General features: G+C 72.5%; 20 protein-coding genes and 1 pseudogene (1 of these 21 running past the window's edge). 15 read left to right on the forward strand and 6 right to left on the reverse strand.

Annotated elements, in window-relative coordinates:
* The first annotated feature begins 55 nt into the window (after positions 1 to 55).
* The 4 genes from ACFO4E_RS09775 to ACFO4E_RS09790 all read left to right on the forward strand — a co-directional run bounded on the left by ACFO4E_RS09775 (position 56) and on the right by ACFO4E_RS09790 (position 5,437).
* Positions 56 to 3,475, forward strand: coding sequence for a hypothetical protein (locus ACFO4E_RS09775; RefSeq protein WP_378573095.1), 3,420 nt, complete (start codon positions 56 to 58; stop codon positions 3,473 to 3,475).
* Complete coding sequence (locus ACFO4E_RS09780; RefSeq protein ID WP_378573097.1) at positions 3,472 to 3,687, forward strand: hypothetical protein; 216 nt, start codon at positions 3,472 to 3,474, stop codon at positions 3,685 to 3,687. Before ACFO4E_RS09775 ends, ACFO4E_RS09780 begins: the two co-directional genes overlap by 4 nt.
* Positions 3,688 to 4,358: 671 nt before the next feature.
* A complete protein-coding gene (locus ACFO4E_RS09785) occupies positions 4,359 to 4,943 on the forward strand; it encodes a TetR/AcrR family transcriptional regulator (protein WP_378573099.1) in 585 nt (194 codons plus the stop codon).
* Between the two features lie 326 nt (positions 4,944 to 5,269).
* Entirely contained in the window at positions 5,270 to 5,437 is a 168-nt protein-coding gene (locus ACFO4E_RS09790; RefSeq protein ID WP_378573101.1) for a hypothetical protein, read from the forward strand.
* Positions 5,438 to 5,625: 188 nt separating this feature from the next.
* Here ACFO4E_RS09790 and ACFO4E_RS09795 read toward each other — a convergent pair whose 3' ends face one another.
* A complete protein-coding gene (locus ACFO4E_RS09795; RefSeq protein WP_378573103.1) occupies positions 5,626 to 6,693 on the reverse strand; it encodes a LysR family transcriptional regulator in 1,068 nt (355 codons plus the stop codon).
* 560 nt (positions 6,694 to 7,253) lie between these two features.
* On the opposite strand from ACFO4E_RS09795, the gene ACFO4E_RS09800 reads away from it, so the two are divergent.
* From ACFO4E_RS09800 to ACFO4E_RS09845, 10 genes are all read left to right on the forward strand, one after another.
* A complete protein-coding gene (locus ACFO4E_RS09800; protein ID WP_378573105.1) occupies positions 7,254 to 8,288 on the forward strand; it encodes an alpha/beta hydrolase family protein in 1,035 nt (344 codons plus the stop codon).
* An 82-nt stretch (positions 8,289 to 8,370) separates the two neighbouring features.
* On the forward strand, positions 8,371 to 9,105 hold the full coding sequence (locus tag ACFO4E_RS09805) for an SDR family NAD(P)-dependent oxidoreductase (protein WP_378573107.1): 735 nt from the start codon (positions 8,371 to 8,373) through the stop codon (positions 9,103 to 9,105).
* A 230-nt stretch (positions 9,106 to 9,335) separates the two neighbouring features.
* Positions 9,336 to 10,592, forward strand: a complete 1,257-nt coding sequence (locus ACFO4E_RS09810; RefSeq protein WP_378573109.1) for an FAD-dependent oxidoreductase — start codon at positions 9,336 to 9,338, stop codon at positions 10,590 to 10,592.
* A 23-nt stretch (positions 10,593 to 10,615) separates the two neighbouring features.
* Entirely contained in the window at positions 10,616 to 11,719 is a 1,104-nt protein-coding gene (locus ACFO4E_RS09815; protein WP_378573111.1) for a cupin domain-containing protein, read from the forward strand.
* 108 nt (positions 11,720 to 11,827) lie between these two features.
* A complete protein-coding gene (locus ACFO4E_RS09820; protein ID WP_378573113.1) occupies positions 11,828 to 12,712 on the forward strand; it encodes a fumarylacetoacetate hydrolase family protein in 885 nt (294 codons plus the stop codon).
* Between the two features lie 126 nt (positions 12,713 to 12,838).
* Positions 12,839 to 13,633 (forward strand): IclR family transcriptional regulator, encoded by a 795-nt coding sequence (locus ACFO4E_RS09825; protein ID WP_378573115.1) that lies wholly within the window; start codon positions 12,839 to 12,841, stop codon positions 13,631 to 13,633.
* A 689-nt stretch (positions 13,634 to 14,322) separates the two neighbouring features.
* Entirely contained in the window at positions 14,323 to 15,153 is an 831-nt protein-coding gene (locus ACFO4E_RS09830) for an ABC transporter permease (protein WP_378573117.1), read from the forward strand.
* Positions 15,150 to 15,995 (forward strand): ABC transporter permease, encoded by an 846-nt coding sequence (locus tag ACFO4E_RS09835; RefSeq protein WP_378573119.1) that lies wholly within the window; start codon positions 15,150 to 15,152, stop codon positions 15,993 to 15,995. The genes ACFO4E_RS09830 and ACFO4E_RS09835 overlap by 4 nt, the downstream gene beginning before the upstream one ends.
* Complete coding sequence (locus ACFO4E_RS09840) at positions 15,988 to 16,755, forward strand: ABC transporter ATP-binding protein (RefSeq protein WP_378573121.1); 768 nt, start codon at positions 15,988 to 15,990, stop codon at positions 16,753 to 16,755. The genes ACFO4E_RS09835 and ACFO4E_RS09840 overlap by 8 nt, the downstream gene beginning before the upstream one ends.
* Positions 16,752 to 17,759 carry an ABC transporter substrate-binding protein gene (locus tag ACFO4E_RS09845; RefSeq protein ID WP_378573123.1) on the forward strand — a complete coding sequence of 336 codons (1,008 nt, stop codon included), beginning with the start codon at positions 16,752 to 16,754 and terminating at the stop codon, positions 17,757 to 17,759. Before ACFO4E_RS09840 ends, ACFO4E_RS09845 begins: the two co-directional genes overlap by 4 nt.
* Positions 17,760 to 17,869: 110 nt before the next feature.
* Here ACFO4E_RS09845 and ACFO4E_RS09850 read toward each other — a convergent pair whose 3' ends face one another.
* On the reverse strand, positions 17,870 to 18,445 hold the full coding sequence (locus ACFO4E_RS09850) for a response regulator transcription factor (protein ID WP_378573125.1): 576 nt from the start codon (positions 18,443 to 18,445) through the stop codon (positions 17,870 to 17,872).
* Between the two features lie 503 nt (positions 18,446 to 18,948).
* Here ACFO4E_RS09850 and ACFO4E_RS09855 point away from each other — a divergent pair.
* Positions 18,949 to 19,386, forward strand: coding sequence for a limonene-1,2-epoxide hydrolase family protein (locus ACFO4E_RS09855; protein ID WP_378573127.1), 438 nt, complete (start codon positions 18,949 to 18,951; stop codon positions 19,384 to 19,386).
* 77 nt (positions 19,387 to 19,463) lie between these two features.
* Here ACFO4E_RS09855 and ACFO4E_RS09860 read toward each other — a convergent pair.
* The 4 genes and pseudogenes from ACFO4E_RS09860 to ACFO4E_RS09875 form a co-directional block, all read right to left on the reverse strand.
* Positions 19,464 to 24,794 (reverse strand): annotated as a pseudogene (locus tag ACFO4E_RS09860) (type I polyketide synthase); the annotation flags it as partial.
* Positions 24,795 to 24,940: 146 nt separating this feature from the next.
* Positions 24,941 to 39,733 carry an SDR family NAD(P)-dependent oxidoreductase gene (locus ACFO4E_RS09865; protein ID WP_378573131.1) on the reverse strand — a complete coding sequence of 4,931 codons (14,793 nt, stop codon included), beginning with the start codon at positions 39,731 to 39,733 and terminating at the stop codon, positions 24,941 to 24,943.
* Positions 39,726 to 55,274, reverse strand: a complete 15,549-nt coding sequence (locus ACFO4E_RS09870) for a type I polyketide synthase (RefSeq protein WP_378573133.1) — start codon at positions 55,272 to 55,274, stop codon at positions 39,726 to 39,728. Before ACFO4E_RS09870 ends, ACFO4E_RS09865 begins: the two co-directional genes overlap by 8 nt.
* Before the next feature lie 8 nt (positions 55,275 to 55,282).
* A protein-coding gene (locus ACFO4E_RS09875; protein WP_378573135.1) for a type I polyketide synthase crosses the window boundary here: on the reverse strand, positions 55,283 to 57,671 show its 3' end. It continues 16,802 nt past the right edge of the window; only the last 2,389 of its 19,191 coding nucleotides appear in the window; its start codon lies off the right edge, out of view; the stop codon is at positions 55,283 to 55,285.

The raw sequence follows: 57,671 nt of genomic DNA on the forward strand, positions 1-57,671 counted from the left end.
CGGGGACGGGCCGGGGAGTGTGCTGGTGGGGCGGGGGGCGCGGGGGGTGCGGGGGGTGCGTCTTGTCGTCCATGCCGCCTACCGGCATCCCGGTGAGCGGGTTGCGGGTGGGGTTGTGGAGGAGGTGCTGTTCGTGGAGGCCGAGGTCGTGCCTGCGGGGTGGGTGCCGCCCGCGGGTTGGTCGCCCGTTCCTGCCGGCGATGCCCACGACGGCTATCTTGTCCTGGACCTGGACGACGGTGTCATCGTGCCGGAGGATCCGTTCGAGGATTCGCGGGTGATGCGGGAAGCGGGCTTGGAGGAGTTCGCTTTCCCGGGTGGTGTCTCCGGGCCGGAGGCGCTCGGTGGTTTCCCTGAAGGTGTGGAGGCGGCGGGCGAGGACTCCTATGCCTATTCCGTTGGTGGGGGCGGGCGTGATTCCGATTCGGAGATGGTCGACGCTGCGGGGGGCGGTGTCCTTTCGGATTCGGGTAGAGAGGACGGTGGCCCAGAGGGCTCTGTTCGTCGTGTGCCGCAGGTGGCCGGCCAGGCCGACGTCGATGCCGCCGGCCGTGTTGGTCCTGACGATGGGCGTGGGCCCGTGGAAAGGCTGTTGCTTGACCGGCGCTTTGTTCTGGCTCGGCTTATGGATGAGAACCGTACGCTGGCTGTGATCGCCAGAGACCTCCACGACACGACCGCGAACGCACTCTACATACACGCCAACCGCGTGTACCGCGATTTGAATGTTGGTTCGCGTGGGGATGCGGTGGTTCTTGCGCGTGCGGAGGGGCTGACGTTGGAGTCGGTTCAGACCGAAGCGCGTGAACTCGTGAAAAAACTGTCGCTGCACGAGCGCGTTGTTCTGGCTCGGCTTAGGGGGGGCGATTCGCTCGATGTGATCGCGGCTCGCCACGGCACGAACGCTCGCGCACTCAACCGGCAGGCCATCCGCATGTACCGCAGGTTGCGTGTGGGTTCGCGTGGGGGTGCGGTGGTTGTTGCGCGTGAGGTGGGGCTGACGTTGGAGTCGGTTCAGACCGAAGCGCATGAACGCGTGAAAAAACTGTCGCTGCACGATCGCGTTGTTCTGGCTCGGCTTATGGATAAGCACCGTACGCTGGCTGATATCGCAGCTCTCCACGGCACGAACGAGGGCGCATTCAAAGGTCAGGCCAACCGCATGTACCGCGATTTGCGTGTGGATCGGCGTTGGGGTGCGGTGGTTGTTGCGCATGCGGTGGGGCTGAAGTTGGAGTCGGTTCAGGCCGAAGCGCGTGAACGCGTGGAAAAACTGTCGCCTGACGATCGCGTTGTTCTGGCTCGGCTTATGGAGGACGGTTCGCCGGCTGAGATCGCAGGTCTCCACGGCACGAGCGAGAGCGCATTCAATAAGCAGGCCAACCGCATGTACCACGAGTTGGATGTTGGTTCGCGTGCGGGTGCGGTGGTTCTTGCGCGTGCGGCGGGGCTGACGTTGGAGTCGGCTCTGGCCGACGTCGAGGCCGCCGGCCCCGCCCCTGCCTCAGCACTGCGGGGCTCGCGCAGACCCCGCTTGGTGTCCGCGTCCGAGTTGTCTCCGGAGGAGCAGGCCCAGGCGTGGGACCGCCTCGAGGGCCTGAGTTACCCCCAGCACAGAGCCCTCGTCCTGCTCGGTCAGGGGCCGGACGGCGAAACGGTGGCTGGGCAGAACGAGCGGATCGCCGGCGTACTCGGAGTAGAGCGCGTGACAGCCGCCAAAAGAGTCCTCGAGGCCATTAATCACCTGGAGCTGAAGAGTCGCGGTCGAGCCATCACCTTCGTGCGGGTAAAGCTGTTGGGGCAGGAGGTCGGGGGTCAGGGCGGTCCTGTGCCTTCGGTGCGGCAGGCCCCGCAACCCGTGGATGAGCCGGTGGTGGTGGTTTCCGATGATGACTCTTCGGAGTCCTCGGATGCGGGTGAGGATCCGATAGAGATTTCCGATGACGATGTGTCGGATGTCGGTGACCATGGGCCGGGGCGTGGGCGTGGGCCGGATGATGATGATGCTCCTGGTTCGGCTGGCGCGGGTGGTGGCCGGGGTGGGTCCGGGCCGGGTTCTGCGGGTGGGCCGGGTTCTGGTGGCGGGTCTGCTGGTGGTCGCGGTGGAGGGGCGGCCGGTGGGGCTTCGTCCGGTTCTTCTGGTGGGGGGCGTGGTCCGGGTTCTGAGGGTGTGCGGGGGCGAACCGCGTACGGCGAGGACACTGATGCCGATGATTTGTACGCTCCGGTTCCGGAACCGGAGCCTGCCCCTGTTGATCCTGATGATCCGTATGGGGGTAAGCGTCCGGTGCCACCGGATTTCAGTGCTCTGGTGGACCCGAAGTCGGCGAAGGCGCCGTTGCGTTCGGCTGAGGATGTGGTCGCCGATCTGACCTACGGTTATGGTCCGGGGGATTTTGAGACCTATGCCGCGCGGGAGGCGGATTGGCAGGTCTTCATGGCCGGCACGCGTCGGCGTCGCCCCCGCCGCTACCCCGACGCCACGCAGTACTACCAGCAGCCTGAAGCATCATTGGAGGAAACTCGATACCCGGCTGCCTACTCCGCTGAAACGCAGATCTCCGCGTACACGGAACCCCAGTACTCTGAGCAATCCCAGTACCCCCAACAACCCCAGTACTCCACCGAGACCTACGACGGAACCGAGTACTCGCAGTACCAGCAGCCCGAAGCTTCGACGGGGGAGACCGCGCAGGCCCGGGTCGATCGGGTCGCAATGCTTCAGCGGTGGAATGGGACCTTCGAGGGCATCGAGGACCTCTCCGCCGGCATCCAGGACCTCGTCGCCGTCACCGCATTGGAGCCTGTGCGCCGGCAGGTGTTCGACGACCAAGGTGACGACGGCCGCACCGAACTCGTGCACTTCGGCGACGGCACGCAGGCGGTCTACAAGGACATCGTGACGCGATGGGACCGCAGCAACCGCGCCGACGCCGAACACCTCGCCTCACTGGTCGGCCGCTCCATCGGCGCCAACGTCCCCGGTGTCCTCCGCCTCGGCGAGAACGACCTCTACATGCACTTCATGGACGGCGTATCCGGGTTCACGCACTTCGGCAACCCGGAGTCCCCCCTCACCCACACGCGCGACGGGCGCGTTCTGGGCCTGCTCGACGTGCTGGTCGCCAACGGAGACCGCAGCCCCGGGAACTGGCTGGACCAGGGCGACGGCCGCGTCGCGGGTATCGACCACGCCAGGGCGTGGCTCTTCACGCCCGAGGACCCCACCGACCTGGAGGGAATGCGCCACACCGACTCCATGCGGCCGTTCTACGACTTCGACGCCGGCGCGTGGATCGCCAACCCGCTGACCCTGGCCGACATCCAGTGGCTGCGGGCCCGGCTCGCCGCGGTTTACGACGAGTTCGCCCGCCTGGGCCGGGGTGAGTGGTTCGACGAGATGACGGCGCGCTTGGACATGCTGGCCCGCAACGCGCGAGGGACCACCAACCTGCTGGCCGGAGGCCGGCGATGACCCGTGTGCTCTATGCCCAGGACCGCCGCACGCAGCGGACGTGGCCGTTCTTGACGCTGCACGACGACGGCACGCTGACCGCCCACGACAGGCAGCTCGCCGACGCGATTCCCCGGTTGCGTGCCACGCGCGGCTGGTCCGACGAGCGGATATTCGACGACTGCGCCGCGCAGTCCAACGCCTACGTCCGCTTCTACGAAGAACCGGAATGACCGCCGTCGAGTGAGGGCGGGACGGTCAGCGGGTTGCGGACGTGCTGGGAGCCGTTGAGGATCGCGCTGTGCGGGCTGCTACGCGCGAGGACGCCGCCGTCGCGCCCGGTGCGGGTGCCGCCGTCGGAAGCGAGCGGGTGGGGATCGTGATGACGCGGCCCGTGCCGGCGATGAAGCAGTCCACCGGTCTCCGTGCGGCGGCCGGGCGGTCGACCAGCCTGCCGGTGCCGCCCACGTCTGTCCCGCCGCCATAGGCGCCGAGGTCAGTGCCGCCGGAATTCGAGGCGCCTCCGATTCCGGGCCGGCGGGTGGAGGGTCGAGGGCCAGACCGCGCGGGCCGCGCGGTCTGGCCCATGGGAATTCGACCGCCGACACCCCCCTGCTCGTGATTTCGTGCTTCCCCGACGCTGGCCGTTGTGCCCGCGATCCGGCTATCGGTGCAGGGCCTTATGCCGCAGGGCGCCGGTGTTCTCGTTCGGTGGCGGGCGGGCCGACCACCGTGCCGCTGCCCGGTTACGGGGTCTGCGGGGAGCGGATCATGCGCTGGTCCCTCCAGAGGCCGTCCCGTGGTGAAAGGATCCTCGATCGGCGCGGGTGTGATAGACCACTATTGCTCACCTGGGGCCGGTGGCGGCTTGACGCGGTCTGAAAATGAGTATTCACTATCAAGCGTGTCGACGGGACGCAGACCACGGGTCAGCATCGAGCGGCGCCGTGAGCAGATCCTGGCGGCGGCGCTGAAGGAGTTCAGCCACAAGGGGCTGCACGGCGGTTCGACCGTGACCATCGCCAAGGACGTGGAGATCTCCCACCCGAACCTGTTCCGGGTCTTCTCGACCAAGAAGGGGCTCTTCGTCGCGGTACTGGAGCGGGTCTTCGCGACGGTCGAACGGGACGTGTTCCTTCCGGGCGAGAAAGCCGACACCGAGCATCTGGAGACCATGGCGAACGCCTGGGGCGTCCTCATGGAGCAGCGCGAGCTGATGCTCATGCTGCTCCAGGGATATGCGTCATGTGAGGACCCCGACATCCGCGACATGATGCACGGCTGGACGAAGAAAACCGTCGACCGGTTCGCGGCACTGCCGGGGGCCGGCGCCGACGTGGCGCACGACTTCTTCGCCGCGGGCATGCTGTTCATGGTGGGCGCCGCCTTGGACCTGCCGGCGCCCTCCCTCGACGACCCCGAGCGCACGCTGTACCTGAGCCGGACACCACCCCGCGACCGCGCCGGCGAGGACGGTCCCCGGAGTTGAACGGGGCCGGCGTCGATTCGTTCCGGCTCCCGCTAGCGTGTTGCCGCTGCGGCGACTCACACCTTGCCCTTCTCACCTCGGGCCCGCGTGACCCGGACGATCCGACCGTTCCACGTGTCGCAGACCGCCACGCGCACCGATCCCGAGCGCGCCGGCCCGCGGACGCGCTGGTGCCTGAGCTCCAATTCGGTCATTCGCCCTAGTACTCCAGCAGGACTTTATCGTCTGAGCTGGGGAATTCCGGGAGTGGAGCGCGGTGGGCAGCGCCATCACGGGCTGTTGCCGCCCGCCCGTGAGCCCGTCCCCAGCCGGGGAACCCTCAGATCGTGATCACCGAACAGACGGCCGCCTGGAACCCCGACACCATCCGCGACGGCCCGCACACCTACGTCGCCGAGCGGCTCGGCCGCACCGCCGTGGTAGGCGAGGACGCGCTGGGGCGGTGTCCGTGGGCGGGGGCACCCACCCCCTCGACCTCCACCGCCACGACGTGACCGCTGGAGTGTCGTCCGTCGCATAGGCGTGTCGGCCTGCCCGGATCACGTGCGAGAGCATGACCGATCATCGACCCTGGGCCCGCCTGTCCGTCATGGAACGGTGCTCGACCGACGCCGACCGGGCGGCGGCAGCGCGGATTGCGGGGACCGCCGGAGGGGGTTTCGGAGGTGCCCGGGGACATCGTCTACGGCCTGGGCTTCGGCTCCGATGAGGGGTCGAGCTGCTTCGGCGGTCCACCCCGGGAGACGATTCCGGCTGGCGCACCGGCCTGTCGCCGTTGCACGGGGCCGGGGCCGGGGGCGTCGTCGCCTGTCAGCGGACCTGCGGGGTAGGCGGCCCCCGCGACGGCGCAGGCCGCGCGAACGAGGGCGGCGGTGGCCGGCGAGCGTGACTCCTGCGGCCAGGCGAGGGCGAGCGTGAGCGGCCGAAGGTCATCGACGGTCCGGTAGACGATGCCGGGCCGGGGGTGGCGGCGCGCTACCGAGGCGGGCGGAAACCAGATGATGCTGCCCACCTCGATCAGGCTGAAGATCTGGGCCAGGTCCAGCAACCGGGGCCGGGTCCCGGCCGGCGGTGCGTGAACGGTGCCGGTCCGCGGCTCCCGGTCGGCGCCTCCGTTGCCGCCGGTGGGCATGGACGGGGGCAGGCCCTCCCTTTCCGCGGGTGTTCCGTTGGGGAGGACCCTGCCAGCCAGGTCGGCCAGGCGCAGGCCGGGGCGGGCGGCCAGCGGATCGGTGGTGGCCAGGGCGACCAGCCGGGGCTCGGTCAGCAGCGGTTCGACGTCGAGATCCGTGTCGTCGAAAGGGAGGGGCAGCAGCGCGATGTCGGCGAGGCCGCTGCACAGCGCCGGGAGTTGCTCGCCCTTCCCGCCCAAGACGAGTTCCACCGGGACCGCCGCCTCGGACCGGTACGCGGCGAGGATCTGCGGTAACAGCCCGCCGTCGTAGTCGGCTTTCAGCGCCAGCCGCAGCCTCGGCGCGGGCCGCCCGGCGTGCTGGGCCCGCCGGGCGGCGGCGGCGACGGTGTCGAGAATGGACCGGGCGTCGCGGAGCAGGACCTCACCGGCGGGCGTGAGCGTGACATGGCGCGTGGTGCGCTCCAGCAGCGGCACGCCCAACCCGCGCTCCAGCTCCCGGATGGCCCGCGACAGCGGCGGCTGCGCCATGTCCAGGCGCTTCGCCGCCCGGCCGAAGTGCAGCTCCTCCGCGACGGCCACGAAATACCGCAACTGCCGGATCTGGAGATCGCCCATACCTCCAAGGTATCAATCCGCTCCGGATCGGTCCTTCAGGTTCGCCGGGGCGCCCGGTTGACTGGGCGCTGTCCCCGGCGATCGGAACAACGGGATCCGGGGCGACGCCCGCCCGGGCGCCGCGACGCCTCCTACCGGCCGCCGCCCCGGACTTCCATCCGTCACTCGTATCCAGGGGTAGTCGTGATCGTCGTTGCCGCGCTCACCGGCCGGATCGGCCGCCTCGTCATCGGCCACCTCGTGGCCGACGCCGCGCCCGTCCGGGGGGTCGCGCGCGGCTTCCCGCCATGGTTCGCCGGCGCGTCGAGGTCGTCACGGGATCGCACCGGCCCCCGGACGTCGTCGCCGACGCCGTCCCTCGATCCGCGCGGACCGGCACCTCCACGCATTTCCGCCGGTGGTGCGGGGGCGTGCTCGGACCGGCCGTTCTCGGCTGAGCCCATCGCGACGAGAACCGAACCTCCTTTCCCCGGCCGTCCGTCGGTGCCGCAGCACCTCCCCACCACGGCACGGCCACACCGGCCGCGCCGCCCACCCCCCGATCACAGGGAGAAACGTCCATGGACGACCGCCTGAACAGGCGACAGATGCTGACCACCTCCGTGAGCGCGGCGACCGCCATCGGCCTCGCCACAGGACTGCTCGCCGACGCCCCGGCAGCGGCCGCCGCGGCCGACGACCCGGACGACGCCGACGCCGCGCTGGAGGCGTTCGCCGACGGGTTCAGCTACACGCAGCGGTCGCCGATCCTGCACTCGCCCTCCGAGCACGACCTCGACTACGAGGACGTCACCTTCCCCGCCCAGGACGGAGTGCCGCTGGAGGGCTGGTTCATCCCGGCTTCCGGGTCCGACAAGGTGATCATCGCGAACCACCCCATGGGGTTCAGCCGGTCCGGGCTCCCCGCTCACCTGGAGCCCTGGCTTTCGCTGTGGGAACCGAGCGGCAACGGGTTCGAGGTCGACCTCACCCCGGACATCAAGATCCTCCACGACGCCGGGTACAACGTTCTGGCCTACGACCTGCGAAACCTGGGCCACAGCGGGGCGGCCAACGGAGGCATCGCCTCCAGCGGCATCTACGAGGCGCGCGACGTCGTCGGTTCGCTGCGCTACGTGCGCGACCGCCGGGACACGCGCGGTATGCAGATCGGCCTGTTCAGCCGGTGCCTCGGGTGCAGTTCCACATTCGCCGCGATGACGCAGTTCCCCGATGAGTTCGACGGGGTGCGCTGCCTGGTCGGACCTCAGCCGGTGAGCGCCGAGACCATCCTCGGGCGCCGGCTGGCAATGATGGGGCTCGACGGCCGGCTCGACGAACTCGAACGGCTCATCGTCCTGCGCACGAGCATCGGATTCGCGCGCAGGAGCCCGCGGGACTGGGCGAAGAACGTCAACGTCCCGGCATTCCTCTACCAGGTCCGCGACGACGTGCTCACTCACCCGAGCGACGTGCAGGCCATGTTCGACAACATCCCCGGCACGGACAAGAAGCTCCAGTGGATCGAGGGAACGACGGCCCGCTGGGACGGCTACCTGGAGTTCCAGCGCCGCCCGGAGCCCATGCTCGACTGGTTCGCGACCCATTTCTCCTGACCATCACCGGCCCCGGCATCCGCAGCGCACCCCCATTCAGCGGATTCCGCGTTGCGCACCGGCACCACGGAGAGGAAGACACATGTACCTCGATCTGTCCGGCCGCGTGATCATCGTCACGGGTGCCTCGTCGGGCATCGGTGAGGCGACCGGCCGCCTGCTGCACCTCGCCGGCGCTCGGCCCGTCCTCGCCGCCCGGCGGGCCGACCGCCTGGCCGCCCTGAGCGCCGAACTGGACGGGGCGCTGCACGCCCCCACCGACATGACCGACCCCGCGCAGGTGCGGGCGCTGGCCGACCTCGCGGTGCGTCGGTACGGCCGTATCGACGGCCTGGTCAACAACGCGGGGGCGAGCTTCCACGTCCGGCTGGAGGACGTCGATCCCGTCGCGTACGCCCGGCTGCTCGAACTCAACGTCGTCAGCGTGGTATCGGCGATCCGGGCCGTGCTGCCGGTGATGCGGCGCCAGGGCGGCGGGCGGATCGTCAACGTCAGTTCCGGAACCACGGTGCTCGCCCCACCCGGGGTCGGCGCCTACGCCGCGTCCAAAGCGGCGGTGAACATGCTCAGCACCGTCGCGCGCAAGGAACTCGCCGCCGACGGCGTCGATGTCTCGCTCGTCCTACCGTCGATCACCGCGACCGAATTCGGCGACGGGATGTTCCTCGACGGAACCAACGCACCCTCCGGCCTGGTCGCGCACAGTCCCGAGTACGTCGGCAGGGTCATCCTGCGGGCACTGCGCACGGGCGAGGAACGCATCGACATCCCGCACGGCCGCGAGCATCCGGACTTCCCGGAGACCGCCCCGGCCTGACACCGGTGCTGCTCGGGGCGCCGGGGTGCGCGGCGCCTCCGAGCGCCCGGGGCCGATCGACCTGCCGCCCGGGATGGCGCCCGGGATGGCGCGGACCCGGCCGGTACCGACCACTGGCTCCTGCATGGCATCACGGTCCACCTCGCGCGACTTCAGCGCCATATTTTCTGCATGGAGGAAATTGATCCTGATCACTTTCTCTGGTGCGAAATTCGTGAGACGTTTGCCCCATGCCACTACACAAGCGAGGCTGTCCCGAGACGCCGGTCATCGTGGCCGGCGGGGGCCCGGTCGGAATGGTCGCCGCCGCGTCTCTCGCGCGCGAGGGCGTACCGGTCGTCCTCATTGAGAGCGCGCACAGGCCCATGACCGACTGGCGCGCGTCCACGTTCCACGCGGCGACCCTGGAGCTTCTGGATGGCCTGGACCTCACCGGCCGGATGCTCGCCGAGGGCCTGCGGGTCCCCGTCTACCACTTCCGGGACCGGAAGGACGGGTTGGTCGCGGAGTTCGACTTCTCCCTGATCGCCGACGAGACGCGGTTCCCCTTCCGGCTGCAGCTCAACCAGCAGCACCTCGTACGCATGCTGCACGAGCGGCTGTCCCGGACCGAAGGCGTCGAACTCCGCTTCGGAACCCGGGTCACATCGGTGGCCGTCCACGAGGAAGGCGGCGCGACCGTCACCCTGGCCGGCCCCGAGGGGGAGCACACGCTCACCGGCTCCCATGTCATCGGCGCCGACGGTGCGGGCAGCACGGTCCGCCGCGCGCTCGGGATCGACTTCGCCGGTTACACCTATCCCGAGCGGTTCCTCATCGCCAGCACGGACGTGGACCTGAGCTCCGTGCTTCCGGGGATCGCGGACGTCAACTACGTCGCGGACCCCCACGAATGGCTGTTCCTGCTGCGCACGCCCGAGTCATGGCGAGCTGTCTGGCCGGTCCCCGCGGAGCAGCCGGCCGAGGAGGCCACCGCCGAGGCGACGCTGCAGAGGCGGTTCCAAGGGCTCGCGCCCCGCGCCGAGGACTACCCGATCGTGGACCGCCAGCTCTACAGCGTCCACCAGCGCGTGGCCGAGACCTTCCGCGTCCGCGACGTCGTGCTCGTCGGCGACGCCGCGCACATCAACAGCCCGATGGGCGGCGTCGGATTGAACAGCGGCATCCACGACGCCGTGGACGTCACCCGGCGAATCAGCCGCATCCGCTCAGGACGGGGCGACGCGGAGCCGGAGCTGTCCGCGTTCGCCGACATCCGGCGGCGGGTCGCCCTGGAGTACGTGCAGGCCGACACCCAGCGCAACACCGACCGCCTCAGGGAGACCGACGAGGAGGTCCGCAGGGCCGGCCACGAGGAGATGCGGGCCACGGCGGCCGACCCGGTGCGCGCTCGCGCCTACATGCGCCGCGCCTCCCTCCTGGAGAGCGTGCGCCGGTTCGGGATCGGCCTTCCCCCCGGCGAACACGCCTCCGCCGCCACTCCCTGACCCCAGGAGAAGGAGAACCGCACATGTCCGTGGACCCCACCGCCGACCCGTCCGCCGCCGCTGATCTCGAAGCGCTCTACGCGGGGCTCGACGCGGCGCGACTGCGCCCTCTGTGGACGATCACCGACCAGCTCCTCACACCCACCCCTCGGCCCAAGGCCGTGCCGTGGCTGTGGCGCGCCTCGGAAATGCGCCCGCTCGCGGAGCGCGCCATCAGGCTCGTCCCGGTGGAGCGCGGCGGTGAGCGCCGGGTGCTGTCACTGACCAACCCCGGTCTCGGCGGCCGCCCCTACGCCGCCGGAACACTGTGGGGCGCGCTCCAGTGCCTCGGTCCGCGCGAGTCCGCGCCCGCGCACCGGCACACGCCCGGTGCCATCAGGTTCGTTCTCGAAGGCGAGGGCGTGTGGACCACCGTCGACGGCGATTCCTGCGACATGCGACCGGGCGACCTCGTCCTGACCCCCGGCGGCGCGTGGCACGACCACACCAACGGCGGCGACGGCAACATGTTCTGGTTCGACGGCCTGGACCTGCCCATGGTCGAGGCGCTGGACGGCGTGTTCTTCGAGGCCCACCCCGACTTCAACCAGGCCGCCAGCGGTCCGCACAACCGGTCCGAGGACGAGTACGCGCGCACCGGTCCGGGCATGGGCACGCTCGTGCCCGGCGCGGTGACGGACGCGCTCGACCCCGAGCCCTCCCCGCTGCTGGTCTATCGCTGGTCCGATACCGACCGCAGGCTCTCGGAGCTGGCCGCGGCCGGCTCGGGGCCGCTGACCACCCTGGAGTTCACCAACCCGCGGTCGGGTGCCAGCGTGCTGCCGACCCTCGCCTGCTCCGCCCACCGGGTGGCGGGCGGCGACCTCGCCTCGGCACCGACACGGCGCAGCGGCAACACCGTCTACGTCGTCTACCGGGGCGAGGGCACGAGCGTCATCGACGGCCAGCGCTTCGACTGGACCGCCGGGGACATGTTCGTCGTGCCGTCGTGGGCAGCGGTGGAACACCGCTCCGGCCCCGGCGCCGACCTGTTCGGCCTTAGCGACACCCCGGTCCTGCGGGCGCTGGGGATCTACCGCGAGGAGACGCTGCTGGGGCCGCAGGAGGTCACCCGGGTCTTCGGGTGAGCCCCCGGGCGGGGGAGCGCGCAGCCCACGAGAGGGCGACCGGACCCTCCGCGCGTGGCGGGGGCGACCGGTGCGGAGAACGTGAACACACCAGAGAGGCGCCTGACAATGAAATTGGCACTGTTCGACGACCACCGGCTCGGCGTCGTGGAGGACACGGCGGACGGAGGCCACGTCGTCGACGTCACCGCGGCCCTTACCTGGCCGCACGACCCCGACCCGGTCACGGCGGGGTGGTGGCGCCGCCTCTGCCGCGACTACGGCGAGATCAGGGAGAGGCTGGCGGCGGCGGCCGCCGCGGGGCCGCGCACCCCCCTCGCCGACGTCCGGCTCCGCGCCCCGGCGCTGAACCCGAGCAAGATCGTGGCGTGCGCGTCCAACTACGCGGACCACGTCGCGGAGATGCACGGTGTGCAGGAGCGGACCCTGGGCGGGGTCGAGTCGTGGATGATGCGGTTCGACGTCTTCCTCAAGGCCCCTTCCTCCCTGTCGGGACCGGCCGAGGACATCGTGCTGCCCGAGGAGGTGGTGGCGGCGGGGCAGGAGATCCACCACGAATCGGAACTGGTGATCGTGGTCGGCCGCGGTGGGACCGACATCGCGGAGGAGGAGGCGCTCGACCGGGTGGCGGGGTACACGCTCGGTCTGGACGTCACGGTGCGCAGCGCCGCGGACCGGTCCCGGCGCAAGAGCTACGACACGTTCAGCCCGCTGGGACCGTGGATCACCACGGCCGACGAGATCACCGACCCGGGCGGCCTGGAGATCCGGCTCGACGTCAACGGGGAGGTGCGCCAGGACGTGCACACCCGCGACCTGATGACGCCGGTGCCCAGGATCGTGGCCTACGCGTCCTCGATGATGACCCTGCTACCCGGCGACCTGATCTTCACCGGCGCCCCTCCCGGGGTGGGGCCGCTCACCCCGGGGGACCGCCTGCACGCCCGGATCAGCCGTATCGGCGACCTTCGGCTCAACGTGCGCGAGGGCTGAGCCCCTGGACGCCCGCGCGGGTTCTCCCCGCAGCCGCGCGGACTCTCGCCGTGCGGTCCTCAGGGAGGGCCGCACGGCACATTGTCGTTTTTTCTTATGCGGAAAATCTTGCGCTATCCTTCTTTCATGTCGAATGACCAGGAGTTCTCCGGTTCGGGTCACCACGGCGGTTCCAGTTCGGTCGACAACGCCCTGCGCCTCTTGGAACTCATCGGCGAACGCCAGGCCCTGCGCGTCTCCGAGGCCGCGACCCTCCTCGGCGTCGCCCCCTCGACCGCGCACCGGTTGCTCACCTCGCTGCGCCGCCGCGGCTTCGTACTCCAGGACCGGCCCAACAGCGCCTACCGCCCGGGGCCCGTGCTCAACGAGATCGGGCTCGCGGCGATCGACCGCATCGACATCCGCCGGGTGGCGCACCCCGTTCTGGAGGAGGTCCGCGAACGCACCCGTGAGACGGTCAGCCTGTCCCTGATCGAGGGCCGGACCGTCCGCTTCGTGGACTGTGTGGAGAGTCCCAGGTCCGTCCGGGTCGGCAACCGCACGGGGGTCGTGCTGCCCGCGCACTGCACAGCGGCGGGCAAGGCCATCCTGGCCGCACTGCCGGAGTCCGAGCTGACCCGGCGCTACGGTGACCGCGAGTTGGACGCGCGCACCCAGGCGTCCCTCTCGGACTGGTCCGCCCTGGAAGCCGAACTGGCCGAGATCCGCCGGGTGGGCTACGCGGTCAACATCGAGGAGGGTGAAACAGGCATCAGCGCCGTGGCCACGGCCCTTCGGGACCTCGCGGGCGCTCCGCTGGCGTCCATCGCCGTCGTCGTCCCCAGCAGCCGGATGCCCGGCCGCCGGAAGGCCGAGGAGATGGTCGACGCTCTTCTCTACGCCCGAGACCAGATCCAGGAACTGCTCCGGAGCCAGGTCTAGCAGGTCTGGGTCGCCGGCCCGGGAGGCGGGCCGGCGCTCGCGCCGATCCGTGCGGACGGTCCCGCGCCGGAAGGCGCGCGAGGCGCGCGCGGGTTCGGGCGTCCGCGCCCGGACCGGCGGTCTTTCGGGGACGCGCCGCGCCGAGCGCCCGGCGCACCGTTCCGTCCGTCGGCCCGGCGACGCCGCTCGTTTCTCCCGGCCGGCCGGGGCCGTGCCTCCCGGCAGCAGTGCTCTCGTGACCGCGCGCACGGGCCCGTCCTCACGTGACTCGGGGGCCTCCGGTGTGGTGCGGACGGCGGTGGCACGCGCCGGCCTTCGGCGTTGCTCCGTGCCGCGCCCTCCGGCCGCTCTGACCGGTCGGCCGGGCCGTCCGCATGCTCCGACCGGTTTTTCCGCTCGATCGCACGCCCACCGCGGGCCCGCCGCGTCGGGAAACCCCGAAGGGGCCGCAGGTTCTCACCGCGTGCGCACAGAGCGTCATCACGCAATGACTTTCTTCCTTTTTCTGTATGAAGGAAATATTCCCTCCTTCTATTGCTACATGTGGAATCACCACGTAGCTTTCGACGCAGTGTGATCGCGGTCATGCCGCCCTGTCCCGTACGTCTCACCTGTCGAAGGAGTCACCATGAACTGGTCCCCCACGAGCCTTTCTCCACTGCGGCGCGGGCTCTGACAGGCGGTTCGCGGTGAACACGGATCAGCGGTCCGCCGCCACGAGCGGGACCGCACACCGAGCCGCCGGCCGACGCCTGCGAGACATCGGTCTCAAGGCCGCCGGAGTACTCGTCGTACTGCTGGCGCTGGAGCTCTGCTCACGCCTCGGCCTGCTCTCGCGTGACTGGTTCCCGCCCGTCACCGAGATCTACGCCGAACTCGGACGTCTGGCGCTGGGCCGTCCCCTGTGGGTGGAGATCGGCCACACGCTCAGTGGGTGGGTCGCCGGTATCGCCCTCGCCGCGCTCCTCGCGGTGCCCACGGGGATCCTGCTCGGCTCCAACAGCGTCGCCTACCGCATGTCCAAGGTGGTCATCGAGTTCTTCCGGCCGGTGCCCTCGGTGGCGCTGATCCCGCTGGCGGTCCTCGTCTTCGGGATCGGCCTGGACATGAAGGTCTTCCTGATCGTCTTCGTGACCTTCTGGCCGATCCTGCTGCAAACGGTCTACGGGGTCCATGACGTGGACCCGCTCGTCGAGGACACCGCGCGCAGCTACGGGCTGCCGCCCGGAGCCCGGCTGGTGCGGATCGTCCTGCCCAGCGCGGCGTCCCACATCGCGACCGGGCTGCGCATCGCCGCCACCATCGCGCTGGTCCTGGCCGTCACCTCGGAGCTGGTCGTCGGGGCGCCCGGGCTGGGGCAGGCGATCATCGTCGCCCAGTCCGCCGCGCTCATCCCCCGGATGTACGCGCTGATCATCGTGACCGGGCTCGTCGGCTGGGCGATCAACTCCGCCTTCCAGGCCGTGGAGCGCCGGCTGCTCCGGTGGCACCCGTCACAACGCCAGGAGACCGCCCTGTGAAGCGCCGAATCGGCATCGTCCTGCTCGAACTGTTCGTGCCGGTGGCACTCCTCGCGGGCTACGGGGTGTGGTCCCACCAGGCGGAGAACTTCTACTTCCCGCCGCTGGGCGAGATCCTGGGCTTCTTCGTCGACCTGTGGGTGTTCGACCGGGTGGGCAGCGACCTCGCGCCCAGCCTCGTCCGGATGCTCGCCGGGTACGCCGCGTCGATCGTCCTGGGGGTGGGAGCGGGACTGCTCCTCGGCCTGTCCCGGATCCTGCGCACCGCCGCCGAGCCGGTCGTGGAGTTCCTGCGGGCCCTGCCCGCACCGGCCCTCATCCCGTTCGCCCTGCTGCTGTTCGGCGCGGGCGACGGCTCGAAGGTCTTCGTCATCGTGCTGGGCGCGGTCTGGCCGATCCTGCTCAACACGATCGAGGGGGTGCGCGGTGTCGACGCCCAGCAGACCGACATGGCGCGCTCCTACCAGATCCCGTTCTCCGCGCGGGTGCTCCACATCATCCTTCCGGCCGCCTCACCGCGGATCTTCGCCGGCATGCGCACCAGCCTGGCCATCGCGATCATCCTCATGGTCATCTCCGAAATGGTCGCCAGCAGCAACGGGCTCGGCTACTTCGTCCTGGAGTCCCAGCGCTCCTTCGCCATCCCCGAGATGTGGACCGGGATCATCCTGCTCGGTGTGCTCGGCTACATCCTCAACTGGCTCTTCCTGCTCGTGGAACGGCGTGCCCTGTTCTGGTACCGCGGCCTCAAGCAGGGGGCGTCCGGATCCGACCGACCGACCAAACCCCGTCGGCCCGCAGCGCCGGCCGCGACCCGCTCCCCGGAGGTAGCCGATGCTTGAGGTCTCGAACCTGCGCAAGGTCTACGGACCCGACCCGAACGCCGCCCCCGCGGTCGCGGACCTGAACTTCACCGTCGCGGAGCGGGAGTTCGTGTCCATCCTCGGCTCGTCCGGCTGCGGAAAGACCACCATGATGCGCTGTCTGTCCGGGCTCTCCCCCGCCACGTCGGGGGAGGTCACGCTGGAGGGCAGGAAGGTGGACGGGCCGCCCAAGGACCTGGCCTTCGTCTTCCAGGACTACAGCAGGTCGCTGCTCCCGTGGATGACGGTGCGCCGCAACATCTCCTTCCCGCTCCGGTACAAGGGGGTCGACCGCCGTGCGGCCGACGCCGCCACGGAGGAGGCACTGGACGCGGTCGCGCTCAGCGGTCGCGGGGACCGCTACCCGTGGCAGCTGTCCGGCGGCATGCAGCAGCGCGTGGCCATCGCCCGCGCTCTCGCCTACCGCCCGCGTGTGCTGCTGATGGACGAGCCCTTCGCCTCGGTGGACGCTCAGACCCGCTCGGGTCTGGAGGACCTGCTGCTGGACGTGTGGAAGCGCTATGAGATCACCGTCCTGTTCGTCACGCACGACATCGACGAGGCGATCTACCTTGGTGACCGGGTGCTCGTGCTCCGGCCGCCCGCCAACGTCGGGCACGAGGTGAGCGTCGGCCTGCCACGTCCGCGCCATCAGGTGGAGACCAAGCGCGAGCCGGAATTCGGCAGGCTGCGCGGCGAACTGTTCGCCGCCTTGGAGCACCGGCCGGTGGCGTCATGAGCGAACAGCGTGCGGGCGGGCGACGGCGCGGCGCGTGGCGGCTGCGCCTCACCGCCGGAGCGGTCGCCCTGTCGGCCCTCGCCGCCGGCTGCACCGAATACGGCGGAAACCTGTCCGGGACGACGGCCTCCGAGGGCAGCGGGGACACGGTCGTGGTCTCGGAGACCGCGGGTGTCCCGATGGCGTTCCTGTCCTACGGCGTGCGCAGGGGACACTTCGACGACCAGGGGATCACCCTGGAGCTGCGTGCCTCCAGCGGCGGCGCCACGGTCATCCCCGCCCTGCTCAGCGAGGACATCGACGTGGCGGGGTCCAACGTGGTGTCGGCCATGATCGCGATGGGCCGGCGGATGCCGGTCACGATGGTCACGGCGGGCACCAGCGCCGCTGACCGCGCGGAGGACGACTTCTCCTCGATCATGGTCGCCGAGGACAGCCCCGTGGAGGAGCCGGAGGACCTGGAGGCAACCCGGGTCGCGGTGAACACCCTCCAGAACATCAACGACGTGGCCATCCACTCGGCCATGACCGATAGGGGAGTGGACGCGAGGGGCATCGACTTCGTCGAGATGCCCCTGCCCGACATGCCGGCGGCCATCCAGCGCGGCGACGTGGACGCGGGCCTGCTCATCGAGCCGTTCGCGAGCATCGGCCGGTCGCAGGGGCTGCGTGACGTGGTCCGCCCCTACACCGACCTGCGGTCCGGGTTGCAGATCGGTACGTACCTGATGACCACTCGCACGGTCGGGGACAGGCCCGAGCTGGTGGACGCCTTCCAGGCCGGTGTGGCGGCCACCGCCGAGGACGTCGCCCGCGACCCGGAGGCGTTCCGCGACGCCCTGCCCGAGATCAGCGACCTGGATCCGGAACTGGCGGCCAGGATGAACCTGCCCCGCTGGTCGGGCGCCACCGACCGGGAATCGATCGAGGCCGTGCACGCGGTCATGGTCGATATCGGCCTCACCGACGCCGAACTCGACTTCGGGGAGGCCGCGGTCGGCTAGCGGCATCGAGGCGGTCGACGCCCGGGTCCGCGGCGGCGCCGATCACGGGGAGGAGGCCGGGGCGGTGCGCTGCTCGCGCCGCACCGGCCTCCGACGACCGGCGGTTCAGGTCACCTGATGAGGTCGGGGGCGACCTTCGGCGGCCAGGCGCCGACGTTGAGGACCCCCTCGGAGTGGGCCCGCGAGACGAGCGCGGCCCGGTTGGGGACCCTGAGCTTCCGGAACAGGCACGTCACGTGGTACTCGACTCCTTGGCGGCTGAGGTAGAGGCGGGCGGCCAGCGGGACGGTGGCGATACCGGCGGCGATGCCTTCCAGGACGCTGGCCTCCACCTGGCTGAGCAGCCGCTTGCGGCCGGTGGCGGCGCCGGATCCGTCGGGCTCGCCGGGCGTCTCCATCATCACCGCGATCGTCGAGATGTCGGGGGTCCCACCGCGCACGGCATAAGCCGTAAGGGTGGAGTGGAACGATGTGTCATCCGCTCCCACTGCGATGACATCGGTTCCGACCCGGTCATAGCGGCCCTCGACGAGCCCGGCTAACTGCCGCAGCAGCGGCTGCCGCGCACCGGGACACACCAGGTCCGTGAAGGGGAGGCCGACCAATTGCCGGGAGCCGTTTCCGAAGGTGCGGAAGAACTCCTTGTTCGCCTGCTGGACGGCGAGACGGCGGTCAAGGTGGGCCATGGTGAGGTCGTGTTGACGGGGCCGGGCGTGGTCCTCGGTCACGCCGGCGGGACCGGGCGAGACGTCGGAAGAGCTTCTCTGGGCCGAATCCACCGGGGCTGGGGCGGCAGTCGTCAAGGAACTCGTTTCCTTTCATCACATCGACACATGGCGGGTCGTGCGCGGGCATCAGCCCATGGCGCGATGTCATGGCTTCAGATAGTCGAGTGGCTTCAGAAAACGTCCCAAAGTAATCACTTTGAGCACGTTCTAGAAGAACTCCGTCGAAAGGAGGATGTATGCATCGAACCTAGTTGTGTATGGCGAAACCGGTCAATGTCCAACGGCGGCGCGGCGCCCGCACCGTGCAGATGGGAGCGGTTCCGCGTGGCGCGGGAGCCCCAGGTCGCGCCTTACTCCGGGCCCTCCGCGCGGAGCGCTCCGGCCGTGCGGGTGTAGCCGACATCACTCACCGGATACACCGCCCACGGGCGCCGGGCAGGGCCCGAGGTAGCCTGACGCCCGTGACAGACCCCCGAACCGTGGTGACCGGTTTTCTCACCGCCCTCGACGAACTGGACATCGACCAGGCCCTGACCTTCTTGTCGGACGACATCGTCTACCAGAACGTGCCCCTGCCCGCCGCCCGCGGGACCGCCGTGGTGGAGGACCAGCTGCGCCGGGTGGCACGGCTGTGCACCGAGTTCGAAGCGCGCACCCACCACCTGGCCGCGGATGGCGACGTCGTGCTGACCGAGCGGACCGACGTGCTGCGCATCGGGCTGTGGAGAGCGGAGTTCTGGGTCTTCGGTACCTTCCGGGTCGAGGACGGCCGGATCACGGTCTGGCGCGACTACTTCGACTGGACGACGGTGCTCGCCGCGAGCGCGGTCGGCGCCGGACGGGGCGCCCTACTCGGCGTACGCCGCCTGATCGGCCGGGCTCCCGGCGGCCGGACCTGAGCCCCAAGGCCCGGCGCGAACGGCCCCCTCCGCGTCACCCGCCCGCACGCGCGGACCGGTGACGCGGCGGGGCGTGTTCACTTCCCCGACCACTTGGCGTTGAGGCTCTCCAGCACCGCCGTGAGCCGGTCCAGTACGTCGTCGTCGAGCAGGTCCTCCACGACATCGGGGTCGATCGCATCGAGGTCGTCGAGCGTGTCGACGAACGCGTGGAGGCTGTCGGCGAGGAACTCCTCCTTGAGGAAGGCCGCCAGGGCCGCCGGTGTCGGGTTCTCGAACACCGCTGCCACGGACAGGTCGAGTCCGGTCGCGTCGACCACCAGATTCCGCAGCCGCAGCACCGCCAGCGAGTCCAGGCCCAGCCGGGTGAACTCGTCGTCCGCGCGCAGGACGTCCGGCCCGGTGGTGCCCATCACCTCGGCGGTCATGGTCAGCACGGCGTCGAGCAGCACCGCGTCCCGCTCGGCTTCATCGAGACCGGCCACCCGTTCGGGCAGCCGCCGGACGCGCGTCGCGTCCCGGTCCGTGACCGGGTCGTCGGGCCGGGCGGGGTGTGCAGCCGCGAGGTCCCTCAGCGGGGCGGGCAGGTTCGCCCCGCGGGGGCGGGCCCGCAGGGCGGCCGGGTCGATCGGGGCCGCCACGGCGAGCGGCAGGTCCGTCGCGCAGGCACGGTCGAACAGGGCGAGCCCCTGCCCGGTGGTCAGCGCTTTCGCGCCGGTGCCCGCGTAACGGTCCCGGGCCGCCCCGTCCAGCTCCGCGGACAGCCCGCCCTCCTGGTCCCACAGCCCCCACGCGAGTGATGTCGCCGTGAGGCCCCGGGCGCGCCGGTGCTGGGCGAGGGCGTCGAGGAAGACGTTGGCGGCGGCGTAGTTGCCCTGGCCGGCGTTGCCCAGCACGCCGGCGGCCGAGGAGAACAGCACGAACGCCGACAGCGGCAGGTGCTCCGTCAGGCTGTGCAGGTGCCAGGCGGCGTCCACCTTCGGCCGGAAGACGGCGGCCAGCCGGTCCGGGGTCAGCGCGTCGAGCAGACCGTCGTCGAGGACACCCGCGGCGTGGATCACGGCCGACAGCGGAGCGTCGGCCGTGATCGCGGAGATGGCCGCCGCAAGGCTTTCCCGGTCGGCGACGTCGCAGGCGGACACGGTGACCCGGGCGCCCGACGCGCGAAGTTCGTCGACGAGTCCGGCCGCGCCGGGTGCCCGTTCGCCGCTGCGGCTGAGCAGCAGCAGATCCCGCACGCCGTGTTCGCGTACCGCGTGCCGCGCGAACACCGCGCCCAGCGCACCGGTACCGCCGGTGATGAGCACGGTGCCCCCACCCAGCAGCGGCCCCGCGGCGGCCGACGCGGTGGCGGCCTCGGTGAGCCGGGGGGCCAGTACGCGCCCGTCGCGGACGGCGATCTGCGTCTCCTGCGCGGTCACGGCGGTGTGCACGGCCGCGGGAAGTCCGGCGTCGCCGGCGGCATCGGGGACGTCGACCAGCAGGATGCGGCCCGGGTGCTCGTTCTGGGCCGTCCGCACCAATCCCCACACGGCAGCGGCGGCGGGGTCGGGCGCGTCCGTACCGGCGCCGGCGTCGGTCGCCCCGCGGGTGGCCACCACCAGCCGGGCGTCGCCGCGATCGCGTGACAGCCAGTGCCGCACGGCTCCGAGCACTTCGGACACCGACTCCAGCGCCGCCTCCGGGACGTCGGACGCGTCCGTGGCCCGCACCGGGAACACCACCCACGGCGGTGTGTGCTCACCGAACTCGGCGAAGACCGACGCCAGATCCGGATGGGGCGGCAGGCCGGCCGCGTCCCGGCCCGCCGCGACCATCGGCCGCGGGGTGCCCGCCGGGGCCGCGGCTACCTCGTTCCAGGCCATGCGAAACAGCGCCGGCGCGGCCGTGGAGCGCAGGCGCTCCGCTCCGACCGGGCGCGAGACGAGCGAGCCGACGGTGGCCACCGGACGGCCGGAGGCGTCGGAAAGGGACAGCGAGACCGCGCCGTCCCCCGAGGGGCGTATCGCCACCCGCACGGAGGACGCGCCCGGAGCCCACACCGACACGCCGGTCCACGCGAACGGCAGCCGGGCCTCCCTGCCGGCGGGTGCGCCGAGGAACACCGGGTGCAGGGCGGCGTCCAGCAGCGCGGGATGCAGCGCGAAGCCCTTGGCTGCGCGGGCGTCCGCCTCGTCCAGGGCGACCTCGGCGAACAGCTCGTCACCCCGTCGCCAGGCGGAGCGGGCGCCGCGGAACGCCGGACCGTAGTCGTATCCGCGTTCGGCCAGGGACGCGTACAGGGTGTCCACCGCGACGGGGGCCGCGTCCGTCGGCGGCCACGCGCCGCCGGAGACCTCCGCGGCCTCCGCCTCGGCGGCCGCCGGGGGGCACAGCACGCCGGAGGCGTGGCGCACCCACGCGCCGCCGTCCGACAGCCGGGAGTGGATGGAGACAGGGCGTCCGCCGTCGTCGTCCGGGCCTCCCACCGTGGCCTGGACCACGACCGCGCCGGCCCGCGGCAGCGGAAGCGGCTCGTGCACGGTCAGCTCGCGCAGCGAGCCGCAGCCGACGTGCAGACCCGCGCGCACCGCCATCTCGACGAAGGCGGTGCCGGGCAGCAAGGTGGTGCCGAGCACCACGTGGTCGGCCGTCCACGGCTGCGCGGTCGCCGACAGCAGGCCGGTGAACAGCGCTCCGCCGCTGTCGGGCAGGTCCACCGAGGAGCCCAGCAACGGGTGCCCGGTGGCTTCGAGAGCCCAGCCGCCGGCCGGTTGTCCGGGTTCGGGCCACAGCCTGCGCCGCTGGAACGCGTAGGTGGGCAGGTCGACACGGTGCGCGGGGACGTCCGCGAAGACGGCCGCCCAGTCCACGTCCGCCCCGGCGGTGAAGACCTCGGAGAGCGCGGTGAGCAGGGTGCGGGGCTCGTCGTGGCCGGCGCGCAGCACCGCCGCCACCGGGCGGCCGCCGTCGGCGAGATTGTCCGCGACCATCGCGGCCAGCACGGCGTCGGGGCCCGTTTCCAGCCAGGTGTCGGCGCCCAGGGACTCGGCCGCCCGGACCGCGTCGGCGAACAGCACCGGCCTGCGGACGTGGTCGACCCAGTACTCCGGTGTGCGCAGGGTGTCGTCGGCGACCCGGCCGGTCAAGGCGGACACCACCGGGATCGACGGCGGCGACATCTCCACCGTCGCCGCCACCTCGGCGAAATCGGCGAGTACCGGGTCCATCAGCGGCGAGTGGAAGGCGTGGCTGACGGACAGCCGCTTGGTCCGGTGCCCTCGGGCGGCCAGTTCCCCGGCCGCCTCGTCCACCGCGCGCCGTTCGCCGGAGAGGACCACCGCGGACGGTCCGTTCACCGCGGCGATCGCGACCGGTCCCGGCGCCGCCGCCAGCACGGCCTCCACCTCCGCGGCCGGTGCCGACACCGCCGTCATGGCGCCGCCCGCGGGCAGGGCGGCCATCAGCCGTCCCCGCGCCGCCACGAGCCGGGCCGCGTCGACCAGGGAGAACACCCCGGCCGCGCAGCAGGCGGCGATCTCGCCCACCGAGTGGCCCAGCAGCACCGCGGGGGTCACCCCCAGCGAGCGGAGCAGCCTGAACAACGCGGTCTCGACGGCGAACAGGGCCGCCTGGGTGTAGGCGGTGGTGTCGAGCAGCGCCGCGTCCCGGGTGCCCTCGTCCGCGAACACGACGTCCCGCAGCGGGCGGTCCAGCTCCTTGTCCAGGTGCGCGCACGCCTCGTCGAACGCCTCCGCGAACACCGGGAACCGTGCGTGCAGCGCACCGCCCATGCCCAGGCGCTGGGATCCCTGGCCGGAGAACACCAGTGCGAGGCGGCCCGGCCCGGATTCCCCGGTCACCGCGCCCGGGTGGGACCCGCCCGCGGCCAGGGCACGGACGCCCGACAGCAGTTCGTCCCGGTCCGCACCGAGCACCACCGCCCGGTGCGTGAGCCTCGCCCGGTGCGCCAGCGACCAGCCGACGTCGGCGGGGGCCGCCTCCACGCACGGGGACGCCGCCAACCGGGCGGCCTGCGCGCGCAGGGCGGGCGCCGTCCGGGCGGTCAGCACCCACGGCGTCACCGCCCCCGGTGCGGCGGACGCCCCGGATGCCTCGGACACCGCGGGCTCCGGGCCGCCGGGACCGTTCTCGGCCGCCTCTTCGAGGACGACGTGGGCGTTGGTCCCGCTGATCCCGAAGGATGACACCGCCGCCCTGCGCGGCCTGCCGGTCCGGGGCCAGTCGACGGTGTCGGTGAGCAGGCCGACCGATCCCGTGCTCCAGTCGACCCGGTCGGTGGGGGAGTCGACGTGCAGGGTCTTGGGCAGCCGCCCGTGCCGCAGCGCCAGCACCATCTTGATGACGCCCGCCACCCCGGCCGCGGCCTGGGTGTGGCCGATGTTGGACTTGATCGAGCCGAGCCACAGCGGTGCCCCGCCCGCCCGGTCACCGCCGTAGGTGGCCAGCAGGGCCTGCGCCTCGATGGGGTCGCCGAGGCTGGTGCCCGTGCCGTGCGCCTCGACCGCGTCGACCTCGGCGGCGCTCAGGCGCGCGTCCGCCAGTGCCTGCCGGATGACCCGCCGTTGAGAAGGGCCGTTCGGCGCGGTCAGCCCGTTGGACTCGCCGTCGGAGTTGACCGCGGTGCCCCGCAGCACGGCCAGCACCGGGTGCCCGGCCCGCCGCGCGTCCGAGACCCGTTCCAGCAGCAGTAGGCCGACCCCCTCGGAGAACGCCGTGCCGTCGGCCCGCGCCGAGAACGCCTTGCACCTGCCGTCGGCCGAAAGCCCCCGCTGGCGCGAGAACTCCACGAAGACGCTCGGGTCGGCCATCACCGTGGCCCCTCCCGCGAGCGCCGACGCGCACTCCCCGGACCGCAGCGAGCGCACCGCCAGATGGAGGGCCACCAGCGACGAGGAGCACGCGGTGTCCAGGGTCAGCGACGGCCCCTCCAGCCCCAGCGTGTAGGAGAGCCTGCCCGATGCGACGCTGCCCAGACCGCCGGTCATGGCATAGCCGTCCGCGGTGACCGAGTCCGTCACCACGCTCCCGGTGTAGGCGCTCGCCGCCCCGCCGACGAACACGCCCGTCCGGCTCCCGCGCAGGCTCCTCGGGTCGACACCCCCGCGCTCCAGGGCCTCCCACGCGCATTCGAGCAGGAGCCGCTGCTGCGGGTCCATCGCCAGCGCCTCGACCGGCGTGATGCCGAAGAACTCCGGGTCGAACCCCGCGACGTCGGTGAGGAACCCGCCCCGGCCGGGGAACACCGTGTCCGGATCGCCGGTTCCCCCGGCGGCGATGTCCCAGCCGCGGTCGGCCGGGAAGCCGGTGATCGCGTCGCGTTCGGCGAGCACCAGATCCCACAGCCGTTCGGGCGTGTCCGCGCCACCGGGGAAGCGGCAGGCCATGCCCACCACGGCGATGGGCTCGTGCGCGCGATCCTCGGCCTCACGCAGCCGGTTCTGCGTCTCCTGGAGTTTCTTGGACGCCTCCTTGAGGAAGCGCCGGAGCTTGTCTTCGTTCGTCTCAGGGTGGTCGTCCACGGGTGCTCCGAGTTCCTTGCTCGCGACTGCGGTCAGGAGATGCCGAATTCTTCGCCGAGGAAGCGGAAGACCTCGTCGTCGGTCGCCGAATCCAGGTCCCGCCCGGCGTCCGGCGCGCCGTCGGCGCCCGCCCCGGGCACAGGGGCGGCGCCCCACTTCGCGGCCAGGCGGCCGAGCACCGCGGCGATCTCGTCCTTCCGCTCGTCCGGCACATCCTCGGGCGATAGCCGCTCCATATCCGCGAGCCGCTCCAGCAAGGCCGCGTCGCCGGCCGCGCCGAGGCCGAGCTCGCGCTCGATGTGCTCGGCCAGTGAGGCCACGGTCGGGTGGTCGAAGACCGTTGAGGGGGGGAGTCGTAGTGCGGTGAGGGTGTTGAGACGGTTGCGGAGTTCGACGGCGGTGAGGGAGTCGAAGCCGAGGTCGCGGAAGGGGTGGTCGCGGTCGAGGGTGCCGGGGTCGGGGTGGCCGAGGACCGCCGCCGCTTCACCGTGGACGAGGTCTTCCAGTTCCCGCAGCCGTTCCCGCGGCGGAAGTGTGCCGAGCCGGTCGAGCGCGCTGGTGGCGGACCGGCCCGCCACGCGCGAGACGGCGGTCCGGCGGCCGGGTGTCCGTGCGAGCGAACGCCACAACGGGCCGGCGTCGGCGAGCGCGGTGGTGTCGAGGTGGGCCGCGATGGCCACCGGGTTCTGGTCGGCGAGCGCGGTGTCGAGGAGATGGAGTCCCTGTTCGTCGGTGAGTGGGGTGAGGCCGGTGCGGGTGATGCGCGCCTGGTGCACATCGCCGAGGGCGGCGGCCATGCCGTCGTCCGCCCATGGGCCCCAGGCCAGCGAGGTCGCGGGGAGGCCGCGTGCGTGGCGGTGGTGGGCGAGGGCGTCGAGGAAGGTGTTGGCTGCGGCGTAGTTGGCCTGGCCCGGTCCGCCGGCGGTGCCCGCGATGGAGGAGAACAGGACGAACGCGTCGAGGTCGTGGTGGCGGGTGAGCTCGTGCAGATGCCATGCGGCGTCCGCCTTGGGCCGCATGACCGTCGCCAACCGGTCCGGGGTGAGGTCCGGGATGAGCCCGTCGTCGAGGACGCCGGCGGTGTGGATGACAGAGCGCAACGGGTGTCGGGAGGGGATGGTGCCGATCGCGGCGGCCAGTGCGGTGCGGTCGGCGACGTCGCATGCGGTGATGGTGACCTGTGCGCCCGAGCGGGTGAGTTCGTCGTGCAGTTCCCGGGCGCCGGGGGCGTCGGGGCCGCGCCGGCTGAGCAGCAGGAGGTGCGGGGCACCGTTGCGGGCGGCGTGGCGGGCGACGGCCGAGGCGAGGTGCCCGGATCCTCCGGTGATGAGGACGGTGCCTGAGGAGAGGGGTGGTGTGGGAAAGGTGAGGACGAGTTTGCCGGTGTGTTTGGCCTGGCTGAGGTGGCGGAAGGCGTCTTTGGCGTGGGTGAGGGGCCACGTCCGGACGGGCAGGGGGCGCAGGGCGCCGGTTTCGTGGAGGTCGATGAGTTCGGTGAGCATGCGGCCGATGCGGTCGGGGCCGGCGTCGATGCTGTCGAAGGCGCGGTAGCGCACGCCGGGGTGGGCGGCTGCGACGTTCTCGGGGTCGCGGATGTCGCGTTTGCCGATTTCGATGAAGCGTCCGCCGCGGGGCAGGAGCCGGAGTGAGGCGTCGGTGAAGTCGCCGGAGAGGGAGTTGAGGACGACGTCGACGCCGAGGTTGTCGGTGGTCTTGAGGAATTCGTCCTCGAAGTCGAGGGTGCGTGAGGAGGCGATGTGGTCGTCGTCCAGGCCCAGTTCCCGCAGGGTGTCCCACTTGGCCTCGCTCGCCGTCGCGAAGACCTCGGCGCCCAGATGGCGGGCGATCTGGATCGCGGCCATGCCGACACCGCCCGTGCCCGCGTGGATCAGCACCGATTCCCCTTGGGAGAGGCCGGCCAGGTCCCTCAGGCCGTAGAGGGCCGTGACGGACACGACCGGTACGGACGCGGCGCGGGCCCATGACCAGGTGTCGGGAACACGTACGAGCATGCGGTGGTCGGCGATGGCAACCGAGGCGAACGCTTCGCCGAAGAGCAGCCCCGCCACGCGGTCGCCGGCCGTGAGGGCGGTGACGCCGGGTCCGGTCTCGGTCACGATGCCGGCGCCTTCGCTGCCGAGACTGATCTCGCCGGGGTACATGCCCAGCACCATGAGCACGTCGCGGAAGTTGAGCCCGGCGGCGCGCAGCCGGACGCGGACCTCGCCCTCCCGCAACGGCCGGTCCTGATCTGCGTCGGCCACGACCGCCAGGTCGTCGATCGTGCCTTGACCGTGCGCGTCCAACCGCCAATTCGGGTCGTCGGGGAGTACCAGGCGATCGTCCCCGTCGCGGCGCGCGACCCGCGGTACCAGCACCGCACCACCGCGTACGGCCACCTGCGGCTCGCCTGCCGCCAGGGCGTCGACGAGGACGCCCTGGCCGTCGCCGTCGCCGTCGAGGTCGACCAGGACGAAGCGGTCGGGGTTCTCCGACTGCGCGGACCGCACCAGCCCCCAGACAGGAGCGAGTGTGAGGTCGGGTGCCTCGCCTTCACGTGCGGCGACGGCGTTGCGGGTGACCACGACGAGGCGGGAGCGTTCCAGGCGGGGTTCGGCGAGCCATTTCCGCACCGTGGACAGCGCAGCCGCGGCGGCCTCATGCGCAGCGGCGGGAACCCCACCGGCGGCGGCCGCTGGACACCGCCACACGACCACATCCGGGACCGCGGCCGCGTCCAGGTCGGGGAGCAGCTCGCCCGGATACCCCGCCGCGACGGCTCGGACGCCCCGCGCTCGCAGGGCGCGGCTCGCCTCACCGTCGTCGTGGAGTACCGCCCACGACAGGGAGGTGTCGGTGGCCTCCGCGTGCTCGGCCGGCAGCCACTCCACGGAGAACATCGAGTCCGGCCGCGTCGCGCCCGCGCCCGTTGCCGCGATCGGGGTCGGGGAGGTCGAGAGCGGACGGACGGTCAACGACCCGATCACCGCGACGGGTTCGCCCGCGGTGTCGAACACCTCAAGGGACACGGCGTCGTCGCCGAGGAGTGTCATGCGCACCCGTAGCGCGGTCGCACCCGACGCCAGTACCCGCACGCCCGTCCAGGAGAACGGCAGGCCCACGGTCAGGTCGCCGGGGCCGTCCGCCGCGCCGATCAGCGCGTGCAGGGCCGCGTCGAGCAGGGCGGGGTGCAGGAGGAAGCCACTCGCCAGGGCGTGCTGCTCCGCAGGGAGTTCGACCTCGGCGAAGATCTCCCCCTCCCGCCGCCACACCGAGCGCAGCCCCTGGAACACCGGACCGTAGACCAGGCCCTCGGCCGCCAGCCTCGGGTACACGTCCTCGACGCCGACCTCTGCCGCGTCCTCGGGCGGCCACGTCACGCCGAGAACGGGTGCGGCGTCCGCGGAACCGCTCGTCAGGACCCCCGACGCATGGGCGGTCCATTCGGCGGGCTCGCCAGAGACGGGTGCCTCGGGCAGGGAGTGGACGGCGACGCCGCGTTCGCCGTTCTCGTCGGGTGCGCCCACGATCACTTGAAGCCGGATCGCCCCCCTTGCCGGGACGATCAGCGGTGCCTGGAGGACCAGTTCGCCGATCCGGTCGCAGCCCACCTCGTCCCCGGCGCGGCTCACCATCTCGACCAGGCCGGTGCCCGGAACGAAGACCTCGCCCGCCACCGCATGGTCGGCGAGCCAGGGATGCGTGGCCAGCGACAGGCGGCCGGTGAAGACCACACCGGCACCGTCGGGCGACTCCACCATCGCGCCCAGCAGCGGGTGGCCCGCCGACACCAGGCCCGCGCCCGTCACATCGGCGGTCCCCGCGGTGGCGTTGAGCCAGTAGCGCCGGCGGTCGAAGGCGTACGTCGGCAGCGCGACCTTCCGGGCCTCGCCGAGCAGCGTTCGCCAGTCGACGTCCACGCCGCGCGCGTGGGCTTGGGCGAGGGCGCGCACGAATCGCTCGGGTTCGGTCACCGGGGCCTCGCCGGATCGGGGGCGGCGCAGGAGGGGGACGGTGGTCAGGTGGTCGTGGTGGGTGGTGAGGGCGGATAGGGGGCTGTCGGGGCCGATTTCGATGAGGGTGTGGATGCTGTCGGCGGCGATGGTGTGAAGGGCGTCGTGGTAGCGGACGGTGTCGCGGGCGTGGCGGACCCAGTACTGGGGTGACGTCGCTTCCTCGGTAGTGAGTTTTCGCCCGGTCACGGTGGAGACGAGGGGGATGCTCGGGGCGTGGAGGTCCAGTTCCGCGACGACGGCGGCGAAGTCGTCGAGCATGGGGTCCATCAGCGGGGAGTGGAATCCCTGTCCCACGCGCAGCCTGGTGGTGCGGATCCCCGCCTCGCGGGCACGGGTCTCCACATCGTGGATTCCCGCGGTGTCGCCGGAGACGACGACGGAGGCGGGGCCGTTGACCGCGCCGATGCCGACGTCGGCGATGCCGTCGAGCAGTTCGGCGGTGCGGTCCTCACTGGTCTCCAGGGAGAGCATCGCCCCGGTGCTCGGTAGCTCTGCCATGAGTCGGCCGCGGGCGGCGACGAGGGTGCAGGCGTCGTGGAGGGAGAGCACGCCGGCGGTGTGGGCGGCGCTGATCTCGCCGATGGAGTGTCCGGCCAGGACGTCGGGCCGCACCCCGCACGCCTGAACCAGGGCATGGAGGGCGACCTCGACGGCGAACAGGGCGGGCTGGGTGAAGTCCGTCCGGTCCAGCAGGGCCGCCTGAGGCGTGCCGTCTGCGGAGAGCACCACCTCTGCCAGCGGCTCGGGCAGAAGTCCGTCGAAGGCGGCGCACACCTCGTCGAACGCGTCGGCGAAGACGGGGGATGACTCGTACAACCCGCGGGCCATGCCCGGCCACTGGGCACCCTGACCCGAGAACACGAGACCCACACCGCTGCCCGCCGCGTGTCCCGCGACGACGCGACCGGTGCTCCTGCCTTCGGCGAACGTGGAAAGGCCGTCCGACAAATCGGCGAGATCGCGGCCGGTCGCCACAGCGCGGTGGTCGAACCGGGCGCGCGTGGTGGCGAGGGACCACGCCACATCGGACGGTGACAGCTCCGGGCGCTCCCTGACCATGGCGACCAGGCGCTCGGCCTGGCCGCGCAGCGCCTCCGGGGTTCTGCCCGACAGCACCCACGGCACCGGGCCGCTGTCCACCGCCGGCGCCGTCCGTGTCGATGGCACGGGAGTCCGTCGAGGCGCTTGTTCGAGGATGAGGTGGGCGTTGGTGCCGCTGATGCCGAAGGAGGAGACGCCGGCGCGGCGCGGGCGGTCGCCGTCCGGCCACTCCACCGGCTCGGTCAGCAGTGACACCGTCTCCGCCGACCAGTCGACCTCCGGTGTCGGTTCATCGACGTGGAGTGTGGGCGGCAGTTCGTTGTGGCGCAGGGCCATGACCATTTTGATGACGCCCGCGACTCCCGCGGCGGCCTGGGTGTGGCCGATGTTGGACTTCACCGACCCCAGCCACAGCGGCCGCTCCGCCGGCCGGTCGTGTCCGTAGGTGGCGAGGAGCGCCTGCGCCTCGATGGGGTCGCCGAGGGTGGTGCCCGTGCCGTGCGCCTCCACGACGTCCACATCACCGGCGGCCAGCCCGGCGTCGGCCAGCGCGCTGCGGATCACCCGCTGCTGGGACGGGCCGTTGGGCGCGGTCAGGCCGTTGGACGCGCCATCCTGGTTCACCGCGGAACCCCGCACCACCGCCAGCACCTCATGCCCGTTGCGCAGGGCATCGGACAACCGCTCCACCAGGACCAGGCCCGCACCTTCGCTCCAACCGGTGCCGTCGGCCGCACCCGCGAACGGCTTGCACCGGCCATCGGCCGCCAGCCCGCCCTGACGCGAGAACTCGGCGAAGACATCCGGTGTCGGCAGCACGGCGGCGCCGCCCGCGAGTGCAAGGGAGCACTCACCGCGCCGCAGCGCCTGCACCGCCATGTGCAGCGCCACCAGAGACGACGAGCACGCCGTGTCGATGGTGACGGCGGGACCCTCCAGCCCCAGTGCGTAGGCGACCCGACCGGACAGCACGCTGCCGGAGCCGCCGGTGATGCCGTAGCCGGCGACGAGTTCCCGGGGCATCGACGCCGTGGTGTAGCCGCTGGACGCACCGCCGACGAACACCCCGGTCCGGCTGCCGCGCAGCGAAGACGGGTCGAGGCCGGCGTGCTCGAAGGCCTCCCACGACGTCTCCAGCAGGAGCCGCTGCTGCGGGTCCATCACCAGCGCCTCGCGCGGGGAGATCCCGAAGAAACCGCTGTCGAAGTCCGCGACATCGTGCAGGAAGCCGCCATGACGGGTATGGGACTCCTCGAGAGAACCCACCGCCTCCCAACCGCGGTCGGTCGGGAACGGCGAGATCGCGTCCCGGCCGGAGCGCACCAGAGTCCAGAACCCGTCCGGGGAGGACGCCTCGCCGGGGAAGCGGCAGGCCATGCCCACAATGGCGATCGGCTCGTCGAGTGCGGCGGCCGTGGCGATCGGCTCGACGGGACGCGTCGCGCCGGTGAGTTCGGCCCGCACATGCTCGGCCAGCAGCTTCGGCGTCGGGTGGTCGAAGGCGATCGTTGCGGGCCAGGGCATGCCGCTCGCGTCGGCGAGGCGATTGCGGAGGTCGACCGCGATGACGGAGTCGAACCCCAGATCGCGGAAGGCGGTGTCGTGGTCGACCTCGTCCGCGGCCGTGTGCCCGAGCACCGCCGCGACCAGACCGCGAACCAGCAGCAGGACGTGCTGCCGCTGCTCGGCTTCCGCCAGTCCCGCCAGCCGGTGTGCCAGCGGGACGTCCGGGACCCGTGCCTGCTCCCCGGCAGGTTCCGGCGGCACGGCCGCCGCGACCGGGGAGCCCGGTGCGGCTTCGAGCCAGTAGCGGCGGCGCTGGAAGGCGTAGGTCGGCAGCCCGACGCGCCGGACGTCCCTGCCCGCGAACGCCGTGGTCCAGTCCACATCCGCGCCCGCGGCGAACGCCTCCGCCATGGCGGTCAGCACCCGGACCTCGTCGTCGTGACCGCGGCGCAGCGTGCCGACGGCGGCCACGCGCTCTCCAGCGGCGTCGCCGTTGTCGGTCACCGCGGCGGTCAGCACCGGGTGCGGGCTCGCCTCGATGAAGACGCCGTGGCCGTCGGCGATGGCCGCGGCCACGGCATCGCGGAACCGCACCGTCCCGCGCAGGTTCTCGAACCAGTAGTCCGCGACCATCTCCGTGGTGTCGAGCAGACCGCCGGTCACCGTCGAGTACAGCGGTACGCGGCTCGGTTCCGCGGCGGTTTCCGCCAGCGCGGCGACCAGGTCCTCTTCGACGGCGTCGACCTGCGCGGAGTGCGAGGCGTAGTCGACGGCGATCATCCGGGCCTGGACGCCCTCGGCGGTGAGCCGCTCCACCAGCGACTCCAGAGCGGGGCGGTCGCCCGCGACCACCACCTGGGCCGGGCCGTTGACCGCGGCCACCGACAGGCCCTGTCCCAGGCGGGGAACGATCTCGTCCTCGGCGAGCGACACCGACGCCATGCCACCGGGCCCGGCGAGCTCGGCGGCGATCAGCCTGCTGCGCAGGGCGACGATCCGTGCGCCGTCGCGTAGCGACAGCGCCCCGGCGACCACCGCGGCCGCGATCTCCCCCTGGGAGTGGCCCACCACCGCCGACGGGCGGACACCGCGGGCGCGCCAGAGCTCGGCCAGCGAGACCATGACGGCCCAGAGGGCCGGCTGCACGACGTCGACCCGCGTGAGTGCGGCTTCGTCGTCGAGCGTATCGGTCAGCGACCAAGGGACGAACTCCGCGAGCGCTTCGCCGCAGCGGGCCATCGACGCGGCGAACGCCTCGTCGGCGGCCAGCAGCGAACGCCCCATACCGGCCCACTGCGCACCTTGGCCGGGGAAGACGAACACCGGCCCGCCGGCGCCCGCCCGTCCGGCCACCGCACCGGGGTGCGGGGTGCCGTCGGCCAGCGCCCGGGCACCGCCGACGAGTTCCTCCCGCGTCCCGCCCAGGATGACGGCCCGCTGTTCGAGAACAGCGCGGCCCGTTGCGAGCGACCACCCCACGTCGGCGGGGCGGGTGTCGCCTCCCACGGATGCCGCGAGCCTGCCCGCCTGCGCACGCAGGGCCTGCGGTGTCGTGGCCGTGACGACCCATGGCACCAACGAGCCTCCGCCACCGGGAGGGGGCGCGTCGACGGTCTCGGGCTCCACCGTCCGGGGCTCGCGTGGCGCCTCTTCGATGATGAGGTGGGCGTTGGTGCCGCTGATGCCGAAGGAGGAGACGCCGGCGCGGCGCGGGCGGTCGCCGTCCGGCCACTCCACCGCTTCGGTGAGCAGCGACACCGTTGCCGCCGACCAGTCGACCTCCGGTGTCGGCTCGTCGACGTGCAACGTGGCGGGCAGCGTGCGGTGGCGCAGGGCCATGACCATCTTGATGACGCCGGCGACTCCCGCGGCGGCCTGGGTGTGGCCGATGTTGGACTTCACCGACCCCAGCAGAAGGGGGCGGTCCGCCGGCCGGTCGTGTCCGTAGGTGGCGAGGAGCGCCTGCGCCTCGATGGGGTCGCCGAGGGTGGTGCCCGTGCCGTGCGCTTCGACGGCGTCCACATCCCCCGGCGTCAGTCCGGCGTCGGCCAGCGCACTGCGGATCACCCGCTGCTGTGAGGGGCCGTTGGGCGCGGTCAATCCGTTCGACGCACCGTCCTGGTTCACCGCCGAGCCCCGCACCACCGCGAGGACGTCGTGCCCCTTGCGCCGCGCGTCCGAAAGGCGTTCGACCAGGAGCAGACCCACGCCCTCGCTGAACCCGGTGCCGTCGGCCCCCTCGGCGAAGGACTTGCACCGGCCGTCGGGCGACAGTCCCCGCTGACGCGAGAAGTTGGTGAAGAGCGCGGGGGTGGACATGAAGGTGACCCCGCCGGCGAGCGCGTAGTCGCATTCGCCGCGCCGCAGCGCCTGTGCGGCCAGGTGGAGGGCCACCAGCGAGGACGAGCACGCGGTGTCCACCGTCACCGCCGGACCCTCGAAGCCGAACTCGTAGGAGACCCGGCCGGTGGCGACACTGCCCGCACTGCCGTTGGCGAGGAACGCCTCCAGCTCTTCCGGGACGGCGGTGAGCCAGGAGGCGTAGTCGTGGTACATCAGGCCCGCGAACACGCCGGTCCGCGACCCCTTCAGGGAGTCGGGCGCGATACCGGCGGACTCGATCGCCTCCCACGCGGTCTCCAGCAGCAGCCGCTGCTGCGGGTCCGAGGCCACGGCCTCCCGGGGGGAGATCCCGAAGAAGCCCGCGTCGAACCCGTGCCCGTCGTAGAGGAAACCGCCCTCGCGGACGTAGGACTTCCCCTTCCGATCCGGGTCCGGGTCGTACAGGTCCGCGACGTCCCATCCCCGGTCCTCCGGGAATCCGCCGATGGCATCGGCGCCGTCGGCGACGAGCCGCCAGAGATCCTCCGCCGAGCCGACGCCCCCGGGATAACGGCACCCGATCCCCACGATCGCCACCGGCTCGTCGAGCGCGCCCACCGCGGACGCGGTGGACGCGGTGTCCGCAGCCGTGGGCGCGGACCCGGTGACCTCCTCCAGCACGTACCCGGCCAGAGCGTCCAGGGTCGGATAGTCGAAGATCGCGGCGGCGGACAGGCGCAGATCGGCGAGCCCGTTGAGCCGGTTGCGCAGTTCGACGGCGGTCAGCGAGTCGAAGCCCAGCTCGCGGAAGGGGGTCCGGACGTCGAGCCGCCGGGCGTCGGTGTGGCCGAGGACCGATGCCGCCTCGGCGCGCACCAGCTCCGTCACCGTCCGGCGCCGCTCCTCGGCGGTCAGGCGGGCGAGCCGCCGGGCCAGGCCGGTGGCGGTGACCCGTGCGGCGGCGCGGCGCGAGCGCCCCCGCGCAAGGGAGCGCCACACCGGGGCGGCATCCGGCACGCTCTGCGCGGCGCCGTCGAATCCCAGCGGCACGGCCAGCGCGACGTCGAGCTCCAGCGCGGCGTCGAGCAGCCGCGTGCCCTCCTCGTCGGACAGGCCGCGGACGCCGTCGCGGGCCAGCCGCCGGCGGTCGACGTCGGCCAGGTGCCCGGTCATGCCGCTGCTCCGCGCCCACAGGCCCCACGCCAGCGACAGGCCGGGAAGGCCGGTGCTGCGCCGGTGCTGTGCCAGGGCGTCGAGGAACACGTTCGCCGCGGCGTAGGACGCCTGGCCCGCGGGGCCGGTGAGGCCGGCGGCCGAGGAGAACAGCACGAACGCGTCCAGGTCGAGGTCGCGGGTCAGCTCGTGCAGGTTCCACGCCGCGTCCACCTTCGGCCGCAGTACAGCGGCGACGCGCTCCGGAGTCAGCGAGTCCACCGTCCCGTCGTCGAGCACCCCCGCAGCGTGCACCACGACGCGCAAGGGGTGTTCCGCGGGGATGTCGGCGAGCACGGAGGCGAGCATGTCCCGGTCTGCCGCGTCGCAGGCAGCGAAGGTGACGAGGGTCCCCGCCTCCGCCAATTCGGCCCGCAGTTCGTCGGCCCCCGGTGCGTCCGCGCCGCGGCGGCTGAGCAGGACCACGCGGGCGGCGCCGGCCGCGGCGACGTGCCGGGCCACCACGCCGCCGAGATGCCCCGACGCCCCGGTGATCAGCACTGTCCCGGCGGCCCAGATCGCGTCGGCGGACACGGTCGTGCCGTCCACAGCCGGACGGACCGCACGGGGCACCAGCGCCTCGCCGGCGCGCAGCGCGACCTGTGTCTCGCCCGCGTCGGCCGCGGCGGCCACCGCCGCCGCGACGACTTCGAGCGACTCCTGAGCGTCGTCGAGGTCGAGGAGGGTGAACCGGCCGGGATGCTCCGACTGGGCCGAGCGGAGCAGCCCCCACAGTGGCGCGGTGGCCAGGTCGGGGCTTTCGCCGTCGCGGGCGGCGACCGCACCGCGGGTCGTCACGACCAGGTGGGAATCGGCGTATCGGGGGTCGGCCGACCAGCGCCGTACCAGCGCCAGCAGCTCCGCGGTGCTCTCCCGTACCGCTGCGGGCACGTCCGCGGCTTCGGGCCGGTACGACCAGAGGACCACCTCGGGAACATCGGTGCCGGCGTTCACGTCGTCCAGCGAGCCGACGGTGTGCCCGCCGCCGCGCAGGGCGTCGGCGAGCCGGTCGTCCTGGTCCGCGACGGCCCAGCTCCGGGAGGCTCGCGCGCTATTGGTCGCCAGTGGCTCCCACGCCACGGTGAACAGCGGTCCACCCCGTGCCCGGCCCGCGGCGGCGGGCTGCACGGCCGACAGCGGGCGCAGTGTCACCGAGCCCGCCGACGCCACCGGCTCCCCGGCCTCGTCGAACACCTCCACCGACACCGTGTCCGGTCGCAGGGGCGCGATCCGCACACGCAGAGCCGTCGCGCCGACCGCGCTCACGCGCACGTCCGACCACGCGAACGGCAGGGCGACGGTGTCGTCCACGGCGGCGACGGCCAGCGCGTGCAGGGCCGCGTCGAACAACGCGGGGTGCAGGGTGAACGCGTCCGCAGCGGCGTGCTGGTCCGCGGGGAGCTCGACCTCGGCGAAGATCTCCCCGTCCCGCCGCCGCACCGAGCGCAGGCCCTGGAACACCGGCCCGTAGACCAGCCCCTCGGCGGCCAGCCGCGTGTACACGTCGTCGATGGCCACGGGAGCGGCGTCGGCGGGTGGCCACTGCCCGAGGGACGTCTCCGCGGTCTCGGACGGAGGGGTCAACAGGCCGGTCGCGTGCAGGGTCCACTCCGCCGGCCCGGCCTGCTCGGAAGGCTCGGGCCGCGAGTACACGGCGGCCTCCCGCCCGCCGCCGTCCAGGGCTCCGACCACCACCTGGACCTGGAGGGCACCGTGCTCCGGCACCCCCATCGGGGTCTGGAGCACCAGTTCGGCGACGGACCCGCAGCCCACCTGGTCGCCCGCCCGGACGACCATCTCCACCAGCCCCGTGCCCGGCATCAGCACCGTGTCCGCGACCGCGTGGTCGGCCAGCCAGGGGTGGGTGGACAGCGACAGCCTGCCGGTGAAGGTGACGCCGCCCGTGCCGGGTGATTCCACCATCGCGCCGAGCAGCGGGTGGCGGGCCGTGTCGATGCCCGCGCCTGCGACGTCGGCGGTCGCTCCGGGAACCGCGTCGATCCAGAAGCGTTCGCGGTCGAAGGCGTAGGTGGGCAGCGGCGTGGAGGTGCCCGTGGGGAGGATGGCGGACCAGTCGACGTCCGCGCCGTGGGCGTGGGCCTGGCCGATGGCGTGGATGAAGGTGTCGACGGCGGGTTCGTCACGGCGCAGGGTGCCGGTGACGGCGGCGCGGCGGCCGCTGTCGGTGACGGTGTCGGTCATGGCGGGAAGCAGGACGGGGTGCGGGCTGACCTCGATGAACAGGGTGTCGCCGGCGGTCAGGGCGGCGTGGTGTGCGCGTGCGAACTCGACCGGTTCCCGTAGGTTGCGGTACCAGTACTCCGCTGTCAGCTCGGCCGTGTCCAGGACGTCGCCGGTGAGGGTGGAGTAGAAGGGCACGTTCGCCGGTTGCGGCGTGATCGTGGCGAGGTCGGCCAGGATGCGTTCGCGGACCTGTTCGATGTGGGGGCTGTGGGAGGCGTAGTCGACGGGGACCGTGCGTGAGCGCACGCCCGCCTCGGTCAGCTCCTCGTGCAGCTCGTTCAGCGGTCCGGCGTCGCCGGAGACGACCACGTGGCCCGGGCCGTTGACGGCCGCGATGCCCAGCCCGGGACGGGAATCGAGGTGGGCGGCGATCTCCCTCTCCGGGAGCGGAACCGACAGCATGCCGCCGAGGCCGGAGAGTTCCCGGAGCGCCCGGCTGCGGAGTGCGACGGTGCGCGCGGCGTCGTCGAGGGAGAGGGCGCCGGCGACGTGTGCGGCGGCGATCTCGCCTTGGGAGTGACCGATGACCGCCGCGGGCTCGACGCCGACCGCGCCCCACAGCCGGGCCAGCGACACCATGACCGCGAACAGCGCGGGTTGCACGACGTCCACCCGGTTCAGGTCCACGTCCCGGTCGCAGACCAGATCGAGGGGGTTCCAGTCGGTCCAGGACGAGATGGCGGCGGCACAGGCGTCGAACGCCTCGGTGAACGCCGGAGCGGAGGCGTAGAGCTCGCGGGCCATCGCGGGCCACTGGGCGCCTTGGCCGGGGAACACCATCACCACGCGGCCGGAGCCCAGCGCCCGCCCCGACGCCAGCGCGGATGACCCCCGCTCGTGAGCGAGTGCGGCGAGTCCGTCCCTCAGCTCGGGCAGCGTCGACCCGGTCACCACGGCGCGGTGGTCGAACCGGGCGCGGGTCCGCGCCAGCGACCACCCGACATCGATCAGCGATACACCGGGCCGGTTGACGGCGGACAGGAGCCGTTCCGCCTGGCCGCGCAGCGCCCGCGGTGTCTTGGCCGATAGCACCCACGGCACCGGACCTCCGGGCACGGCGGGCTCCGGGACGGTGCCGTCCTCCTCGGCGGGTTGCCCGGCGGGCGCCTGTTCGAGGATGAGGTGGGCGTTGGTGCCGCTGATGCCGAAGGAGGAGACGCCGGCGCGGCGCGGGCGGTCCTCGTCGGGCCAGTGCACCGGTTCGGTGAGCAGCGAGAGTGCCCCCGAGGACCAGTCGACGTTGGGCGTCGGCCGGTCGACGTGGAGTGTGGGCGGCAGTTCGCCGTGGCGCAGGGCCATGATCATCTTGATGACGCCGGCGATGCCGGCGGCGGCCTGGGTGTGCCCGATGTTGGATTTGATGGAACCGAGGCGGAGTGGCCGGTCGCTTGATCGGCCCTTGCCGTAGGTGGCGAGGAGCGCCTGCGCCTCGATGGGGTCGCCGAGGGTGGTGCCCGTGCCGTGCGCCTCCACGACGTCCACATCACCGGCGGTCAGGCCCGCGTCGGCCAGCGCGGTTCGGATCACCCGCTGCTGGGAGGGGCCGTTGGGCGCGGTCAGGCCGTTGGAGGCACCGTCCTGGTTCACCGCGGAACCCCGCACCACCGCCAGCACCTCATGCCCGTTGCGCAGGGCATCCGACAACCGCTCCACCAGGACCAGGCCCACGCCTTCGCCCCAGCCGGTGCCGTCGGCCGCACCCGCGAACGGCTTGCATCGGCCATCGGCCGCCAGCCCGCGCTGCTGCGAGAACTCGGTGAAGACCGCGGGTGTGGACATGAACGTCACACCGCCCGCGAGCGCGAGCGTGCATTCGCCGCGCCGCAGCGCCTGCACCGCCATGTGCAGCGCCACCAGCGACGACGAGCACGCCGTGTCGATGGTGACCGCGGGACCCTCCAGCCCCAGCGCGTAGGCGACCCGGCCGGACAGCACACTCGCTATGACGCCGGTCATACCGAAGCCCGCGACGGCTTCCGGGTGCGCCGTGGCCACCGTGGTGTAGTCCTGGGCGGTGGTCCCGGCGAACACCCCCGTCGGCGAGCCCTTCAGCGAGCCGGGCGCGATGCCGGCGGACTCGATGGCCTCCCACGCGGTCTCCAGCAGCAGCCGCTGCTGCGGGTCCATGGCCGTGGCCTCGCGCGGGGAGATGCCGAAGAAGTCCGCGTCGAACTCATGGCCGTCGTACACGAAGCCGCCGTCGCGCACATAACTCTTCCCCACCCGGTCGGGTGCCGGGTCGAACAGCCCGTCGACGTCCCAGCCGCGGTCCTCGGGGAACGGCCCGATCGCGTCCGCACCATCGGCCACCAGCCGCCAGAGGTCGTCGGCGGAGCCCACGCCCCCGGGGAAGCGGCAGCCCGCACCGACGATCGCGATCGGCTCATGGTCGCGCTCCTCAAGACGCCGCAGACGGGCGCGGGCCTTGTAGAGGTCGGCGGTGACCTGCTTGAAATAGCCGAGAAGCTGCTTGTCTTCAGACATCGTCCATGCCTTCGTGCCGAATCGAGCCGGTGCCCGGACCGGCGATGTCGCCGTAGCCGAACTGCTCGTCCACCAGGTTCTTGAGATCGCTGAACGAGGCCGAGTTCATGACCTCCGACAGGTAGGTGTCGTCCGGATCGCCATGGGCGTCCTCGTCCCGGCGCAGGAACTCCCTCATCCGCTGCCGGGCTTTTTCGAGGACGGAGTCCTCGCCGCGGTCGGCGATGGTCGCCAGGAGCGCGTCAAGACGGTCGAGCTCGTCCCCGTCCGTGGGGCCGTCCACCGCGGAGCGGAACAGGTTTTCATCCAGGTGGTCCGCCAGGACGGCCACGGTCGGGTGGTCGAAGACCGTTGAGGGGGGGAGTCGTAGTGCGGTGAGGGTGTTGAGGCGGTTGCGGAGTTCGACGGCGGTGAGGGAGTCGAAGCCGAGGTCGCGGAAGGGGTGGTCGCGGTCGAGGGTGCCGGGGTCGGGGTGGCCGAGGACCGCCGCCGCTTCGGTGCGGACGAGGTCTTCCAACGCGTTCAGGCGTTCCTTGGGCGGCAGATGGGTGAGTCGGCCGAGTCCGGTGGCCGACTGCTGGTGGGTGTTGCTGGTGATACGGCGGGCCGGGACCGGCGAAAGGGAGCTCCACAGGGCTCCGGAGCCCGTGAGGGCGGTGGTGTCGAGGTGCGCCGTGATGGCGAGGGGGCCGTGGTGGCGGAGCGCGGTGTCGAGGAGGTGGAGTCCCTGTTCGTCGGTGAGTGGGGTGAGGCCGGTGCGGGTGATGCGTGCCCGGTCCACGTCCGCGAGGGCGGCGGCCATGCCGTCGTCCGCCCATGGGCCCCAGGCCAGCGAGGTCGCGGGGAGGCCGCGTGCGTGGCGGTGGTGGGCGAGGGCGTCGAGGAAGGTGTTGGCTGCGGCGTAGTTGGCCTGGCCCGGTCCGCCGGCGGTGCCCGCGATGGAGGAGAACAGGACGAACGCGTCGAGGTCGTGGTGGCGGGTGAGCTCGTGCAGATGCCATGCGGCGTCCACTTTGGGCCGCATGACCGCCGCCAACCGGCCCGGGGTGAGGTCCGGGATGAGGCCGTCGTCGAGGACGCCGGCCGCGTGGACCACGGATCGCAGCGGCAGGTCCGCGGGGATGTCCCGGAGGACGGCGGCCAGCGCGTCGCGGTCGGCCGCGTCGCAGGCGGCGAAGGTCACCCGCGCACCGGAGGCGGCGATGTCCGCGCGCAGGTCGTCCGCGCCGGGGGCGTCGGCGCCGCGGCGGCTGACCACCAGCACGTGCGCGGCCCCGGAGGCGGCGGCGTGCCGGGCCACCACACCACCCAAGTGGCCCGTACCGCCGGTCACCAGCACGGTGCCGGACGACAGAGGCGGTTCGGGGAGGGTGAGGACGAGTTTGCCGGTGTGTTTGGCCTGGCTGAGGTGGCGGAAGGCGTCTTTGGCGTGGGTGAGGGGCCACGTCCGGACGGGGAGGGGGCGCAGGGCGCCGGTTTCGTGGAGGTCGATGAGTTGGGTGAGCATGTGGCCGATGCGGTCGGGGCCGGCGTCGATGCTGTCGAAGGCGTGGTAGCGCACGCCGGGGTGGGCGGCTGCGACGTTCTCGGGGTCGCGGATGTCGCGCTTGCCGATTTCGATGAAGCGTCCGCCGCGGGGCAGGAGCCGGAGTGAGGCGTCGGTGAAGTCGCCGGAGAGGGAGTTGAGGACGACGTCGACGCCGCGGTTGTCGGTGGTCTTGAGGAACTCGTCCTCGAAGTCGAGGGTGCGTGAGGAGGCGATGTGGTCGTCGTCCAGGCCCAGTTCCCGCAGGGTGTCCCACTTGGCCTCGCTCGCCGTCGCGAAGACCTCTGCGCCGAGGTGGCGGGCGATCTGGATCGCGGCCATGCCGACACCGCCCGCGCCCGCGTGGATCAGCACCGATTCCCCACGTGCCAAGCCCGCCAAATCACGCAGACCCCACAGAGCCGTGACCGAGACGATCGGTATCGACGCGGCACGGGCCCATGACCAGCTGTCCGGGATGGGTGTCAGCATGCGGTGGTCGGCGATCACCGTCGGACCGAACGCGTCGCTGAGATAACCGCTGACCCGGTCGCCGGCCGTGAGGGCGGTGACGCCGGGTCCGGTCTCGGTCACGATGCCGGCGCCTTCGCTGCCGAGGCTGATCTCGCCGGGGTACATGCCCAGCACCATGAGCACGTCGCGGAAGTTGAGCCCGGCGGCGCGCAGCCGGACGCGGACCTCGCCTTCCCGCAGCGGCCGGTCCTGTTCTGCGTCGGCGACGACCGCCAGGTCGTCGATCGTGCCTTGACCGTGCGCGTCCAACCGCCAATTCGGGTCGTCGGGGAGCGCCAGGCGGTCTCCGCGGTTCCACGGCACGACCCGTGGCACCAGCACCGCACCATCGCGTACGGCCACCTGCGGCTCGCCTGCCGCCAGGGCGTCGACGAGCGCATTCCCGCCGTCGGTGTCGATGTCGACCAGGACGAAGCGGTCGGGGTTCTCCGACTGCGCGGACCGCACCAGCCCCCAGACAGGAGCGAGTGTGAGGTCGGGTGCCTCGCCTTCACGTGCGGCGACGGCGTTGCGGGTGACCACGGCCAGCCGGGACCCTTCCAGGCGGGGTTCGGCGAGCCATTTCCGCACCGTCGACAGCGCAGCCGCAGCGGCCTCATGCGCAGCTGCGGGAACCCCACCGGTCGCCGTCCCCGGGCACCGCCACACCACCACGTCGGGTGCCCCGGTTCCGTCCGAATCCACCGGTAGCGCGTCCACGTCGGCCGCGGCGACCGCTTCGACTCCTTGCGCCCGTAGGAGACCGGCCAGTTCATCGGCGTCGCCCAGCACCGCCCAGGTCGAGGGAGCCCGGTCCGCCGGGGCGGCGACGATCCAGTCCACGGAGAACATCGAGTCCGGCCACGTCGTGTCCGTGGCCGGGATCGAAGTTCCCGACAGAGGCCGCAGGGTCAGCTCCTCGACGTCCGCGACGGGTTCGCCCGCGGTGTCGAACACCTCGATCGCCACGGTCCCCTCGCCGAGGAGCGCCATGCGCACCCGCAGTGCCGTCGCTCCCACGGCCCGCACCCGCACCCCCGACCACGTGAACGGAAGGTGCGCACTCGTGTCGGAACCGTCCTCGACGGCGCCGACGAGCGCGTGCAGGGCCGCGTCCAGCAGGGCCGGGTGCAGCAGGAAATCGTCGGCGAGGGCGTGCTGCTCGGTCGGCAGTTCGACCTCGGCGAAGATCTCCCCGTCCCGCCGCCACACCGAGCGCAGCCCCTGGAATACAGGCCCGTAGACCAGACCCTCGGCCGCCAGCCTCGGGTAGAGGCCGTCGAGGTCGAGTTCGCCGGCGTCCGCGGGTGGCCACTCGCCGAGCGGCGCGCCGACGGCGTCCACTGCCGGGGTCACTCTGCCCGTGGCATGGACGGTCCACTCCCCGGGCTTGGTGTGAGGGGCGGATTCAGGGCGGGAGTGGAGGGCGACGTCGCGTTCGCCGTCCTCGTTGGGCGCACCGACGACCACCCTCACCTGGACCGCACCCTGTTCGGGCACGATCACGGGTGCCTGGAGCACCAGTTCGCCGATCCGGCCGCAGCCCACCTCGTCCCCGGCACGACTCACCATCTCGACGACGGCGGTGCCCGGCACCACCACCGATCCGGCGACAGCGTGGTCGGCGAGCCAGGCGTGGGTGGCCCTGGACAGACGGCCCGTGCAGATCACCCCATCGGGCGTCTCGACCACCGCACCAAGCAGTGGGTGGTCGGCGGAGAGCAGGCCGGCGTCTGCCACGTCCGCCGTGCCGGGGGCGGGCTCGATCCAGTAGCGCCGGCGGTGGAAGGCGTAGGTGGGCAGGGGCACCGGGCGGCCGGATCCCAGCACGGCGGTCCAGTCGACGTCGGTTCCGGAGACGTGTGCTTTGGCCAGCGCCTGGACGAATCGTTCCGGCTCCGGGACGGTGGCCTCGGAGGACCGGGGGCGGCGCATCACCGGTACCGGTGTCAGGGCCTCACCCGGAAGTGCGGACAGGACGCCGTCCGGGCCGATTTCGATGAGGGTGCGGATGCCGTCTGCGGCGATGGTCCGGACGGCGTCGTGGTAGCGGACGGTGTCGCGGGCGTGGCGCACCCAGTACCGGGGTGACGTCGCTTCCTCGGTGGTGAGCTTGCGCCCGGTCACGGTGGAGACGAGGGGGATGCTCGGGGCGTGGAGGTCCAGTTCCGCGACGACGGCGGCGAAGTCGTCGAGCATGGGGTCCATCAGCGGGGAGTGGAAGCCTTGGCCCACACGCAGCCGCGTCGTCCTGATCCCGGCCGTGAGCGCGCGGGTCCGGACTTCGTCGATGTCGGCGGTGTCGCCGGAGACCACGACGGAGGCGGGGCCGTTGACCGCGCCGATCCCGATGTCGGATAGGTCGTGGATGAGATCGGTCGCGGAGGGTTCGTCCGTCTCCAAAGAGAGCATCGCCCCGGTGCTCGGTAGCTCTGCCATGAGTCGGCCGCGGGCGGCGACGAGGGTGCAGGCATCCCGGAGTGAAAGCACGCCCGCGATGTGGGCGGCGCTGATCTCACCGATGGAGTGTCCGGCCAGGACGTCGGGGCGTACCCCGCACGCCTGAACCAGGGCGTGCAGGGCGACCTCGACGGCGAACAGGGCGGGCTGGGTGAAGTCCGTCCGGTCCAGCAGGGCCGCCTGGGGCGTGTTCGCGCCGGCGAAGGTCACGTCGGCGAGGGGGCGGGGGAGCAGGCCGTCGAAGGCGGCGCACACGTCGTTGAACGCGTCGGCGAACACGGGTGAGCTCTCATAGAGCCCTCGGGCCATACCGGCCCATTGGGCGCCTTGGCCGGAGAACACCAGGCCCACACGGCCGGGTGTCGCCCGGCCTGATACCACCCGGGCCGAGGCACGGCCTTCCGCCACCGCGGAGAGCCCTTCCAGTAGCTCCGCCCGGTCCGCCCCGACGACCACCGCGCGGTGGTCGAATCGGGCACGCGTGGCGGTCAACGACCATCCCACATCGGAGGGTTGGAGTTCCGGGCGCTGCATCACCATGGTGAGCAGGCGTTCGCCCTGCCCGCGCAGCGACTCCGCGGACTTCGCGGACAGGACCCACGGCACCACGGACCGGTCGACCACGGGCGCGCACCCGGGATCCGCCGTGTGGACCGCCGCGGCCGGAGGCTCCTCCAGGATCAGGTGGGCGTTGGTGCCGCTGATGCCGAAGGAGGACACCCCGGCGCGGCGCGGGCGATCGCCGTCCGGCCACTCCACCGGGCCGGTCAGCAGCGACACCGATCCCGCCGACCAGTCGACCCCCGGTGAGGGCTCGTCGATGTGGAGGGACTTGGGTATCCGGCCGTGGCGCAGGGCCATGACCATCTTGATGACGCCGGCGACGCCGGCCGCGGCCTGGGTGTGCCCGATGTTGGATTTGATCGAGCCCAGGTGCAGCGGCCGGTCGGCGGACCGACCGCGACCATATGTGGCCAGCAGCGCCTCGGCCTCAATGGGGTCGCCGAGGGTGGTGCCGGTGCCGTGCGCTTCGACGGCGTCCACCTCACTGTCGTCGAGTCCGGCGTCGGCCAGCGCGCTGCGGATCACGCGTTGCTGGGAGGGGCCGTTGGGCGCGGTCAGGCCGTTGGAGGCGCCGTCCTGGTTCACCGCGGAACCCCGCACCACCGCCAGCACCTCATGCCCGTTGCGCAGGGCATCGGACAACCGCTCCACCAGGACCAGGCCCACACCCTCACTGAACCCGGTGCCGTCGGCGCCCCCGGCGAACGACTTGCACCGGCCGTCCCCCGCCAATCCCTGTTGCCGGTGGAACTCGGTGAACACCACCGGGGTGGACATGAAGGTGACGCCTCCGGCGAGTGCGAGGGTGCATTCGCCCCGCCGGAGCGCCTGCGCCGCGAGGTGGAGGGCGACCAGCGACGACGAGCACGCCGTGTCCACGGTCAGCGCCGGGCCCTCCAGTCCTAGGGCGTAGGCGACGCGTCCGGAGAGCACGCTGGCGACCGAACCGGTCAGCCCGAACCCGGCCGCGGCATCGGGGTTGGACGCGGTGACCTCGGCGTAGTCCTGATTCGTCGTGCCCGTGAAGACGCCGGTCGCCGAGCCCTTCAGGGAGTCGGGTGCGATGCCCGCGGACTCGATGGCCTCCCACGCGGTCTCCAGCAGCAGCCGCTGCTGCGGGTCGGTGGACACCGCCTCGCGCGGGGACATGCCGAAGAATCCGGGGTCGAACTCGTGGCCGTCGTAGAGGAACCCGCCGACACGGACATGTGATCCGTCCGCCGCCTCGGCCCACCCCCGGTCCGTGGGAAAGGCGCCGACGGCGTCCACACCGTCGGCCACCAGTCGCCACAGGTCCTCGGCCGACCCGACGCCGCCGGGGTAACGGCAGCCGATGCCCACGATGGCGATCGGTTCCTCCGTCGCGGGCGGCGACGATACGGCCACCGTGGGCGCGGGAGCGGAATCGGTGAGCCGGGAGAGCAGGTGCCCCGCCAGTACGACCGGGGTCGGATGGTCGAAGACGGCGGCCGCGGTGAGCCGGAGTCCGGTGCGTGCGGCGATGCGGTCGCGCAGTTCCACCGCTGTCAGTGAGTCGAATCCAAGGTCGCGGAAGGGGCGGTCGTCGTCGACCGCGGTGGCGTCGGTGTGGCCGAGGACCGCCGCGGCCTCGGCTCGCACGAGTTCCCGGGCGGCGCGGACACGGTCCCGCTCGGGTATTTCGGTCCACGCCGTCGTCGGTGCGGGGGAGTCCTCCGCCGTCTCTGTGGTGACCAGTTCGTCGAAGAGGGTGTTGGGGCGGGCGATGGTGAAGGTGGCGGCGAACCGGTCCAGGTCGAGGTCGGCCACGTAGGCGGTCACCTGTCCGGTGTCGAGGACCTGGCGCAGTGCCGCCAGTGCGGAGGCCGGAGCCATGGCCCGCATGCCCTGCGCCCGCAGCTCCTCCGTCGCATCGGCGTCGACCGCCATGCCGCTGTCGGCCCACGAGCCCCACGCCACCGCGGTGGCGGGTAGTCCCAGACCGTGGCGGTACTCCGCGAATCCGTCCAGGAACGCGTTCGCCGCACCGTAGGCCCCGAGGCCACCCGCACCGACCACCCCCGCGCCGGAGGAGAACATGACGAACGCATCGAGATCCAGGCCCCGCGTGAGGTCGTGCAGGTTCCACGCCGCTGTCGCCTTCGGACGTGCGAGAACCTTGAAGTCGTCGATCGACAGTGTCTCGACCGGGCCCTCTCCGACGACGCCGGCGGCGTGGACGACCGCCGTCAGTGGGACGTCGTGCGGTATGTGAGTGAGGGCGGTGGCGAGTTGGTCGCGTTCGGCGGCGTCGCAGGCGACGATGGTCACCCGGCCGCCGTGCTCGGCTCGCAGTTCGGAGGCTCCGGGCGCTTGGAGGCCGCGGCGGCTGATGATGAGGACGTGTTGGGCGCCCTGGTCCAGGAGCCAGCGGGTGAGGTGGTGGCCCAGGCCGCCGGTGCCGCCGGTGAGCAGTACCGTTCCGCGGGGTCGCCAGCCCTGGCGTTGGGTTGGGGCGTTGGCGCGGACGAGCCGTCGGGCCAGGACTCCGGCGCCGCGTAGGGCGAGTTGGTCCTCGTCGCCGCCCAGAGCGCCGCAGAGTGTGTCGAGGGTGCGCCCGTCCGGGCGGGACGGGAGGTCGATCAGGCCGCCCCAGCGCTCGGGGTGTTCGAGTGCGACGACCCGGCCCAGGCCCCAGACCGTGGTCTGCTGAGGTGCGGACACCACTGTTCCGGCCGAGACGGCGCCCTGCGTGACGCACCACAGCCTGCCGCCGACCCCCGCGTCCCCGAGGGCCTGCACCAGAACCGCCAAGTGTGCCGCGTCCCGGGTTTCGCCGAGCGAGAGCAGCGACACGACGCCGTCGACCGGCTCGGCACCGGCGGCTTCGGCCAACCGCGCGGCCAGCACCGACCTGTCCGCGGCGGCTTCGACCTCATGTACCTCCGCGGCGCGACCGGCCAATGCCGCCACACAGCCGCGCACCGTCGTGTCCGCCTCCACGCCGGGCCCTACCGGCGTGACGACCAGCCACCGGCCGCCGTCGACACCGCCGGTCGCGGCCGCCGGGGTCCACGACACGCCGTATCGCCACGCACGCGTCTCCTTCTCCCGCAGACGGCGGCGTCGCCAATCGGACAGCATGGGGAGGAGCTTTGAGACGTCGGATCGGTCGGCATCCAGGACCCGTGCGACACCGTTGGCGTCCTCCCTGTCGACCGCGTCCCACAGTCTCGCGTCGTCCTCACCGACGCCGTTCGGCGTCGCGACGGGGTCGATCCAGTAGCGCTTGCGGTCGAAGGCGTAGGTGGGCAGCGGCACGCGGCGGCCGGAGCCGAGTAGGGCCGCCCAGTCGACGTCCACGCCGCGTGTGTGGGCCTTGGCCAGGGCCTGCGTGAACCGTTCGGGTTCGGGTACCGGGGCTTCGGATGTGCGCGGGCGGCACATGAGGGGGATGGTGGCCAGGTCGTCGTGGGCGGTGAGGGCGGAGAGCGGGCTGTCGGGGCCGATCTCGATGAGGGTGCGGATGCCGTCCGCGGCGATGGTCTGCACGGCGTCGTGGTAGCGGACGGTGTCGCGGGCGTGGCGCACCCAGTACCCGGGTGACGTCGCTTCCTCGGTGGTGAGGGTCCGTCCGGTCACGGTGGAGACGAGAGGGATGGTCGGGGGGTGGAGGTCCAGCTCCGCCACGGTGGCGGCGAACTCCTCCAACATGGGGTCCATCAGCGGGGAGTGGAAGCCCTGGCCCACCCGCAGCCTGGTCGCCCTGATCCCGGCTTCATGGGCGCGGGCCTCCACCTCCTCGACGCCCGCAACGGCACCCGATACGACCACCGAGGCGGGTCCGTTGACCGCCCCGATCCCGACATCGGCTAGGCCGTCGACCAGTTCGGATGCGTGATCCTCACCGGCTTCCAGGGAGAGCATCGCCCCTGTGCTGGGGAGGTGTGCCATGAGCCGGCCGCGGGCGGCGACGAGGGTACAGGCGTCCTGGAGGGAGAGCACGCCGGCGATGTGGGCGGCGCTGATCTCCCCGATGGAGTGCCCGGCCAGGACATCGGGCCGCACCCCGAACGCCTGGGCCAAGGCGTGGAGGGCGACTTCGACGGCGAAGAGGGCGGGCTGGGTGAAGTCCGTCCGGTCCAGCAGGGCCGCCTGGGGCGTGCCCTTCTCGGCGAAGATCACGTCGGCGAGGGGGCGGGGGAGGAGCCCGTCGAAGGCGGCGCACACTTCGTTGAACGCGTCGGCGAACACCGGCGAGGTTTCGTACAGTCCCCGAGCCATTCCCGCCCATTGGGCGCCCTGGCCGGAGAACACCAGGCCCACACGGCCGGGTGTCGCCCGGCCCGATACCACCCGGGCCGAGGTACGGCCCTCCGCCACCGCGGAGAGCCCTTCGAGCAGTTCCGCCCGGTCCGCCCCGACGACCACCGCGCGGTGGTCGAACCGGGCACGTGTCCGCGCCAGTGACCAGGCGACGTCCGTGAGGGACACGTCGGGGCGGTCGAGAACCGACAGGAGGCGTTGCGCCTGGTCTCGCAGGGCGGCGGGGGTCTTGGCCGAGAGAACCCACGGCACCGCGGCGGCCTCGATCGCGGAGACCCCCGGGGCAGGCTCTTCGCTCACGGCGGCCGGGACCGGGGGCTGTTCGAGGATCACGTGAGCGTTGGTGCCGCTGATGCCGAAGGAGGACACTCCGGCGCGGCGCGGGCGGTCGCCGTCCGGCCACTCCACCGGCTCGGTCAGCAGTGAAAGCCCACCGGCCGACCAGTCCACGCGCGAGGTCGGTGCCTCGGCGTGCAGCGTGGGCGGCAGTTCGCCGTGGCGCAGGGCCATGACCATTTTGATGACGCCGGCAATGCCGGCGGCGGCCTGGGTGTGGCCGATGTTGGACTTCACCGACCCCAGCAGAAGGGGGCGGTCCGCCGGCCGGTCGTGTCCGTAGGTGGCGAGGAGGGCGTGGGCTTCGATGGGGTCGCCGAGGGTGGTGCCGGTGCCGTGCGCTTCGACGGCGTCGACGTCGCCGGGGGTCAGTCCGGCATCGGCCAGCGCACTGCGGATCACCCGCTGCTGTGAGGGGCCGTTGGGTGCGGTCAGTCCGTTCGACGCACCGTCCTGGTTCACCGCCGAGCCCCGCACCACCGCGAGTACGTCATGCCCGTTGCGGCGGGCATCGGACAACCGCTCCACCAGGAGCAGACCCACACCTTCGCCCCAGCCCGTGCCGTCGGCCGCGCCCGCGAAGGACTTGCACCGCCCGTCCGCCGCCAGCCCGCCCTGACGCGAGAACTCCGCGAACACGCCGGGTGTGGACATGAACGTCACACCGCCCGCCAGCGCCAACGAGCACTCCCCGCGCCGCAGCGCCTGAGCCGCCAGATGTAGCGCCACCAGCGACGAGGAGCACGCTGTGTCCACCGTCAAGGCGGGGCCCTCCAGGCCCAGCGCGTAGGCGATCCGGCCGGAGAGCACGCTGGCCACCGCGCCGGTCAGCCCGAACCCGGCCGCGGCATCGGGGTTGGACGCGGTGACCTCGGCGTAGTCCTGGCTGGTGGTTCCGGCGAAGACGCCGGTCGCCGAGCCCTTGAGGGAGTCCGGGGCGATACCGGCGGACTCGATGGCCTCCCACGCGGTCTCCAGCAGCAGCCGCTGCTGGGGGTCCATGGCCGCGGCCTCGCGCGGGGAGATGCCGAAGAAGTCCGCGTCGAACCCGTGGCCGTCGTAGAGGAAACCGCCCACACGGGCGTAGAAGTCCCCGGCCCGGCCCAACGAGTCCCAGCCTCGGTCGGTCGGGAACGCGCCGATCGCGTCGCTGCCACCGGACACCAGCCGCCACAGGTCCTCGGGTGAGCGCACACCGCCGGGGAAGCGGCAGCCGACGCCGACGATCGCGACCGGCTCGTCCATCTCCCGCGTGCGCGGGTCCTCGTCCACGGGCTCCGGCGCGACCGCGCCGACCAGCCGTTCGATGATGTGCCCGGCGAGCACGGGCACCGTGGGGTAGTCGAAAACGGTGGCGGGGGGCAGGTCGAGACCGGTGCGTGTGGCGATGCGGTCGCGCAGTTCCACTGCCGTCAGTGAGTCGAACCCGAGGTCGCGGAAAGGGCGGTCGTCGTCGACCGCGGTGGCGTCGGCGTGGCCGAGGACGGCCGCCGCTTCGGTTCGCACGAGTTCCCGGGCGGCGCGGACACGGTCTCCCTCGGGCATGTCCGCCCACGCCGTCGTCGGTGCGTGGGAGTCCTCTGCCGTCTCTGTGGTGACCAGCTCGTCGAAGAGGGCGCTTGGGCGGGCGATGGTGAAGGTGGCGGCGAACCGGTCCCAGTCCGCGTCCGCCACATAGGCGGTCACCTGTCCGGTGTCGAGGACCTGGCGCAGTGCCGCCAGGGCGGAGGCCGGCTCCATGGCCCGCATGCCCTGCGCCCGCAGCTCCTCCGTCGCGTCGGCGTCGACCGCCATGCCGCTGCCGGCCCAGGGGCCCCACGCCACCGCGGTGGCGGGTAGTCCCAGACCGTGGCGGTACTCCGCGAATCCGTCCAGGAACGCGTTCGCCGCACCGTAGGCGGCGAGACCGCCGGCACCGACCAGCCCGGCGGCGGAGGAGAACATGACGAACGCGTCGAGCTCGATGTCGCGGGTCAGTTCGTGGAGGTTCCACGCCGCCGTCGCCTTCGGCCTGGCCGTCGTCGCGAGGGCGTGCGCCGTCAAGGAGTCCACCGGGCCGTCTCCGACGACGCCGGCGGCGTGGACGACCGCCGTCAGGGGGATGTCCTGGGGTGCGTGGGTGAGGGCGGTGGCGAGTTGGTCGCGTTCGGCGGCGTCGCAGGCGACGATGGTCACCCGGCCGCCGTGCTCGGCTCGCAGTTCGGAGGCTCCGGGGGCCTGGAGGCCGCGGCGGCTGATGATGAGGACGTGTTGGGCGCCCTGGTCCAGGAGCCAGCGGGTGAGGTGCCGGCCCAGGCCGCCGGTGCCGCCGGTGAGCAGCACCGTTCCGCGCGGTCGCCAGCCCCGGCGTTGGGTTGGGGCGTTGGCGCGGACGAGGCGCCGCGCCAGCACCCCTGCTCCGCGTAGGGCGAGTTGGTCCTCGTCGCCGCCCAGGACGCCGCAGAGTGTGTCGAGGGTGCGCCCGTCCGGGCGGGACGGGAGGTCGATCAGGCCGCCCCAGCGCTCCGGGTGTTCGAGTGCGACGACCCGGCCCAGGCCCCAGACCGTGGTCTGCTGAGGTGCGGACACCACTGTTCCGGCCGAGACGGCGCCCTGCGTGACGCACCACAGCCTGCCGCCGACCCCCGCGTCCCCGAGGGCCTGCACCAGCACCGCCGAGTCGGCCGCATCGCGGTCCTCAGCCAGTGGCAGCAGCGACACGACGCCGTCGACCGGCTCGGCACCGGCGGCTTCGGCCAACCGCGCGGCCAGCACCGACCTGTCCGCGACGGCGCCGTCGAGCGCGCACTCCACCACACGTGCCCCGCCGCCGGCCAGCGCCGCCGTCAGATCCGGAGCGGCCGAGCCCGCGGACATCACGACCAGCCACCGTTCACCGGCGACACCGCCGGAGGCCGTCACCGGGGTCCAGGACACCTGGTGGCGCCACGAACGCACCTCGTCCTCGAAGCGTCGCCGGCGTCGCCACGACGAGAGCGCCGGTACCAGCCCTGCGACGTCGACCTCGTCGCCGACGTCCAGCGCACGGGCGACCGCGTCGACGTCGCCGCTCTCGACCAGATGCCACAGCTCCGCGTCGGCGGTGTCCTCGGCGGGACGCGCCGCCATCGGGTCGATCCAGAACCTCTTGCGGTCGAAGGCGTACGTCGGCAGCGTGACCTTCCGGCCCTCGACGAGGAGCGTCCGCCAGTCGACGTCGACCCCGTGGGTGTGGGCCTGGGCGAGGGCGCGAAGGAAACGGGTGGGCTCGGGCACGGCCGCCTCCGCGGCGCGGGGGCGGCGCATCAGTGGAACGGCCGCCACATCCGAGGGGCGCGGCAGCCCGGAGAGGACGCCGTCCGGCCCGACCTCGACCAGGGTCCGGACACCCTCGGCCGCCAGGGCGCCCAGGGCGTCGTGGTAACGCACGGTCTCGCGGGCGTGGCGCACCCAGTAGTGCGGGGAGGCGACCTCGTCGCCGAGGACCCCGCCGGTCACCGCCGAGACCATGCGGGTGCGCGGTGGCCGGAACTCCAACGTGCGCAGCACGGCGGCGAACTCGTCGAGCATCGGGTCCATCAACGGCGAGTGGAAGCCGTGCCCCACCCGCAGCCTGGTCGATTTCACCCCGGACTCGCGGGCCCGTTCCTCCACCACGTCCATGCCCGCGGCGGCACCCGATACGACCACCGAGGCGGGTCCGTTGACCGCGCCGATGCCGACGTCCGCCAGGCCGTCGAGCAGTCGCAGGGCATCGGCCTCGTCGGCCTCGAGCGACACCATGGCGCCGTCGCCCGGCAACGCCTGCATGAGACGGCCGCGCGCCGCGACGAGGACGGACGCGTCCCGCAGCGACAGCACTCCCGCGGCCCACGCGGCGGCGATCTCGCCGACCGAATGCCCGGCCAGCACGTCCGCGCGCACACCGCATGAGCTCACCAGCGCGTGCAGTGCCACCTCGACGGCGAACAGGGCGGGCTGGGTGAAGTCCGTGCGGTCCAGCCGGGCCGCCTGCGGAGTGCCCTCCGCGGCGAACACCACCTGTGCCAGCGATCCCGGTAGTAGCGGGTCGAGGATGGCGCACACCTCGTCGAACGCCTTCCGGTATGCCGCCGACCCCTCGTAGAGGCCGCGGGTCATGCCGGGCCACTGGGCGCCCTGTCCGGAGAACACCAGGGCGACGCCGCCGGGCTCGGCCCGGCCCGAAGCCGCCACGGCCGATCCGCGTCCCTCAGCCACGGTGGAGAGACCGTCCAGCAGTTCGGCGCGGGTCGAGCCGGTCACCACGGCGCGGTGGTCGAACCGGGCGCGGGTGGCGGCCAGCGACCACCCCACGTCGACGGCCGGGACGTCTGCTCGGTCGCGTTCCGAGGCGAGCAGCCGCTCGGCCTGTCCCCGCAGCGACTCCGCGGACTTGGCCGAGAGAACCCATGGCACCGCGGCGGCCTCGATCGAGGGGGCCTCCGGTGCCTCCGGCGGAGGCTCTTCACCCGCAGCGTCCGCTACCGGGGGCTGTTCGAGGACCACGTGGGCGTTGGTGCCGCTGATGCCGAAGGAGGAGACGCCGGCGCGGCGGGGGCGGTCGCCGTCCGGCCACTCCACCCGGTCGGTCAGCAGCGACAGTGCTCCCGAGGACCAGTCGACCTTGGGCGTGGGTTCGTCGACGTGCAATGTGGCCGGCAGTTCGTTGTGGCGCAGGGCCATGACCATTTTGATGACGCCGGCGACACCAGCGGCGGCCTGGGTGTGGCCGATGTTGGATTTGACGGACCCGAGGTGCAGGGGCCGGTCGGCCGGCCGGTCGTCCCCATAAGTGGCGAGGAGGGCGTGGGCTTCGATGGGGTCGCCGAGGGTGGTGCCGGTGCCGTGCGCTTCGACGGCGTCGACGTCGCCGGGGGTCAGTCCGGCGTCGGCCAGCGCGCTGCGGATCACCCGCTGCTGTGAGGGGCCGTTGGGTGCGGTCAGTCCGTTCGACGCACCGTCCTGGTTGACCGCCGAACCGCGTACCACCGCGAGTACGTCGTGGCCGTTGCGGCGGGCATCGGACAACCGCTCCACCAGGAGCAGGCCCGCGCCTTCGCCCCAGCCGGTGCCGTCGGCCGCGCCCGCGAACGGCTTGCATCTCCCGTCGGCCGCCAGGCCGCCCTGCTGCGAGAACTCGGCGAACACGACCGGGGTGGACATGAAGGTGGCGCCCCCGGCGAGCGCGTAGTCGCACTCGCCGCGGCGCAGCGCCTGCACGGCCAAGTGCAGTGCCACCAGCGACGACGAACAGGCGGTGTCGATGGTGACGGCGGGGCCCTCCAGGCCCAGCGCGTAGGCGATCCGGCCGGAGAGCACGCTGGCCACCGCGCCGGTCAGCCCGAACCCGGCCGCGGCATCGGGGTTGGACGCGGTGACCTCGGCGTAGTCCTGGCTGGTGGTTCCGGCGAAGACGCCGGTCCGCGATCCCTTCAGGGAGTCGGGTGCGATGCCGGCGGACTCGATCGTCTCCCACGCGGTCTCCAGCAGCAGCCGCTGCTGGGGGTCCATGGCCGCGGCCTCGCGCGGGGAGATGCCGAAGAAGTCCGCGTCGAACCCGTGGCCGTCGTGCAGGAAACCGCCCACACGGGCGTAGGACCCCGCGGTTTCGCCGGCCGTGTTCCAGTTGCGGTCCGCCGGGAACGCGCCGATCGCGTCGGTACCGTCGGCGAGCAGCCGCCACAGGTCTTCGGGCGAGCGCACACCGCCGGGGAAGCGGCACCCGATGCCCACGATCGCGATCGGCTCCGACAGCGCGGATCGCAGCCGATCGTTCTCCTCGGCCAGCCGGCTGTTCTTGCGGAGCGACGAGCGCAGAGCCCCGACGATCGACTCGACCGATGTGTCGTTGCCGCTCATGATTCGACTCACTCCTCCAGCGCGGACGCCGCCCGGACCAGCGCGGCGATGTCCATGTCGTCGATGTCCGCGCTCGTGTCGGCCGCGGCGGGAACAGGTGAGGACGTCGGCTCCGCGAGCCGCACCAGGCCGTCCAGCAAGCCGGACTCGCGAAGGCGCGCGATCGGGATGGAGTCGATCCGGCGGCGCAGCGCGTCGTCGTCGTCGGCGGCGGCGCCCACCGGTTCGGTCCCGCCGCCGTCGGGCAGCATCGCGGCGAGCAGGTGCCGGGCCAGCGCGGCGACGGTCGGGTAGTCGAACACGGCGGTCGCGGTGAGCCCGACGCCCGTCAGCGCGTTCAGCCGGTTGCGCAGCTCGACCGCGGTGAGGGAGTCGAATCCGAGGTCGCGGAAGGGGCGGTCCTCGCCCAGCGTGCGCCCGTCGCCGTGGCCCAGGACCGCGGCCGCTTCGGCCCGCACCGCATCGGCGAGCACCCGCGAGCGCTCCTCAGCCGCCAGCGGGGCCAGCCGGTCGGCCAGCCCTCCCCGGGCCTGTGTCGCGGCCGCCCGTACCGCGCGGCGCGCGGGCGTGCGGATCAGCGACCGCCACAGCGGGGCCGGATCCGATGCGCCCAGCGCCGCGGCATCGAGGCGCAGCGGGACCGCCACGGGAAGGTCGAGTCCCAGAGCGGTGTCGAGCAGGGCGACGCCGTGCTCGTCGGTCAGCCCGAGGACACCCGTCCGCGCCATCCGGGCCAGGTCCGTCCGCCCCAAGTGGCCCGTCATGCCGCTGCTCCGCTCCCACAGCCCCCACGCCAGCGACACGCCGGGCAGGTTCAGCCCCCGGCGGTGCAGGGCCAGCGCGTCGAGGAAGACGTTCGCCGCCGCGTAGCCCGCCTGCCCGGCGTTCCCGGTGATGCCCGCGGCCGACGAGAACAGCACGAACGCGTCGAGCTCGTGGTGGCGGGTGAGTTCGTGCAGATTCCAGGCGGCGTGCACCTTGGGACGCAGGACCGTGTCGATCCGCTCGGGCGTCAGCGATTCCAGTACGCCGTCGTCGAGGACTCCGGCGGCGTGGACCACGGATCGCAGCGGCAGGTCCGCGGGGATGTCCCGGATGACGGCGGTCAGCGCGTCGCGGTCGGCCGCGTCGCAGGCGGCGAAGGTCACCCGCGCACCCAAGGCCGTCAGGTCCGCGAACAGCTCGTCCGCGCCGGGGGCGCCGCCTCCGCGACGGCCGACCACCACCACGTGCGCGGCCCCGGAGGCGGCGGCGTGCCGCGCCACCACACCACCCAAGTGGCCCGTACCGCCGGTCACCAGTACGGTGCCGGACGACAGCGGAGGCTCGGGCAGGGTGAGCACCACCTTGCCGACATGGCGGGCCTGGGCGAGGTGCCGGAACGCCTCGCGCGCCCGGCGCGCCGGCCACGCGCGGACCGGAAGCGGTTCCACCGCGCCGCTCTCGAAGAGGGCCATGAGCTCGGCCAGCATCTCCCCGATGCGCTCCGGACCGGCCTCCATCAGGTCGAACGCCCGGTAGGCCACTCCGGGACAGGCCGCGGCCACCTCGTCGGCGTCGCGGATGTCGCGCTTGCCGATCTCGATGAACCGGCCGCCGCGCGGCAGGAGCCGCAGCGACGCGTCGACGAACCGGCCGGTCAGCGAGTCGAGCACCACATCGACGCCCCTTCCGCCGGTGGCGAGGAGGAACTCGTGCTCGAAGTCCAGCGTGCGCGAGGAGGCGATATGGGTATCCGGCAGGCCCATGGCCCGCAGCGCGTCCCATTTGGCCTCGCTCGCCGTCGCGAACACCTCGGCGCCGAAGTGCCGGGCCAGTTGTACGGCGGCCATGCCGACGCCGCCGGCGCCCGCGTGCACGAGGACCCTCTCGCCGGGCTTCAGCGCGGCGAGGTCCCGCAGACCGTAGTAGGCGGTCAGGAAGGCGACGGGCACGGCCGCGGCGTCGGTGAACGACCAGCCGTCGGGCAGGCGCACCAGCAACCTCGGGTCGGCGACGGCCACCGGGCCGAACGCGTCGTCGAGCAGGCCCAGCACCCGGTCCCCGACGCGCAGACCGGAGACATCCGCGCCCGTCTCCGTCACGACGCCCGCGCCCTCGCTGCCCATGTCCGTCTCGCCGCCGCGCATGTCGAGCGTCACCAGCACGTCGCGGAAGTTCAGCCCCGCGGTGTGCACGCGGATGCGGACCTCGTCGGGTGCCAGCGGCCGGTCGGCGGCGTCGTTGGCAACGGCGTCGAGGCCGTCGATGGTGCCGGTACGGTGCACGCCGAGCCGCCAGCCGGAGCCCGCGGGGAGCGCCGGCCCGGCGGCCGGCGCGGCCCGGACCAGGCGCGGCACCAGGACGTCGTCGCCGCGCAGCGCCACCTGGGGTTCCCCGGCCGCGACGGCGGAGGGC

Source organism: Nocardiopsis mangrovi, assembly GCF_042653925.1.
GTDB classification, from domain to species: Bacteria; Actinomycetota; Actinomycetes; order Streptosporangiales; family Streptosporangiaceae; genus Nocardiopsis_B; species Nocardiopsis_B mangrovi.

Bases quoted from the DNA above. Each gene is read 5' to 3' on its own strand.
- ACFO4E_RS09780 (WP_378573097.1), top strand. From the start codon at position 3,472: ATGACCCGTGTGCTCTATGCCCAGGACCGCCGCACGCAGCGGACGTGG.
- ACFO4E_RS09795 (WP_378573103.1), bottom strand. From the start codon at position 6,693: ATGGGCGATCTCCAGATCCGGCAGTTGCGGTATTTCGTGGCCGTCGCG.
- ACFO4E_RS09800 (WP_378573105.1), top strand. From the start codon at position 7,254: ATGGACGACCGCCTGAACAGGCGACAGATGCTGACCACCTCCGTGAGC.
- ACFO4E_RS09805 (WP_378573107.1), top strand. From the start codon at position 8,371: ATGTACCTCGATCTGTCCGGCCGCGTGATCATCGTCACGGGTGCCTCG.
- ACFO4E_RS09810 (WP_378573109.1), top strand. From the start codon at position 9,336: ATGCCACTACACAAGCGAGGCTGTCCCGAGACGCCGGTCATCGTGGCC.
- ACFO4E_RS09815 (WP_378573111.1), top strand. From the start codon at position 10,616: ATGTCCGTGGACCCCACCGCCGACCCGTCCGCCGCCGCTGATCTCGAA.
- ACFO4E_RS09820 (WP_378573113.1), top strand. From the start codon at position 11,828: ATGAAATTGGCACTGTTCGACGACCACCGGCTCGGCGTCGTGGAGGAC.
- ACFO4E_RS09825 (WP_378573115.1), top strand. From the start codon at position 12,839: ATGTCGAATGACCAGGAGTTCTCCGGTTCGGGTCACCACGGCGGTTCC.
- ACFO4E_RS09840 (WP_378573121.1), top strand. From the start codon at position 15,988: ATGCTTGAGGTCTCGAACCTGCGCAAGGTCTACGGACCCGACCCGAAC.
- ACFO4E_RS09845 (WP_378573123.1), top strand. From the start codon at position 16,752: ATGAGCGAACAGCGTGCGGGCGGGCGACGGCGCGGCGCGTGGCGGCTG.
- ACFO4E_RS09850 (WP_378573125.1), bottom strand. From the start codon at position 18,445: ATGGCCCACCTTGACCGCCGTCTCGCCGTCCAGCAGGCGAACAAGGAG.
- ACFO4E_RS09865 (WP_378573131.1), bottom strand. From the start codon at position 39,733: ATGTCTGAAGACAAGCAGCTTCTCGGCTATTTCAAGCAGGTCACCGCC.
- ACFO4E_RS09870 (WP_378573133.1), bottom strand. From the start codon at position 55,274: ATGAGCGGCAACGACACATCGGTCGAGTCGATCGTCGGGGCTCTGCGC.